General features: G+C 69.5%; 57 protein-coding genes (1 of these 57 running past the window's edge). 25 read left to right on the top strand and 32 right to left on the bottom strand.

Annotation, left to right across the window (positions count from 1 at the left end; translation table 11 throughout):
- From L3V18_RS05335 to L3V18_RS05350, 4 genes are all read left to right on the top strand, one after another.
- Window positions 1-18 carry the final stretch of a DMT family transporter gene (locus L3V18_RS05335; protein WP_237053597.1) on the top strand. 924 nt of this gene lie to the left of the window's left edge, so 18 of the gene's 942 nt are visible here — the last part of the coding sequence; its start codon lies beyond the left edge, outside the window; the stop codon is at window positions 16-18.
- A gap of 81 nt (window positions 19-99) precedes the next feature.
- The gene (locus tag L3V18_RS05340) at window positions 100-495 is read left to right on the top strand and encodes a DoxX family protein (protein WP_237053598.1); all 396 of its coding nucleotides are present in this window, start codon (window positions 100-102) and stop codon (window positions 493-495) included.
- 103 nt (window positions 496-598) lie between these two features.
- Window positions 599-1,165, top strand: coding sequence for a hypothetical protein (locus L3V18_RS05345; protein WP_237053599.1), 567 nt, complete (start codon window positions 599-601; stop codon window positions 1,163-1,165).
- Window positions 1,166-1,176: 11 nt separating this feature from the next.
- Complete coding sequence (locus L3V18_RS05350; protein WP_237053600.1) at window positions 1,177-1,401, top strand: RNA-binding S4 domain-containing protein; 225 nt, start codon at window positions 1,177-1,179, stop codon at window positions 1,399-1,401.
- Window positions 1,402-1,462: 61 nt separating this feature from the next.
- On the opposite strand, the gene L3V18_RS05355 is transcribed toward L3V18_RS05350, so the two are convergent.
- From L3V18_RS05355 to L3V18_RS05370, 4 genes are all read right to left on the bottom strand, one after another.
- Window positions 1,463-2,443 carry a hypothetical protein gene (locus tag L3V18_RS05355; RefSeq protein WP_237053601.1) on the bottom strand — a complete coding sequence of 327 codons (981 nt, stop codon included), beginning with the start codon at window positions 2,441-2,443 and terminating at the stop codon, window positions 1,463-1,465.
- A 110-nt stretch (window positions 2,444-2,553) separates the two neighbouring features.
- On the bottom strand, window positions 2,554-3,609 hold the full coding sequence (locus L3V18_RS05360; protein ID WP_237053602.1) for a COG3904 family protein: 1,056 nt from the start codon (window positions 3,607-3,609) through the stop codon (window positions 2,554-2,556).
- Window positions 3,610-3,749: 140 nt separating this feature from the next.
- Entirely contained in the window at window positions 3,750-4,859 is a 1,110-nt protein-coding gene (locus L3V18_RS05365) for a WD40/YVTN/BNR-like repeat-containing protein (protein WP_237053603.1), read from the bottom strand.
- Window position 4,860: 1 nt separating this feature from the next.
- Entirely contained in the window at window positions 4,861-5,154 is a 294-nt protein-coding gene (locus L3V18_RS05370; protein WP_237053604.1) for a MoaD/ThiS family protein, read from the bottom strand.
- Between the two features lie 579 nt (window positions 5,155-5,733).
- On the opposite strand from L3V18_RS05370, the gene L3V18_RS05375 reads away from it, so the two are divergent.
- From L3V18_RS05375 to L3V18_RS05400, 6 genes are all read left to right on the top strand, one after another.
- Window positions 5,734-6,156, top strand: coding sequence for a YciI family protein (locus tag L3V18_RS05375; protein ID WP_237053605.1), 423 nt, complete (start codon window positions 5,734-5,736; stop codon window positions 6,154-6,156).
- Between the two features lie 38 nt (window positions 6,157-6,194).
- Window positions 6,195-6,638 (top strand): VOC family protein, encoded by a 444-nt coding sequence (locus L3V18_RS05380; RefSeq protein WP_237053606.1) that lies wholly within the window; start codon window positions 6,195-6,197, stop codon window positions 6,636-6,638.
- 39 nt (window positions 6,639-6,677) lie between these two features.
- Window positions 6,678-7,118, top strand: a complete 441-nt coding sequence (locus tag L3V18_RS05385; RefSeq protein ID WP_237053607.1) for a VOC family protein — start codon at window positions 6,678-6,680, stop codon at window positions 7,116-7,118.
- 187 nt (window positions 7,119-7,305) lie between these two features.
- The gene (locus tag L3V18_RS05390; RefSeq protein ID WP_237053715.1) at window positions 7,306-8,586 is read left to right on the top strand and encodes an RNA polymerase sigma factor; all 1,281 of its coding nucleotides are present in this window, start codon (window positions 7,306-7,308) and stop codon (window positions 8,584-8,586) included.
- A 65-nt stretch (window positions 8,587-8,651) separates the two neighbouring features.
- Window positions 8,652-9,008, top strand: coding sequence for a DUF1428 domain-containing protein (locus L3V18_RS05395; RefSeq protein WP_237053608.1), 357 nt, complete (start codon window positions 8,652-8,654; stop codon window positions 9,006-9,008).
- 297 nt (window positions 9,009-9,305) lie between these two features.
- Window positions 9,306-10,232: a CPBP family intramembrane glutamic endopeptidase gene (locus tag L3V18_RS05400; RefSeq protein ID WP_237053609.1), complete on the top strand. Its 927-nt coding sequence runs from the start codon at window positions 9,306-9,308 to the stop codon at window positions 10,230-10,232.
- Here the strand turns inward: L3V18_RS05400 and L3V18_RS05405 are convergent.
- Both L3V18_RS05405 and L3V18_RS05410 read right to left on the bottom strand, forming a co-directional pair.
- Window positions 10,207-11,223, bottom strand: a complete 1,017-nt coding sequence (locus L3V18_RS05405) for a zinc-dependent alcohol dehydrogenase family protein (protein WP_237053610.1) — start codon at window positions 11,221-11,223, stop codon at window positions 10,207-10,209. The genes L3V18_RS05400 and L3V18_RS05405 overlap by 26 nt on opposite strands.
- A 184-nt stretch (window positions 11,224-11,407) precedes the next feature.
- Window positions 11,408-13,291 carry a DUF3857 domain-containing protein gene (locus L3V18_RS05410; RefSeq protein WP_237053611.1) on the bottom strand — a complete coding sequence of 628 codons (1,884 nt, stop codon included), beginning with the start codon at window positions 13,289-13,291 and terminating at the stop codon, window positions 11,408-11,410.
- Window positions 13,292-13,618: 327 nt separating this feature from the next.
- Here L3V18_RS05410 and L3V18_RS05415 point away from each other — a divergent pair, with 327 nt between their 5' ends.
- Window positions 13,619-14,332, top strand: coding sequence for a pseudouridine synthase (locus L3V18_RS05415; protein WP_237053612.1), 714 nt, complete (start codon window positions 13,619-13,621; stop codon window positions 14,330-14,332).
- An 18-nt stretch (window positions 14,333-14,350) separates the two neighbouring features.
- Here the strand turns inward: L3V18_RS05415 and L3V18_RS05420 are convergent, their stop codons facing one another.
- On the bottom strand, window positions 14,351-14,731 hold the full coding sequence (locus L3V18_RS05420; protein ID WP_237053613.1) for a SpoIIAA family protein: 381 nt from the start codon (window positions 14,729-14,731) through the stop codon (window positions 14,351-14,353).
- An 81-nt stretch (window positions 14,732-14,812) separates the two neighbouring features.
- A complete protein-coding gene (locus tag L3V18_RS05425; protein WP_237053614.1) occupies window positions 14,813-15,262 on the bottom strand; it encodes a DUF1697 domain-containing protein in 450 nt (149 codons plus the stop codon).
- A gap of 75 nt (window positions 15,263-15,337) precedes the next feature.
- Here L3V18_RS05425 and L3V18_RS05430 point away from each other — a divergent pair, with 75 nt between their 5' ends.
- A complete protein-coding gene (locus L3V18_RS05430; protein WP_237053615.1) occupies window positions 15,338-15,631 on the top strand; it encodes a GIY-YIG nuclease family protein in 294 nt (97 codons plus the stop codon).
- Window positions 15,632-15,721: 90 nt separating this feature from the next.
- On the opposite strand, the gene L3V18_RS05435 is transcribed toward L3V18_RS05430, so the two are convergent.
- The 5 genes from L3V18_RS05435 to hutU form a co-directional block, all read right to left on the bottom strand.
- A complete protein-coding gene (locus tag L3V18_RS05435) occupies window positions 15,722-17,125 on the bottom strand; it encodes an MATE family efflux transporter (RefSeq protein WP_237053616.1) in 1,404 nt (467 codons plus the stop codon).
- 265 nt (window positions 17,126-17,390) lie between these two features.
- Window positions 17,391-17,732, bottom strand: a complete 342-nt coding sequence (locus tag L3V18_RS05440) for a zinc ribbon domain-containing protein YjdM (RefSeq protein WP_237053617.1) — start codon at window positions 17,730-17,732, stop codon at window positions 17,391-17,393.
- Between the two features lie 122 nt (window positions 17,733-17,854).
- On the bottom strand, window positions 17,855-19,285 hold the full coding sequence (locus L3V18_RS05445; RefSeq protein ID WP_237053618.1) for a DUF2867 domain-containing protein: 1,431 nt from the start codon (window positions 19,283-19,285) through the stop codon (window positions 17,855-17,857).
- 15 nt (window positions 19,286-19,300) lie between these two features.
- A complete protein-coding gene (locus L3V18_RS05450) occupies window positions 19,301-19,654 on the bottom strand; it encodes a metalloregulator ArsR/SmtB family transcription factor (RefSeq protein WP_237053619.1) in 354 nt (117 codons plus the stop codon).
- A 140-nt stretch (window positions 19,655-19,794) separates the two neighbouring features.
- The gene (gene hutU / locus L3V18_RS05455; protein WP_237053620.1) at window positions 19,795-21,471 is read right to left on the bottom strand and encodes a urocanate hydratase; all 1,677 of its coding nucleotides are present in this window, start codon (window positions 21,469-21,471) and stop codon (window positions 19,795-19,797) included.
- Between the two features lie 161 nt (window positions 21,472-21,632).
- On the opposite strand from hutU, the gene L3V18_RS05460 reads away from it, so the two are divergent.
- Complete coding sequence (locus L3V18_RS05460; protein WP_237053621.1) at window positions 21,633-22,250, top strand: TetR/AcrR family transcriptional regulator; 618 nt, start codon at window positions 21,633-21,635, stop codon at window positions 22,248-22,250.
- Here L3V18_RS05460 and L3V18_RS05465 read toward each other — a convergent pair.
- Together L3V18_RS05465 and L3V18_RS05470 are read right to left on the bottom strand one after the other, a co-directional pair.
- A complete protein-coding gene (locus L3V18_RS05465) occupies window positions 22,244-22,681 on the bottom strand; it encodes a hypothetical protein (protein ID WP_237053622.1) in 438 nt (145 codons plus the stop codon). The two genes, L3V18_RS05460 and L3V18_RS05465, sit on opposite strands and share 7 nt — an antisense overlap.
- 389 nt (window positions 22,682-23,070) lie before the next feature.
- Window positions 23,071-23,451 carry a hypothetical protein gene (locus tag L3V18_RS05470; protein WP_237053623.1) on the bottom strand — a complete coding sequence of 127 codons (381 nt, stop codon included), beginning with the start codon at window positions 23,449-23,451 and terminating at the stop codon, window positions 23,071-23,073.
- A gap of 105 nt (window positions 23,452-23,556) precedes the next feature.
- On the opposite strand from L3V18_RS05470, the gene L3V18_RS05475 reads away from it, so the two are divergent.
- The 5 genes from L3V18_RS05475 (at window position 23,557) to L3V18_RS05495 (ending at window position 28,823) form a co-directional block, all read left to right on the top strand.
- Window positions 23,557-24,324, top strand: coding sequence for a ThuA domain-containing protein (locus L3V18_RS05475; protein WP_237053624.1), 768 nt, complete (start codon window positions 23,557-23,559; stop codon window positions 24,322-24,324).
- 80 nt (window positions 24,325-24,404) lie between these two features.
- Entirely contained in the window at window positions 24,405-25,715 is a 1,311-nt protein-coding gene (locus L3V18_RS05480) for an alkaline phosphatase family protein (RefSeq protein WP_237053625.1), read from the top strand.
- Window positions 25,716-25,812: 97 nt separating this feature from the next.
- On the top strand, window positions 25,813-27,378 hold the full coding sequence (locus L3V18_RS05485) for a DNA-3-methyladenine glycosylase 2 family protein (RefSeq protein ID WP_237053626.1): 1,566 nt from the start codon (window positions 25,813-25,815) through the stop codon (window positions 27,376-27,378).
- On the top strand, window positions 27,375-27,902 hold the full coding sequence (locus L3V18_RS05490; RefSeq protein WP_237053627.1) for a methylated-DNA--[protein]-cysteine S-methyltransferase: 528 nt from the start codon (window positions 27,375-27,377) through the stop codon (window positions 27,900-27,902). Before L3V18_RS05485 ends, L3V18_RS05490 begins: the two co-directional genes overlap by 4 nt.
- 105 nt (window positions 27,903-28,007) lie before the next feature.
- Window positions 28,008-28,823 carry an isocitrate lyase/PEP mutase family protein gene (locus L3V18_RS05495; protein WP_237053628.1) on the top strand — a complete coding sequence of 272 codons (816 nt, stop codon included), beginning with the start codon at window positions 28,008-28,010 and terminating at the stop codon, window positions 28,821-28,823.
- 46 nt (window positions 28,824-28,869) lie between these two features.
- Here L3V18_RS05495 and L3V18_RS05500 read toward each other — a convergent pair whose 3' ends face one another.
- From L3V18_RS05500 to L3V18_RS05515, 4 genes are all read right to left on the bottom strand, one after another.
- Window positions 28,870-29,646 carry a LytR/AlgR family response regulator transcription factor gene (locus tag L3V18_RS05500; protein ID WP_237053716.1) on the bottom strand — a complete coding sequence of 259 codons (777 nt, stop codon included), beginning with the start codon at window positions 29,644-29,646 and terminating at the stop codon, window positions 28,870-28,872.
- A gap of 2 nt (window positions 29,647-29,648) precedes the next feature.
- Window positions 29,649-30,908 carry a sensor histidine kinase gene (locus L3V18_RS05505; RefSeq protein WP_237053629.1) on the bottom strand — a complete coding sequence of 420 codons (1,260 nt, stop codon included), beginning with the start codon at window positions 30,906-30,908 and terminating at the stop codon, window positions 29,649-29,651.
- 4 nt (window positions 30,909-30,912) lie between these two features.
- The gene (locus L3V18_RS05510) at window positions 30,913-32,613 is read right to left on the bottom strand and encodes a serine hydrolase (RefSeq protein ID WP_237053630.1); all 1,701 of its coding nucleotides are present in this window, start codon (window positions 32,611-32,613) and stop codon (window positions 30,913-30,915) included.
- Window positions 32,614-32,756: 143 nt separating this feature from the next.
- The gene (locus L3V18_RS05515; protein WP_237053631.1) at window positions 32,757-34,205 is read right to left on the bottom strand and encodes a formimidoylglutamate deiminase; all 1,449 of its coding nucleotides are present in this window, start codon (window positions 34,203-34,205) and stop codon (window positions 32,757-32,759) included.
- Between the two features lie 111 nt (window positions 34,206-34,316).
- Between L3V18_RS05515 and L3V18_RS05520 the strand changes: the two genes are divergently transcribed.
- Window positions 34,317-35,681 (top strand): chloride channel protein, encoded by a 1,365-nt coding sequence (locus L3V18_RS05520; protein WP_237053632.1) that lies wholly within the window; start codon window positions 34,317-34,319, stop codon window positions 35,679-35,681.
- On the top strand, window positions 35,674-36,921 hold the full coding sequence (gene hutI / locus L3V18_RS05525) for an imidazolonepropionase (RefSeq protein WP_237053633.1): 1,248 nt from the start codon (window positions 35,674-35,676) through the stop codon (window positions 36,919-36,921). The genes L3V18_RS05520 and hutI overlap by 8 nt, the downstream gene beginning before the upstream one ends.
- Window positions 36,922-36,929: 8 nt before the next feature.
- On the opposite strand, the gene L3V18_RS05530 is transcribed toward hutI, so the two are convergent.
- Complete coding sequence (locus tag L3V18_RS05530; RefSeq protein WP_237053634.1) at window positions 36,930-37,871, bottom strand: LysR substrate-binding domain-containing protein; 942 nt, start codon at window positions 37,869-37,871, stop codon at window positions 36,930-36,932.
- 127 nt (window positions 37,872-37,998) lie between these two features.
- Here L3V18_RS05530 and L3V18_RS05535 point away from each other — a divergent pair, with 127 nt between their 5' ends.
- The gene (locus L3V18_RS05535; RefSeq protein ID WP_237053635.1) at window positions 37,999-39,120 is read left to right on the top strand and encodes a hypothetical protein; all 1,122 of its coding nucleotides are present in this window, start codon (window positions 37,999-38,001) and stop codon (window positions 39,118-39,120) included.
- Between the two features lie 149 nt (window positions 39,121-39,269).
- Here L3V18_RS05535 and L3V18_RS05540 read toward each other — a convergent pair whose 3' ends face one another.
- Entirely contained in the window at window positions 39,270-39,458 is a 189-nt protein-coding gene (locus L3V18_RS05540; RefSeq protein ID WP_237053636.1) for a 30S ribosomal protein THX, read from the bottom strand.
- A 291-nt stretch (window positions 39,459-39,749) separates the two neighbouring features.
- Window positions 39,750-40,172, bottom strand: coding sequence for a MerC domain-containing protein (locus tag L3V18_RS05545; RefSeq protein WP_237053637.1), 423 nt, complete (start codon window positions 40,170-40,172; stop codon window positions 39,750-39,752).
- Between the two features lie 80 nt (window positions 40,173-40,252).
- On the opposite strand from L3V18_RS05545, the gene L3V18_RS05550 reads away from it, so the two are divergent.
- On the top strand, window positions 40,253-42,460 hold the full coding sequence (locus L3V18_RS05550) for a TonB-dependent receptor (protein ID WP_237053638.1): 2,208 nt from the start codon (window positions 40,253-40,255) through the stop codon (window positions 42,458-42,460).
- A gap of 55 nt (window positions 42,461-42,515) precedes the next feature.
- Here L3V18_RS05550 and L3V18_RS05555 read toward each other — a convergent pair whose 3' ends face one another.
- From L3V18_RS05555 to gltX, 3 genes are all read right to left on the bottom strand, one after another.
- Window positions 42,516-43,091, bottom strand: a complete 576-nt coding sequence (locus L3V18_RS05555) for a hypothetical protein (RefSeq protein WP_237053639.1) — start codon at window positions 43,089-43,091, stop codon at window positions 42,516-42,518.
- A 149-nt stretch (window positions 43,092-43,240) separates the two neighbouring features.
- Window positions 43,241-43,726 (bottom strand): transcriptional repressor, encoded by a 486-nt coding sequence (locus L3V18_RS05560; RefSeq protein WP_237053640.1) that lies wholly within the window; start codon window positions 43,724-43,726, stop codon window positions 43,241-43,243.
- Window positions 43,727-43,735: 9 nt separating this feature from the next.
- The gene (gene gltX, locus L3V18_RS05565) at window positions 43,736-45,142 is read right to left on the bottom strand and encodes a glutamate--tRNA ligase (protein WP_237053641.1); all 1,407 of its coding nucleotides are present in this window, start codon (window positions 45,140-45,142) and stop codon (window positions 43,736-43,738) included.
- Between the two features lie 129 nt (window positions 45,143-45,271).
- Here gltX and lpxH point away from each other — a divergent pair, with 129 nt between their 5' ends.
- Both lpxH and L3V18_RS05575 read left to right on the top strand, forming a co-directional pair.
- Window positions 45,272-46,018 (top strand): UDP-2,3-diacylglucosamine diphosphatase, encoded by a 747-nt coding sequence (lpxH, locus tag L3V18_RS05570; RefSeq protein WP_237053642.1) that lies wholly within the window; start codon window positions 45,272-45,274, stop codon window positions 46,016-46,018.
- Between the two features lie 37 nt (window positions 46,019-46,055).
- Entirely contained in the window at window positions 46,056-46,250 is a 195-nt protein-coding gene (locus L3V18_RS05575; protein WP_237053643.1) for a hypothetical protein, read from the top strand.
- 9 nt (window positions 46,251-46,259) lie between these two features.
- Here L3V18_RS05575 and L3V18_RS05580 read toward each other — a convergent pair whose 3' ends face one another.
- The 5 genes from L3V18_RS05580 to folC form a co-directional block, all read right to left on the bottom strand.
- Window positions 46,260-47,072, bottom strand: coding sequence for a ferritin-like domain-containing protein (locus L3V18_RS05580; protein WP_237053644.1), 813 nt, complete (start codon window positions 47,070-47,072; stop codon window positions 46,260-46,262).
- Between the two features lie 28 nt (window positions 47,073-47,100).
- A complete protein-coding gene (gene purF / locus L3V18_RS05585) occupies window positions 47,101-48,570 on the bottom strand; it encodes an amidophosphoribosyltransferase (protein ID WP_237053645.1) in 1,470 nt (489 codons plus the stop codon).
- Between the two features lie 300 nt (window positions 48,571-48,870).
- Window positions 48,871-49,758: a CvpA family protein gene (locus L3V18_RS05590; RefSeq protein WP_237053646.1), complete on the bottom strand. Its 888-nt coding sequence runs from the start codon at window positions 49,756-49,758 to the stop codon at window positions 48,871-48,873.
- Window positions 49,759-49,792: 34 nt separating this feature from the next.
- Window positions 49,793-50,773: an SPOR domain-containing protein gene (locus L3V18_RS05595; RefSeq protein ID WP_237053647.1), complete on the bottom strand. Its 981-nt coding sequence runs from the start codon at window positions 50,771-50,773 to the stop codon at window positions 49,793-49,795.
- 140 nt (window positions 50,774-50,913) lie between these two features.
- Complete coding sequence (folC, locus tag L3V18_RS05600) at window positions 50,914-52,185, bottom strand: bifunctional tetrahydrofolate synthase/dihydrofolate synthase (protein WP_343226306.1); 1,272 nt, start codon at window positions 52,183-52,185, stop codon at window positions 50,914-50,916.
- A gap of 223 nt (window positions 52,186-52,408) precedes the next feature.
- On the opposite strand from folC, the gene L3V18_RS05605 reads away from it, so the two are divergent.
- Window positions 52,409-52,633, top strand: coding sequence for a DUF6289 family protein (locus L3V18_RS05605; RefSeq protein WP_237053648.1), 225 nt, complete (start codon window positions 52,409-52,411; stop codon window positions 52,631-52,633).
- A 75-nt stretch (window positions 52,634-52,708) separates the two neighbouring features.
- Here L3V18_RS05605 and L3V18_RS05610 read toward each other — a convergent pair whose 3' ends face one another.
- Both L3V18_RS05610 and serA read right to left on the bottom strand, forming a co-directional pair.
- A complete protein-coding gene (locus L3V18_RS05610; protein ID WP_237053649.1) occupies window positions 52,709-53,356 on the bottom strand; it encodes a histidine phosphatase family protein in 648 nt (215 codons plus the stop codon).
- A 16-nt stretch (window positions 53,357-53,372) separates the two neighbouring features.
- The gene (serA, locus tag L3V18_RS05615) at window positions 53,373-54,938 is read right to left on the bottom strand and encodes a phosphoglycerate dehydrogenase (protein ID WP_237053650.1); all 1,566 of its coding nucleotides are present in this window, start codon (window positions 54,936-54,938) and stop codon (window positions 53,373-53,375) included.
- Window positions 54,939-54,975 lie beyond the last annotated feature (37 nt).

Raw genomic sequence — 54,975 nt, forward strand, 5'->3', positions numbered from 1 at the left:
AAGGACATTTCCGACTGAGCGGCACCGCCGTCGCGGAGGGTTTCCGCTATCCTCCGCCAGGAACGCGGCACGCACCCGCCACCCGGACCAGGACCCCGAATGAATCCCGCCACCCAGCACGACATCGCGAAACTGATCCTGCGCGTGACCCTCGGCCTGCTGGTCATGTTGCACGGCGCCGCCAAGCTCAAGGGCGGGATGGCCGGCATCATCGGCCTGGTCGAGTCGCACGGCCTGCCGGGCTTCATCGGCTACGGCGTGCTGGTCGGCGAGCTGCTCGGACCGCTGATGCTGATCGTCGGCTTCCATGCCCGGATCGGTGCGGTGCTGGTCGCGGTGAACATGCTGTTCGCGATCGCGTTGGTGCACATGGGAGAACTCGGCCGCTTCAACAATCAGGGTGGCTGGGCGCTGGAGCTGCAGGGCATGTTCCTGGCCGCGTCGGTGGCTCTGGCATTGCTGGGGCCGGGACGGTTCAGCGCCAATGGACGCTGACGCCGCCGCCACCGCCTTCGCCGCCGTGGGATGATCGGCCGGCGACGACGGAAGCACGCGGATACCGGCCGACAGGGCCGGGCACAACGCACGGGAGGACGGCATGGAGCAGTACCCGCACATCCGCATCCTGATGGGCATCGTGCTCGGCCTGTCGATCACGACCCTGCTCAAGGGGCTCGCACAGTTCGTCCAGCACCCGGACCGGCAGAAGGTGTACTGGATCCACATCGGCTGGGCCGTCACGATGTTCGTGCTGCTGGTGCACTTCTGGTGGTGGGAATACCGGCTGGTGCACGTCTCCGAATGGACCTTCCTCAAGTACGGCTTCCTGATCAGCTACATCGTGCTGTTCTTCCTGATGTGCACGCTGCTGTTCCCGGACGACCTGCGCGACTACGCCGGCTACCGCGACTACTTCATCTCCCGGCGCCGCTGGTTCTTCGGACTGATGGCCCTGTCCTATGTGGTCGACATGGGCGACACCCTGATCAAGGGCCGCAGCTACTTCGCGGGCCTCGGCCACGAATACCTGTTCCGCAACACCGGCTACGTGCTGCTGTGCCTGGTCGCGATGCGGACCCGCTCGCAGCGCTTCCACGCCGCATTCGTGGTCGCCGCCCTGCTCTACGAACTGAGCTGGATCTACCGGCTCTACGAACGCCTCTGAACCGATCCGCCATGCCAGAAACCCTCGTCTTCGAACTCGACCGCGAACACGTCGAACTCAATCAGTTGCTGAAGCTGGCCGGGTTGTGCGACAGCGGAGGCGCCGGCAAGGCGATCGTCGCCAGCGGCGCGGTGCGCGTCGACGGCGTGGTGGAGCTGCGCAGGACCTGCAAGATCCGCGCGGGCCAGATGGTCGAGCTCGACGACGTCCGCATCGAAGTCGTCGTCGCCGGCTGAGCTCCCGCCGGCTTTGCCCCCTGCGCGAACGCTGAAGCGCTTCCCCGTCCGTATCGGCGGCTCAGGCGATCGGCAGCGCCTGCCGCGCGCGGCAAAGATCGTCGTGCAGGACCATGACCCGCTCGGCGGTTGCGTCGACGCTCCGGATGCTGCCCAGGGCTTCGACGAAGCGGCATGCAGCATGGCCGCGCGCGGCCTGCTCGTAATCCTCGACCCAGCGGCGGCGCTCGGGCATGCGCTCCGGCGACACCGGCCAGACGCCAGGTCGCGGGCGCAGATGCCGTCCGATGCCGATGCGCCAGGGCTTGGGACTGACACGGGCGCGGAAGCAGTGCTGCCGCCGGCACATCCGCGCATACAGCGGATCGGTCCCCAGTGCCTCGAACAGATTCGCGGCCTCATCGCTGGCCGGATCGAAACGCCGGTGCATCGCCAGCACCCGCAGGCCGGCCGGGGTGCGGTACACGCGCAGATGCCAGTCGGGGTTCGCGGCGACGAAGGCTGCCACGCGCCGTCGCGCGATCCGCTCCGGTCCGCCGCGCATCTTCACCGACCACCGATGCAGAAGATGGGCGAGCACACTGCCGAACAGCAGCGCCACCACCACCGCCGCCACGCCCCATCCGTGCGACTGCGTGAGCATTCCGAAAGCGATCGCCGCCGCCACCAGCACACCGAAGACGGTCAGCCGCAACCATCCGCCGGCCTCATCGGAAAAGTCGACGTCGGCGAACAGCACATCCGGCGTGTTCAGGCACAGCGCGCCATAGCCGTTGCGCGAAACGACGGTGTCGCCGTGGCGCTGGACGATCTCCTCGCGGATCGGCACGCCCTCGGCACCGTTGTAGGCGACCTTCGGTTCGCGGCGACGCAGCGGTTCGCCGGCAAGGACGCGTTCGAGCGCCTCGCATGCACGCGCATCGGCGTGGGCCTGCGCGGCGGCGGGGCTGTCGTCCGACCACCCGAACCGGCGTACGGTGATGCTCCTGCGATGACTGCGGTGCTGCAGCCTGGCCTCGGCCCAGTACTCCGGTACGATCATGCGCGCTGTTCTTCCCTGTCCGCGATGCGGCGGCCGATGCAGGACGGGACGTTAACCGGTCCGCCCTCCTCCTGGCCAGCGCGTCGGCGCGAGGGCTGACGCGGCGCCGCTCAGTCGTACTCGGACAGCGGGCCGTCGGCGGGGCAGTCCCGATCCGGAAAGCCGTAACGCCGCTTGAGGTCGCGGCCGCATTCGCCCATCCCCGCGACTTCCTCGCCGGGGTTCGCGCACAGCAGGTTGTAGTCGCGGAAGAACGCATCCTGCCGGCGCACGAAGGCCTCGCCGCACTTGCGGGCGAGACGGATCCGGTCGAGGTCGTCCTCGGCCGCATTGCGGCCCGACAGCCCGAACAGATCCAGTTCCTGCGTCGTCAGCAGGCGCAGGCTGCGGTTGGGCACGGTCATCATCAGGTCGGCGATGGTCGTCGCGGCGCCGTTGCGCTGCAGGTATTGGCTGAGCTGCTCATGGATCTCGCGCAGCTCCTGGTTGAGTTCGGCACGCGAGGTCGCCCTGGAACCGATCCGCAGCATCCGGTGGATGCCGACCGACCCGGCGATCATGCGCATGTCGCCAGCGGCCAGGATCAGTACGCAGGAACTGTGGCAGACCGCATCCTCGCGCACCCAGATCATCCAGCCCGACTCGGCCATCGCGTCGCCGGCGCGAATTGCGTCCTCGACCTGGCCGCCGCTGGAATCGATGTCGAGGATGCGGCTCCCGATCCCAAGCGTGTCGCCCATGTCGGCCACCCGCTGTACCAGCGCGGTGAAGTCCGACGAGATCTTGCCGCGATAGCGGATCCGCACCACTCCGGCGTCGCGGCAGGCCTGCATCTGCTTCCAAAGGCTCGAGAATCCCAGCGACCTGAGCGGCTCGCCATCGCCCTTGGATTCGTAATCGCGATCGCAGCTGACACGGGCCAGACCCGAGCCGAGCTCCATCGGCGTCCAGTCGACCGCGGCGATGTCCTCGTAGGGATCCCACTTGGGTTCCGGTTTCGGAATCTCGGTCACGGTGGCGCCGAAGTCCTCGCGCCCGCCGCTGTTCATCGACGTCGCCTGCTCCGGTGCGGCCGGCTCTTCCGTGTCGAGCGCCCCCCCGGGACTGCAGGCCGCGATCACGGCACTGAACAGCAGCAGTCCACAGGTTCGGAAGAGATATCGCATCGGCATCACGAGTATGGGCGGCGGCCGGCTCCCGCGGAACCGGGATGGGCTTCGGGCCGGCAGGACCGGTCCCCCAAGTCTAGGCGGCAACGCCCGGAAGGAGTTCAACGCGGGGTGAACCGGCCGGCCGTATCACTCGCTCAGGCGGCGAACTCGACCGCATGGACCGGCGGCAGGCGCGCCTCCAGCGGCGTCCAGCGGTCGCCCCGGTCGTCGCTGGACCAGACTCCGCCGGTGGTGCTGCCGAACGCGAGCCGCTCGCCACTGCCATCGATGGCGAGACCGTGGCGATAGACCAGGTCGTAGGCGGGCGTCTCCGGCAGGCCATCGGACAGCACGTCGAACGTGCGCCCGCCATCGCGGGTGCGCGCGACCACCAGCCGTCCGTCGACCGGATAACGCTTCTCATCCTTCACCGCCGGAACGAACCAGGCGGTGTCCGGTTCGTCCGGATGCACCGCGACGGCGAAACCGAACGCCGACGGCGGCACCCCGGTGACTTCCTGCCAGTCGTTGTCGCCGCCGCCGGTGCTGCGAAACACGCCGTTGTGATGCTGCACCCACAGGCTGTCCGGCGCCGAGCGGCACTGCACCATCCGGTGCACGTCCTGAACGCCCGCCTCCCGGCTCTGCTCGGGCGGCATGTACTCGGCGCGCATCCCGCCGGCGCACTGGCGCCAGCTTTCGCCACCATCGTCGCTCTGCCACACGCCGCCGGTCGACACCGCGACCCGCAGGCAGCGCGGATCGCGCGGATCGACGCAGATCGAATGGATGCCGGGCCAGTCGTAGCCGCCGCCGAACCAGTCGCCACGCCCCGGGTACTGCCACAACGATTCCGTCAGTTGCCAGCTCCGGCCGGCATCGTCGGAACGGAACAGCCCGCCCGGGATCGTTCCGGCCCACAAACGGCCGGGTTCGTCGGCGCCGCCGGGCACCAGCGACCACAGCAGCTTCAGGGTCGCCGCGGTCGGCGGCTTGCCGTCGCCGGTGTGCGCCATCTGCCCCTCGGCGTACGCCGGAACCGCGCATTCCTCCCAACTGCGGCCACGATCGCCCGAACGGTGCAGCTTGGTGCCGAAATGGCCCAGATTCAGTGCCGCATACCAGCTGCCGTCGCGCGGGTCGGTCGCGGTCAGGGTCACGTTGTCGCCGAGGAAGGCGGTGCGAGCGATCCGCCAGGACGCGCCGCCGCCGCGCTCCAGGATGAAAAGGCCCTTGCGGGTGGACACCAGCAACGTATCGGACATTTCAGCCTCCTGACAGCGCCTGCATCACGTAGAGCTCGGCGCGTGCGGACATCGGATGATCGAGCGCCTTGCCGCGCACGGCCTGGCCGTCGACGAACAGCGCGACGTGGTGGCGGACGGCGCCCTGCTCGTCCAGTACGTAGCCACGCAAGCCCGGGTGATGCGCGAACACGTCGTCCAGCACCTCGCGCAGGGTCGAGCCATCGGCGTCGAGCGCGACCTCGCCCCCTGTCGCCGAACCGGTGTCCGACGACAGCCAGCGTGCCAATGCCGATGCGAGTACGACCCGGGCCACGACTGCATCCACTTCGTAGATGCGGCCGAGCCTACGCCTGTCACCTGGAGCTTGCCACCATGACACGTTTGGGTTCCTCCCCCGTTCCAGGCATAGCGGTTCCGGGCAGTTTTCTGGTTCTTCTCCCGATTGCGGTGGTATCCACGGAGGGGAGCCGGTGGGCGTGGGGTTTGCAGGACACGCCGTAAACCCATCCCTGGGGGCTCGGGCGCGGCATCCATGCCGCTTGCGATCCTGCAAACCCCACACCCACCGTCTTCTGGACACGCTGCTGGCGCTTTGAACAAAGAACAGCCGAAGCCTGAACCTTCACGTCCGCGAAAGGCGGCGTCTGTCGGGGTTGGGGGGGGCGGAGAGCGGACCATGCAGGATCCGCGGCCCGATTCTGAGGCAGGACGTCGACATGAGGACGGAGCAACCCCCGCCCCGATGGGCCGCCACTCCATCCGAAGTCACTATTCCCCGCAACCGGGAGAAGAACCAGAAAATTTTCGCGATGGATGTCGATCCGTCCCGGGCTGGTTCGTCGTGATCTCGAAAGCAGGCGAAAACCGCCCGCTGCAGACAGGAGAAACCGCCATGCGCGTCATCGTCATCGTCAAGGCCACCGCCGATTCCGAGGCGGGAATCATGCCCAGCGAACAGCTGCTCGCCGAGATGGGCCGCTACAACGAGGAACTGGTCAAGGCCGGGATCATGCTCGCCGGCGAAGGCCTGCACCCGTCCTCGCGCGGAGCCCGGGTCACCTTCGACGGCAAGAACCGCACCGTCACCGACGGTCCGTTCGCCGAGACCAAGGAGCTGGTCGCAGGCTTCTGGTTGTGGCAGGTCCGTTCGATGGACGAAGCGATCGAGTGGGTCAAGCGCTGCCCGAACCCGATGCCCGGCGAATCGGTCATCGAGATCCGCCCCGTTTTCGAGGCCGACGACTTCGGCGAGGCGTTCACTCCCGAGCTCCGCGAGCAGGAAGAACGCCTGCGCGAGCGGCTCGCCGGCAACTGAACTACCACCATCCATCCCCATCCCACAGGAGATCCGACATGCAGTTCATTCCCTATATGTGCGATTTCGGCGGCAAGTGCCGCGAGGCCTTCGACTTCTATGCCAAGGCCCTGGGCGGCGAGGTCGTGGGACGCATGACCTACGGCGAATCGCCGATGTGCGACCAGATGCCGCCCGATTCCAGGGACCTGGTGATGCACAGCTGCCTCATGGTCGGCGACGCGGTGATCATGGGCGCGGACGGCCCGCCGCCGGAAAACGCCGGCACCGACAGCACCACGATCAACGTCACCGTCGATACGCCCGAGGACGCCGAACGCGTCTGGGCCGCGATGACCGACGGCGGCGAGATCAAGATGCCGCTGCAGGAGACGTTCTGGGCGCTGCGCTGGGGCATGCTCGTCGACCGCTACGGCAAGCCGTGGATGATCAACTGCCTGCGCGCCAGCGAGGACTGCCCGACCCCGGGCAAGGCCGCCTGAGCCCGCCCCCCACTCACGAGTTCACAAGGAAAGCCCGCCATGACCGCCAAGAACGCCGCCGCGCACGGCAGCACCTCCCACGCACAGATCTTCATCAACCTGCCGGTCAAGGACCTCGACCGCTCGATCAGGTTCTTCACCGAACTCGGCTACAGCTTCAACCCGGCCTTCACCGATGAGAATGCAACCTGCATGATCCTCGGCGAGAACCTGTTCGTGATGCTGCTGGTCGAGAAGTACTTCGCCACCTTCGTCACCCGGCCGGTCGCCGATCCCGGCAAGAGCGTCGGCGCGCTGATCGCGTTGCCGCTGGACAGCCGCGAGGCGGTCGACGCATTGGTCGCCCGCGCGGTGGCCGCAGGCGGACGCACGCCGCGCGAGGCGATCGACCACGGTTTCATGTACCAGCACGGTTTCGAAGACCCGGATGGCCACGTGTGGGAGGTGTTCCACATGGCCGGCGAGCCGCCGCAGGCGTAGCGGCCAGCGCTTCCGGTTTCGCGGACTGCTCCACACGGGCCACCATGCGCCCCCGCACGCGTCCCCCGGTTTTCCAGTCGCTGCGGCCCCCGGTGGCCCTTGTGGAGCAACGCAGGCCATGCGCAGGCATTGAACGGCTGCAATCGGCACTTGCATGCCGGAACCCGGAGTGCTGACATCACGCGACATGAGCGACCATGAGATCAACCGCCGCATCGACGCCATCTGGCGAATGGAATCGGCCCGCGTGATCGCCACGCTCGCCCGCATGTTGCGCGACGTCGGGCTGGCCGAGGACCTTGCCCAGGATGCGCTGGTCGCCGCATTGGAAAAGTGGCCCTCGGACGGCATTCCCGACAATCCCGGCGCCTGGCTGACAACCACCGCCAGGCGCCGGGCGATCGACCGCATCCGCCACGGCCAGATGGCCGATCTCAAGCACCTGCAGATCGCCCACGAGCTGGAGCACGAGCAGGAGACGCGGCACGACGCCGAACTCGCCACGCTCGATGACCCGATCGGCGACGATCTGCTGAGGCTGATATTCGTTGCCTGCCATCCGGTGCTGTCGCGGGAGGCGCGGCTCGCATTGACCCTGCGCCTGCTCGGCGGCCTGACCACCGCCGAGATCGCACGCGCGTTCCTCGCCACCGAGCCCACCATCGCCCAGCGCATCGTCCGCGCCAAACGCAGCCTGAGCGAGGCCGATGTCGAGTTCGAGGTGCCGCGCGGCGACGAACTGGGCGAACGCCTGGCCTCGGTGCTGGAGGTCATCTACCTGATTTTCAACGAGGGCTACTCGGCGACCGCCGGCGACGATCTGATCCGCCCCGCCTTGTGCGAGGAAGCGCTGCGGCTGGGAAGGATCCTGGCCGGACTGATGCCGGCCGAGGACGAGGTGCACGGTCTGGTCGCGCTGATGGAGATCCAGGCTTCGCGCAGCCATGCCCGCACCAATTCCGACGGCGAACCGGTCCTGCTGCTGGAACAGGAGCGCTCGCGCTGGGACCGGCTGCTGATCCAGCGCGGACTGGCGGCACTGGAGCAGGCCGAGCGGATCGCCGCGGCGCGCAACATCGAGCGTGGCCCGTACACGCTGCAGGCGGCGATCGCGGCCTGCCATGCGCGTGCGCTGACCGCCGAGGCCACCGACTGGGCGACCATCTCCAGCCTGTACGCGCAGCTCGCCCGCCTCGCGCCGTCGCCGGTGGTCGAGCTCAACCGCGCCGTCGCGATCGCGATGCATGCCGGCCCGGCCGCCGGCCTGGACCATGCCGATACCCTGGTCGGCGAACCCTCGCTCAGGCACTACCACCTGCTGCCGAGCGTTCGCGGCGATCTGCTGTTCCGCCTTGGCCGCCACGACGAGGCCCGCGGCGAATTCGAACGCGCCGCGGAACTGACCCGCAACTCGCGCGAACGTGCGCTGCTGCTGGCCCGCGCCGCCCGGTGCGGGCGCGACGGCTGAACCGCTCCCGTCGTTTTCCGCCACCGCGACGCCCGACGCGTCGCCCGATGATCCGAGGAGGATGTATGAGTTACGTGGATGGATTCGTACTGCCGGTCCCGAAGGACCGCATCGACGACTACAGGAAGCTTGCCCGCAAGGCCGGGAAGATATGGATGGAGTACGGTGCGCTCGCCTATCACGAGTGCATCGCCGACGACGTCGAACCGGGCAAGACCACGTCGTTCCCGCGCAGCGTGAAGCTCAAGGACGACGAGACGGTGGTGTTCGCCTGGATCGTCTACAAGTCGCGCGCGCAACGCGACAGGGTCAACAAGAAGGTGATGGCCGATCCACGGCTCGCCGGCATGGATCCGAAGACCCTGCCGTTCGACGGCAAACGGATGATCTGGGGCGGATTCAAGTCGTTGGTGAAATTCTAGGGAAGGTCTGAACAAATCCATCCTGGACTTGTTCAGACGTCGCAAGGTCAAGCCAAGCTCGACCTTGCTCCACCGGATCAGGCTCCTGCGTGCTTGATCCGCGTGTGTGCCATCCCTGGCGCACGGAACCTCTGAATTGATCAGAGATTCCCTGGGCCTGTCCACAAGCAGTCCCCGCGTCCCGCCATGCCCGGGACGCGGCTACCGCGACGAACCTGCCATCGGTTGGGCGACGAATGGCGGATACCGTCGGCGTGCGCCTGGCTCATGCTTCCGCAGCCGCCACGGTGAGTCGCCATGCATCGTCGATCGTTCGTCCCCGGCCGCCACGCGAGCGTCGCGCTCGCCGTAGCCGCCATCGCCTACGCCATGGCGCTGCTGTCGCTGTCGCGCCAGCCGGATTTCTCCATCGCCGAGCCGCTGTTCCTGCTCGGCGTGCTGGGCGTCGCGTTTCCGCTGCTGGCCGCTTCGCTGACCCGGAGCCAGACCGCGGCGGTGCCGGCGGCGGCCCCGGCAACGCGTGCGCATGGTCTGTCGGCGGTGCTTGTCTACCTGGCCGCATTCGCGGCCCTGATCCTGGGCTGGGGATTCGGCGCGATCAACGACGCTTTCCCGGAGGAGCCGGCGCAGTCGAGTGTGCAGCTCCTGGTGAAGCTCGCCACGATGGTGGCGCTGCCGCTGTGGCTTTTCGCCACGCCGCGTCCGCTGCCCGGGCCGTTCGGCGCGCGACGCCTGTGGCTCGTGTTCGCGGTGATGGGTGCCGCCTACCTCGGACTGCAGGCGGTGTTCGGCCGCGGCCTGGCCGCGCTTGGCGAACTGGCGCCGGCGGCGACGACGCTGGCCTGGGCCGTCCCGCTGTGCTGGCTCTGGCAGACGATCGAGGCCGGGCTCGCGGAGGAAGTGCTGTTCCGTCGAATCCTGCAGGAACGGCTGGCGCATTCGACCCGCTCGCCGACGGCTTCGGTGGTCTGGGCTTCGCTGCTGTTCGGACTCGCCCATGCTCCGGGCCTCTGGCTGCGCGGCGGTCACCTGATGGAAGGCGTGGCAAGCGCCACCGCGGAGTGGGCGGTCGCCTACTCGATCGTGATGATCGCGCCAGCGGGGATCGTGTTCGGCGTGTTGTGGGCGCGCACGCACTCGCTGTGGCTGCTGGTACCGCTGCACGGTCTGGTCGACCTGATCCCGCAGCTGGCACCGTTCATCCGTGCCTGGACCGGTGGCTGACGGGATCGCCCGACGGCACCAGCAGGACCTTGCCCGAGCGCTCCCCCGCCGCGGCGGCTCCGATCGCCGCTCCAATGTCGTCGATGCCGTAGACCGCCTGCACCCTCGCCTTGAGCCTGCCGGATGCGATCAACGACACCAGTTCGGCGAACAACGCGTTGCGCGCGCCCGCGTCGGTGACCTTGTACCAGTGCGCCAGCCAGAAACCGCGCAGGGTGATGCCGCGGAAGATCAACGCGGCCGGCGAAACGGTGCAGGGCTCGCCGCCCATCGCGCCATAGTTGACCACGACGCCGCCGGGCGCCAGCGCATCGGCGATCCGTGCGGTCGCGGTACCGCCCACCGCGTCGATGCCGAGCCGGATCCGCGCCTCGCCGGTGGCGTCGCGTATCCGCTCGACCAGGCCGTCCCCATCGACCAGCACGACGTCGCCGCCCATCGCCTCGACATCGGCGACCGCCGACTCCCTGCGCACCACGTTCACCGTACGCACGCCGCGCGCCCGCGCCAGTTGCACCAGGTAGCCGCCGACAGCGGAGTTGGCCGCGTTCTGGATCACCCAGTCACCAGCCTGCAGCGGCACGGTGCCGGTCAGCAGCAGCTGCGCGGTCGGCGGATTTACGGTGAGCATCGCCAGCTGCAGCGGATCCGCGCCATCCGGCAGCGGAACCAATGCGCGGGCGTCGGCGACCAGATGGGTCGTCCAGGTGCCGCTGCCGACCGGCAACAGCACCGTCTGCCCCAGGGCCGGTGCGTCAAGGCCCGGCGCCAGTTCGACCACCCGGCCGACCCCCTCGTTGCCGGCGACCGCGGGCAGCGGCGGCAGCGACCCGTATTCGCCCGTCAGGGTCAGCAGGTCGGACGGGTTGATCGGCGCGGCCAGCACCTCGACCCGCACCTGGCCAGGAGCGAGCGCCGGCGGATCGAAGGTTTCGACCTCGACGACCTGCTGCGGAACCGGTCCGCGCGAACGGTACAGGACACGCTTCATCTGCCGATCTCCATACGGGCACTTTCGGATATCCAGCTTAGCGTCGTCGTGGCGGACGCGCCCCGATCACCGGGTGAACGCCCGCCGGCGCCCCCGCAAGGCGGATGCGCAAACCCCGGGCCGTGTCCGGACCCGCACCCGCCTGCCGGCATGCCGCCGGCAAGGACAGGCGCCATCGGCGCAACTATTCGGTGGTCGGCAGGTAGATGATCTGGGAACGCAGCTCCGGCATGATCCGGCGCATCATCGCCGCGTAGCCGGCGTTGTACTCCGGCGAGCACACCGGCCCCGGGGTGCGGTCGTTGAGCAGGCGATGCACCTGCACCGTGTTGCCGTCCCGGCGATAGCTCGCCGTGTAGCTCACGCCCTCGTACTCCAGTGACAGATCCTGCGGCAGCGCGACGATCCGCAACCCGTCGGCGAACTCCAGCTCGTACCGCTCCTCGGAGACGATGCCCGCGCAGCCGCTCTCGCCCGGCGGATGCTCGTCGCTGCCCAGGTTGCTCGTGACCACGCCGCTGATCGGCGCGAAGCTGACGAACCACGGCTGGACCTGGATGCCGGCCGGAACCGGCAGCATCTTCTCGACCTCGAATTCGGCATCGATGCTGAACTCCTCCAGCAATGGCTTCGGGTCCGGAAAGCTGACCTCGCCGCTGGCCTTCAGCGAGGCCTGCTGGAAATAACGCTTCACCAGCTCGTCGACATCGCTGGCCGGCATGTCGCGGAACTGGTCGCGCGCGGCGACCGCCAGGCGACCGCTCAGCTCCAGGCGCTGCGTGCCCGAAATCGAGCCGTCCGGATCGACCCGCAACCGGGTGACCAGCTTCTGCCCGTCCCGGCCGACGTCGTTGGCCGGCGTGCGCGCCTCCGGATGGTGGCCGTCGACCAGCAGCACCGGCTTGCCGGCCACGCTGCCCGGCAGGCTGCCGAACGGCACCGTTGCCGCGGTCGAATCCAGGTACAGATCCATGTCCGGGATGTAGCTGATCACGTGGTTCACCACCGACGCCACAGGAATGTCGGGAAGCGAATACGTTCCCCCGGCATTGATCAGCGCCTGTGTGCTGTCGATGCCCCGGGCCTTCAGCAGTGCCTGCAGCAGCGTCGCATGGTCCTTGCAATCACCCATCCGGTTGTCGAGCACGGCGTCGAGATCGCGCGGAACCACCGCGCCCAGCCCGATGCAGTTGCCCGCATAGGTGATGTTGCGCGAGACCCATTCGTACAGCCGCCTGGCGACTTCGCGCGGTTCCTGCGCGTCGCCGGCGATTTCGTCGGCCAGCTCGCGGATGCGTGGCGTGGGCACCGCCTTGGCATTGGCCGGTCCGCCATAGGCCTCCGCGATCTGCCTGTAGCTGTCGAAGGTCGAGAACGCGTAACCCGGATAGCGTTCGACGTTGAAGACGGTGTCGCGAAGGCTTTCCGGCTCCACCGGATCGCGGTTCTGCCAATGCCACTCGACGATCCTGCGATCGCCGCGGCGCTTCACCGTGGATTCGCGCATCTGCCACGTCCGGTGGCGCGCGTCGAGGTCCGCCGGCGCATCGACGGATACGGTGACGTCCCCGTAGTACGTCGCCGGACTGAAGCTCTCGATGACCGAGAAGTGGCCCGCGAACAACGGCGTATTCGTCGTCAGCCGGTACGAGAATACCGTCGTGTCGCCGACCGCGAGCTCGGGAAACACCACCGTCAGCGTCGAGCGGTCCGAGTAGACAGGAGAGTCCCCGTCCTGCCCCGAGCTGGCGCTGACCTGGTAGTTGCCCGGCGGGACCGGAATCCTGCGGCCGTCGGCCTTCAGCGTGTACGCCTCCAGGATGTCGGCCTTCTGGATGCTCGTGCTGTAGCTCACCGAGGCGTTCTTCGCGTACTCGAGCGCCGGCTCCCTGAGCACCCGGGTCGCCGTTTCCCGCGACTCCGAGTAGCTGCCGTCCTGATTGACGACGTACTGGATCCTCTCGTACTCGACCTGCCACGGGCGGTCATCGGCTTCGGTCGCGGCCGCGCCGCAGGCGACCAGCATGGCGATGGCGAATACGCCGGCCTTCCAACGTTCCAGATTCACGAGTCCCCTTCCTCCATCTCATGGGTTCATTCCCTGTCCGCAGCCCGCCAGCAGCGCGTGCGGCCCGTCCACGCCCCCGTATCCGGCGGGTGCCGGCATCCTACACCCGCGCGACGGCCGCAGAGTGACCCGCCCGGTTGCCCGGAGGCCATGCGCACGCCACCCGCCACACGTGCCGGCAGTGGCGTTCCTCCACAGTGCTGTCGTGCCCCGATGAACGCCGGCTCACGGATCCCCGGTTGGCAGATGCGCAAACGCCCCGGCTGTGACAGGATTCGCGCCCGCCTGCCGGTCCCGTGGCAGCGTCGCGGACCGCCCGCCCTGCCCATGCGCCTGAACAAGTTCATCAGTGATACCGGCTTCTGCTCCCGGCGCGAGGCCGACCGCCTGATCGCCGCCGGCCGCGTCAGCGTCAATGGCCTGCGCGCGCGGATCGGCACCGGGCTGGCCGAGGGCGACACGGTGCTGGTCGACGGCGAGGCCCTGCATGCCCGCAGCGCCGCCCGCGGCCGGCGCCGGCACGTCTACATCGCATTGAACAAGCCGGTCGGGATCACCTGCACGACCGAGTCGGGGGTCAAGGGCAACATCGTCGACTTCGTCGGCCACGAGCAGCGGATCTTCCCGATCGGCCGTCTGGACAAGGATTCCGAAGGCCTGATCCTGCTCACCAGCAACGGCGACATCGTCAACGAGATCCTGCGCGCGGAGAACAAGCTGGAGAAGGAATACCTGGTCGCGGTGAATCATGCAGTGAGCGACGAGTTCCTCCGCGGGATGAGCCGGGGCGTGCCGGTACATGGCCAGACGACCCTGCCCTGCAGGGCCGGCAGGCTCGGCCGCTTCGGTTTCCGAATCGTTCTCGTGCAGGGCCTGAACCGGCAGATCCGACTGATGGCCGCCCACTTCGGCTACCGGGTCAAGCAGCTGGTCCGCGTGCGTATCGGCAACGTCAAGCTCGGACATCTCAAGCCGGGCCAGTGGCGCAATCTCACCGACGCCGAACTGCAGGGCCTGCTGCCGCGGCGGACCGAATGGTGATGGCGGCCGACCTGTCCGCTATCTGCGCGGAACCGGTTGCGACGCCCAGGTCATCGCCGCACCGCGCTCATCAGGCTCGAACGTCTTCAGCTCGGTAGTCGGCACCAGCTTGCCGACGAACGTCGACACGTTGGCCAGCCAGTGACGCTCGGTGACCACCGCCGCGCGCGCGAACCGGCTGTACTCGCCGAACTTGTCGATCGCGTAGCGGACATCCTTGCCCATCGCTTCCGCACTCATGCCGGTCATCCCGGTGAGGTCGGTATAGACGGCGATGCGGGGATGCATCGACAGGCGGGTCTCGATCTCGGCGACGCAGGCGTCGTAATCCTCGCCGGTCAGGGTGCCGGTGAAGTGGAATGCCGCCACGTGCGGCGCGGATGGCAGGATGTCGATCATGGTGCGGTCTCCATGCGGATCAAGCCCCTGCCCGAGCCGATCATGTCACCGGCGGCGTTCAACCGCCGTCAATTCCGGAACTCAACCGCGCGCCCTTTCCACCAGCCTGGCGATCGTGTTCATGTTGCGCGCGGTGCCGGTCTTCGATGCAGGGACGTTGAGTTTCGACTGCGCCATGCCGTCGCCGTAGTGGACGTATATCTCACGGCGCCCCAGCGCCAGCTGTTCGTCCTTGCGCCCGCTGACGCCGTCCAGCGCATCCGCCGACGGAGCGTCATCGGGGAATATCGCGACCACCCGGTTGGGCGCGGCGTCCGGGAACGGGTGGTCCGCCAGCACCGCCGACATTTCCTCCGGTGAACGCACCATCACGCCCACCGGCCTGCCCGCGTATGCTTCGAGCACCGACTCCAGCATCGCTTTCACCCGTGCGCTGGCGGCGTCGCTGCGCAATACGACGTTGCCGCTGGCGATATAGGTGCGCACCTCGCTGAAACCTGCCCGTTCGCACAATCCGCGAAGCTCGGCCATGGAACGGGCCCCTTCCAGTACACCTGCGCAGGTGATGGCAATGCCAATGTGGCGCCGCGCCGCTACACTGCGGCGATGTCCAGCTGGTTCGTCTACCTGATCGAATGCCGTGGCGCCCGGATCTACACCGGGATCGCGACCGACGTCGAGCGCCGCTATCGGGAGCATGCCGCCGGCAAAGGTGCACGCTTCACCCGGGCATGGCCGCCGGAGCGCCTGCTGGCCCGCTTCGAGTATCCGGACCGCTCGGCCGCCAGCCGCGCCGAGCACGCCATCAAGCGGCTGTCGCCGGTACGCAAACGGGCGTTGTGCCTGAAGTACGCGGCGCCCGAGGTGCCGAGGCGAGCCGTTGGGGCGGCTCCGACATAGGCGGGCGCCGCCTCCGACGGGACCGGCCGCCCGTGCGCCCGTTCCGCGGACGGCGCGCACGGACGGAGCGTCCCATCCGTGGGCAGCCCGCTACACCTTCGCCGCCTTCCAGCGACCGCGCGAGAACAGCCACAGCGTGAACAGGCCGACCGCGGTCTCGGACACGAAAACCGCCCAGAACACGCCCGAGTGCTGCCAGTCGAGCGCGATCGCCAGCAGGTACGACAGCGGGATCTGGATCAGCCAGAAGAACACCACGTTGATCCAGGTCGGCGTTGCGGTGTCGCCGGCACCGTTGAATGCCTGCACCGACACCATCCACCAGCCGTAGACGAAGTACGAGTACGACAGGATTCGCAACCATTCGCCGCCGATCGCGATCACCGCGGGCTCGTCGGTGAACAGGGCGACGATGCGGTCATGGAAGAAGAAGAACATCACCGACACCGCGAGCGTGAAAGCCATGTTGTACCAGCCGATACGCCATACCGAGGCCTCGGCGCGGCCCGGCTCGTCGGCGCCGAGGTTCTGCCCCACCAGGGTCGCGGCGGCGTTCGACATGCCCCAGGCCGGCATCAGCGTGAACATCATGATCCGGATCGCGATCGTCGCGCCGGCCACCGCCTCGCTGCCGAGGCTGGCGAGAATGCGCAGCAGGAAGATCCACGAGGTGGTCGCGACGATCATCTGGCCGATGCCGCCCAGCGAGGTACGCACGATGTTCAGCATCGTCGCGCCGCGCAGAACCAGCTGCGACGCGGCGACACGGATGTGGCGGCCGCCGCGGAACAGCACCCACAGCTGCATCAGGACGCCGGCGCCGCGGCCGATGTTGGTCGCGATCGCCGCACCCTCCACCCCCATCGCCGGAATCGGGCCCAGACCGAAGATCAGGATCGGATCGAGCACGATGTTCAGGCCGTTGGCCACCCATAGCACCCGCATCGCGATCGCCGCATCTCCTGCCCCGCGGTAGATCGCGTTGATCACGAACAGCAGCAGGATCACCGCGTTGCCACCGAGCATCCACTGCATGTAGCCGACGCCGTGCTCGAGCGTCCACGCATCGGCGCCCATCAGCTGCAGCAGTTCGCGGGCGTAGACGATGCCAGCGATCGCGAACGGCACCGACGCCAGCAACGCGACCAGGATCGCCTGCACCGCGGTGACCGCCGCCTCGTCGGGCTTGTGCTCGCCGATCCGGCGCGCGACCACGGCGGTCACCGCCATCGACAGCCCCATCGCGACCGAGTACAGCAGAAACAGGTAGCTCTCGGTCAGTCCGACGGTCGCCACCGCCGATGGCCCGAGCTTGCCGACGAAGAAGATGTCCGCGACCGCGAACGTCGACTCCAGCACCAGTTCCAGCACCATCGGCACCGCCAGCAGGAACACCGCGCGGCGGAGCGGGATCTTCGTGTAGTCGGCGCCGGTACCGCGGACGGCGTCGCGCAACTCGCTCCACAGCGACGGCCGCGCCGAGGGGGCCGCCATGGCGGCTTCCGCCGCACCGGACTGCGGGACGGACGTGTCTTGTTCGTTCATCGTTGACATGGTTCTGGTATCCAATGGTGGGCAGCCGACGGACAGCTGCACCCGGCCGGCCTGCATATCGGTACGACGATCGGCAATGCCCGCGATCGACAGCCAGGCGACGCCCGTTCGGGGCAGGCAGGATCATCGGAACCTGCCGCGACGGACGGCAGGCGGCGGACCGCAGAAGGTGCCGGGCCCGCGGCGGCTCCACCGGTCGTCGCGGCTACGCCTTCCTGACGAATTCCGACTTCAGCTTCATGGCACCGATACCTTCGATCTTGCAGTCGATGTTGTGGTCGCCTTCGACCAGGCGGATGTTCCTGACCTTGGTGCCGACCTTCACCACCGAGGAGGAACCCTTGACCTTCAGGTCCTTGATCACGATCACTGCATCACCGTCGCCCAGCACATTGCCGTTCGCATCGACGACGACGGTCTCCTCCCCGGCGATCTCCGCCACTTCACCGGCCACCTGCTCATGCCCGCACTCGGGGCAGACGACCAGGTTGCCGTCCTCGTAGGTGTATTCGCAGCCGCACTGGCGGCAAGGGGCAGAGGCGTTCATCGCGAGCCGTTCCAACATGCGCCTGCGGGGCGCGAGGGCCGTACATTCTGACGCATTCGCGGGCGGAGCGGGGCGAGAACCGCAATCCCGCGAGTTCCGCCACAACTGCCGACGCGCCGCCGTCACGCGACCGGCAGCGGCAGCAGTACGCGTGGAGCGCCAATCCCCGGTACGTCCGCGACCGCCCGTGCCACGTGTGCGACAGCGGAACGCAGCATCGTCGGTGCGACATGGCGGCGATGCGTGCGCGTGATCATCGCGATGTAGAGCCGGCCAAACAGGTTCGTCGGCCGGACCCGGGTTCCCAGTCCGAACCGGGTCGTTCCATCCGTCATCCGCTCAACGCGCACGCAGGAACGGAACGACAGATGTCTGTCGTCCGCTCCCAGCAGCACTTCCACCCAGCGCCCGCTCTCTTCGCGGCGCACATCCAGCACCGGAAAGCGTCCGTCGAAGCGCTGCCGGCAAGGCCCCTCCGACAGCAGCGACGATGCCGGACAGCCCAGGCGCGACGTCCGCAGCCCCAGAGGTCGGACCAGCACATTGCGGAACGCCATCAGCCCGGTGACGCTCGCAGCCTGATTGCACACGAAGCCTTCCAGCATGCAGGCCATGATCCGCTCGACGTCGGCCTCCGGCATGGTCCCGGAAGGCAGCTCGAGCGCGAACCAGTCCTGATGCACGTTGGCACCATCGAGCACGTCCGCCAGCAACGAACCGGGCGGCGGCGACGGATGTTCGTCGACCCTGCAGTGCCCGGCGTTGCGGGCGGCAAACCCCCGGGGTTTCCTCGTGCGACGCATGCGCGCACCGAGAATGCCCGCCATCGAACGTGAGCGGCGACAGGCCCGCCCCGCAAGGCTGTCCGCGGGCGCCGACAACGCCAGGACGGTCGCCGGCACCTGGCCGGCGGCGAAGGCCTCCGCGACTGCTTCTGCCACGGTATCCGGCAGCAGCTCCGTCAGCGACGGAATGTCCCCCTGCCCGGCGCGGACCAGGCGCTCGAGTTCCGACGACAGTCCGCCGCCCAGCTCGTTGCTGTGACAGGACAGGGCCATCAGGGCCGGATGCCCCGCGGCGAGCGGAACGAAGCGATGCCAGGTGCCGCCGCCGAAGCGGACGGTGAACATCGCATCGGGGGGCACGTCGACGCATTCGAGCGTGCGGGCAAAACCACGCGGATCGGCGTCGATCCGTTCCCGCGACTCCGTCGAAAAGCACAGCCGCGCACCGCCGCTGCCGGCGACCGCGGTGAACACGCGGTGGCCGGCATGACAATGGAATGGATGCCCCTGCGGACCGACGACGAAGGAATACAGCGCGGTCGGATCGCCGCGCGACAGATCCATGCTGCCGATACGTGCCGACGGCTCGTCCAGGGCGTCGGCGTGATGCGGATGGCGCGCCTGCAGCGCGGCCGTCGAGGCGATCAGCCGGTCCCCTTCACCGATTCCAAGCTGCCCGACCAGCGTCACCTCGACCGGCAGGCCGCCGGAACGGGACCGGAGCGAGACCGATGGAAAAGTGTCGACGCGTCCCTGTGCGATACCCATCAGTGGCCTCCGGCGTCAGGACTTCGAGGATCCGGTGTCGTCGTTGCCGCGCCCGCCGCGTTTCTCCTGCGCACGGGCCCGGCTCTCGCGCTTCAGCGGCCGCGCCACCGGACACGCTTCGGTCATCCAGCCGAACAGCGTGTTGGTCAGTCGTTCGGTCTGCTGGCGGAAGTAGACGAACTGACCGCGGCGCTCGCGCACGATCAGGCCCGCGTCCTCCAGCACGCGCAGGTGACCGGACAGCGCCGGCTTGCTGAAGTCGAAGCGCTCGCCGATTTCGCCCGCGGTCATCTCGCCCTCGCTGAGATAGGCCAGGATCTTGCGGCGGGGAACCGAGGCGAGCGCCTCGAAGACACGATCGATCGACATTGTGGCGACAATAGTTAATTAATTTATTAACTATTTACTCCGACTCCGCCGCGGATGCAACCCCCTTCGCCGGCCGGGATCCGGAAACGACGACGGCCCGGAGCCGGCCGGGCCGTCGCGATGCTGCCGGGACCGCGACCTTACGCCATCGGCAGCTTCAGGCCCTGCTCCTTCGCGCACTGTTTCGCGGCCTCGTAGCCAGCGTCGGCGTGGCGCATCACTCCGGTACCGGGGTCGTTCCACAGCACCCGGGCGATGCGCCTGTCGGCGGCTTCGCTGCCGTCGCAGACGATCACCACGCCGCTGTGCTGGCTGTAGCCCATGCCGACGCCGCCACCGTGGTGCAGCGACACCCAGGTCGCGCCGCCGGCGACGTTGAGCATCGCGTTGAGCAGCGGCCAGTCGGACACCGCGTCGGAGCCGTCCTTCATCGCCTCGGTCTCGCGGTTCGGGCTGGCGACGCTGCCGCTGTCCAGGTGATCGCGGCCGATCACCACCGGCGCCTTCAGCTCGCCGTTGCGGACCATCTCGTTGAAGGCGAGGCCGAGCTTGTGGCGCAGGCCGAGGCCGACCCAGCAGATCCGCGCCGGCAGGCCCTGGAAGCTGATCCGCTCCCTGGCCATGTCCAGCCAGTTGTGCAGGTGGGCGTCGTCGGGGATCAGTTCCTTGACCTTGGCATCGGTCCTGTAGATGTCCTCCGGATCGCCCGACAGCGCGACCCAGCGGAACGGTCCGACGCCGCGGCAGAACAGCGGACGCACGTAGGCCGGTACGAAGCCCGGGAAGTCGAACGCGTTCTCGCAGCCCTCGTCCTTGGCCATCTGGCGGATATTGTTGCCGTAGTCGAAGACCGGAATGCCCATGTCCTCGAAGTGCAGCATCGCCTCGACATGGACGCGCATCGACTTCTTGGCCGCGTCGCGCACACGGACCGGATCCTCCTTCTGCATCCGCTCCCACTGCTCGACGCTCCAGCCGATCGGCAGGTAGCCGTGCACCGGGTCGTGCGCGGAGGTCTGGTCGGTGACCGCATCCGGACGCACGCCGCGCTCGACCATCCGCGGCAGGATCTCGGCGGCATTGCCGAGCAAGGCGATCGACTTCGCCTCGCCGGCTTCGGTGTACCTCTCGATCCGCGCCAGCGCGTCATCGAGGTCGCTCGCCTGCTCGTCGACGTAGCGCGTGCGCAGGCGCATGTCGATCCGGCTCTGCTGGCATTCGATGTTGAGGCTGCAGGCGCCGGCGAGCGACGCCGCCAGCGGTTGCGCGCCACCCATGCCGCCCAGGCCCGCAGTCAGGATCCACTTGCCCTTGAGGTCGCCGCCGTAGTGCTGGCGGCCCATCTCGACGAAGGTTTCGTAGGTGCCCTGCACGATGCCCTGGCTGCCGATGTAGATCCACGACCCCGCCGTCATCTGCCCGTACATCATCAGGCCTTTGCGGTCGAGCTCGTTGAAGTGCTCCCAGTTGGCCCAGGCCGGCACCAGGTTGGAATTGGCGATCAGCACCCGCGGCGCATCCGGATGGGTCGGGAAGACGCCGACCGGCTTGCCGGACTGCACCAGCAGGGTTTCATCGTCGCCAAGCTCCTTCAGCGATTCGAGGATCGCGTCGAAGCTGTCCCAGTCGCGCGCGGCGCGGCCGATGCCGCCGTAAACCACCAGATCCTCCGGGTGCTCGGCGACCTCCGGATCGAGGTTGTTCTGGATCATCCGGAACGGCGCCTCGGTCAGCCATGACCTGCAGCTCAGTTCGCTGCCGCGCGGCGCGCGGATCGTGCGGGATGGATCGTGGCGGTTGCGGACGCTCTGGCTCATGAGGGGCTCCGATGGTCATGCCCGAAGGGCGGGCGTTCGATGCCGCCATTATCGCGCCGCCGCGCATCGCGGCACCGCCGCCGACGCATCGATGACCCCGCACCGCGGTCGATTCCGGCGCGAAACCGGCCGGAACCCGCGGTTTTGTTTACGCTGTACACATGAAAGCCCGTTCCGATTCCGCAGGTCGCATCCTCCGGGCCGCCCGCCGCCTGTTCGAGCGTGAAGGACCAGCAGGGGTGACGATGCGCCGGGTCGCGGCCGCGGTCGGGCTGTCACCGATGGCGATCTACCGTCACTTCGAGAACCGCGAAGCCCTGCTGGCGCGGATCGGCGAGGACAGCTTCGAGTCGATCGCCGGGCACTGGTCGGCACGCGCGCAGGGGCTCGATCCACTGACCCGGCTGATCGAGGTGCATCGCCTCTATCTGGACTACGCCCTCACCCATCCACACCTGTTCGACCTGGCGTTCTCGATGCCGCGGCGCGACGCGAGACGCTATCCGGAGGACTTCCGCGCACGCCGCTCGCCGACCCTGACCGTGGTCGCCGACGCGGTTGCCGATGCGATCGCGGCCGGCGCGCTGCGCGAGGACGACGCATGGGCCGTCACCATGACGCTGTGGGCGCACACCCACGGTCTGGTCGCGCTGTACCGCAGCGGCCGCTTCAATTACGACGAAGCGATGTTCCGCGACTTCTACGAGCGGTCGCTGCAGCGCCTGTTCGCCGGGCTGCAGGCGGACCGGCATGAACCGGCCCGCCTCCCCGATCAGTGATTGCGCTGCACCGGTCGCTGCGGGATCCGGTCGCGGACGTGGGTACCGACCTCCACGCCCGAACGCCTGGCCGCCTCGATCGACTTGCGCCTGGCCTCGTCTTCCCGCACCTGGGTATCGATGCAGTTGTCCGGTCGCGCGTCACTGCCGGGACGGCCGGCGCAATAGGCCGGACCCGGTCCGCCGGCCGGCCCGGGTTTGCGTGCGGACGCCTTGTCCTGTCCCCGCGCGTCCACGTCGTGGCCCTGCCCGCTGCGCGGGTCGACCAGGTGCACGCCGGGCTCGTCGATGGTCTGCGCATCCGCGCCTGCCGGAACGCCGCACCACAGCGCCGCCCAGAGCGCGATCAGCGCAAGGCCGGAGCGGTTGCCCGTGCGCAGGTGCAGCGCGGGCCGGAAGAGCGACCGAGAAAACGACTGTAAATAGTCCATGGCGAAAGGCTTCTTGTTCTTGTCGGCGGATCGGCCGCGATCGCGGCCTGCCGTGCGGGCCGGCGCCGAAAGCCGTGGCGACGGCTCGGGCACCGGAAGCTCCCATCCCTGGAAATGCGACGTGCCGCACCCTTGGCGGCGAACGGCCGACAAGGATAACCGAGGAGGCAGACTTGGCATAAACGCCGCCTGTACGGAGAAAACCGGGTGCGGACGGCGATGACCGGAAACACGGGCAACCGGCGAAAAAGCAGCGGAGCGGGCACCCGGGACCCGGGGGAAGGTCGTGGAGGACGTCCGGATGCACCGCTCCAACAGCATGGTCAACGGATCGGGAACCGCTGAGCGGACCATGCAGGAATCGGGTCGCCGAAACCGCGCGGTCCCGCTCAGTCGTTGGCGCGGTTGAGTATCTGCGTGCTCGTCTCGGCGGCATGCACGCGCGTCCCGACGTCGGCGCGGCCGCTGGCCTCCTGGTCGTCGCGGTCATGGGCGCGGCCGCGGGCAGCGGTGCAGTCGCGAGAGCGGATATTCGAACCGGTCTGGCGCATGCAGCGTGGAGCGTGTGTCCCGTCGCGGTCGGCGGCGACTCCACCGGACCGCGCTTCGACTTCCGCATCCCCCTTCTCCGGCTGTACCGAGGCGGCCCGGGGCATCTGCGCCGATGGCACCTCGGCGGTCTGCGCCGTGGCGTCCAGCGCCGATGCGCCCAACAGGAGTGCGATACTGGCCAATATGGACTGTGGTCCGATGGAATTGCCGCGGCTCATGGGATGGTTTCTCCAGCAGGTGACGTCGTTGCCACGATTACCCTGTACGTCGCTTGCGGCCGGACCGTCGCACCCCTGCAGCCTCCATGTATGGAGAACCCGATCGTGAACCGAACCCGGCGGCTCCTGCTGTCGATCTGCCTGCTGGCGGGCCTGTGCGCCTGTTCCGGGGACACTTTGTCGAACGGGCCCGGCGCAACCGAGGCGACGCCTCCATTGCGCATGCTGGTTTTCACCCGCACCACAGGATGGCGACACGACTCCATTCCGGATGCGCTGAAGACGCTGCGTCAGCTTGCGGAAGCCGAGTCGATCGCCGTCGATGCCAGCGAGAATCCCGCCGACTTCAATCCCGGCAACCTCGCCCCCTACCGGCTGGTGGTGTTCGCCAACACCACCGGCGACGTGCTCGACGAGCACGGGCAGCGGGCGATGAAGGCTTTCGTCCAGAGCGGCGGCGGCTTCATCGGCATCCATTCGGCAGCCGATACCGAGCACGACTGGCCGTGGTACGGGGACCTGGTCGGCGCATGGTTCGCCAACCACCCGCCGGGCCTGCAGAGCACGCGCGTGGAATTCGCCCGCGAAGGCATCGCGCCCGGGGAGCGTCACTGGCCGGTCACCGACGAGATCTACAACTATCGCGACAACCCACGCGGCCGCGTCACGGTGATCGCCACCGTCGACGAGACCCTGTACGAAGGCGGTGGGATGGACGGCGACCATCCGATCGCCTGGTGTCATGAACGCCTCGGCGGCCGGGCCTGGTATACGGGCCTCGGCCACGATCCGGCCGTGTACGCGGACGCGACCTTCCGCCGTCATCTGGCCGGCGGCCTGCGATACGCAGCAGGGCTCTCCGCGCAATGCTGAGCAGCCGGCCGCAAGCAGGTCCCCGCTCCGCGGAACGACATCCCCCATCGCCTGCAACATCTCCCCGTCAAGATCGCTCCATGCCATCCATCCCGATCCGTGCGCGCGCGGCGCGCGCCGCCCTGGCTGCCGTTCTGGCCGCCGCCGCTCTCCTTTTCCTTGCAGCCTGCGTTTCGTCGCCGCATGAAGCGCGGGGCGGCCCGGCCGCGGCCCGGGTCCCGAACTCCTCACCACCCGTGCTGTTGGTGTCGATCGACGGCTTCCGCCCCGACTACCTCGAGCTCGGCATCACTCCGAACCTGCAACGCCTCGTCGACGGCGGCGTCCGCGCCGAATGGATGAATCCGTCCTATCCGTCGCTGACCTTTCCGAACCACTACAGCATCGTCACCGGACTGCGCCCGGACCGTCACGGCATCGTCCACAACAGCATGGAGGACGCCGGGCTGGGCGTGTTCCGGTTGAGCAACCGCGAGGCGGTGGGCGACGGCCGCTGGTGGGGCGGCGAACCGATCTGGGTCGGCGCGCACAAGGCGGGGCTGCCGAATGCGACGCTGTTCTGGCCTGGCAGCGAGGCGCCCGTCCAGGGCGTGCGCCCGGACCGCTGGAAGCCGTTCGATGCCGACATGCCCTACGAGACACGCGTCGACACCGTGCTCGGCTGGCTGGCCGAACCGGCGGCGACCCGGCCGCGCATCGCCACCCTGTATTTCGAGCGCGTCGACAAGGCCGGCCACGACCACGGCCCGGATTCGCCGGAAACGCGAGCGGCGGTCGCCGAGGCCGACGCGGCGATCGGCAGGCTGCTCGACGGGCTGCAGGCGCGCGACCTGCTCGACGCCGTCAATCTCATCGTCGTTTCCGACCACGGCATGGCGGCGACCCGGGGCGATCAGGCGATCGCGGTGGAGGACATCGTATCGATGCAGGACGGCAAGGTCGTGTCGTACGGCCAGTCGGTCGGCATCGAACCGATGCCGGGCCGCGCCGGCGAAGTCGAACGCAGGCTGGTCGAACGGTCCGCGGGGCGCCACGAGCACTACCAGTGCTGGCGCAAGCAGGAACTGCCGGCGCGCTGGCACTACGGCCGCAATCCGCGGGTGCCGTCGATCATCTGCCAGATGGACGAGGGCTGGGACGCGATACCGGCCGAGTACATCGAACGCCGCCGCACCGCCGGTACCCGCGGCTCGCATGGCTACGATCCGGCATTGCCGTCGATGCGCGCTCTGTTCGTCGCGCATGGGCCCGCGTTCCGCGACGGCGTGACCGTGCCCCCGTTCGAGAATGTCGATGTCTATCCGCTGCTGGCACGGCTGGTCGGCATCGTCCCGGCGGAGAACGACGGCGACATCGCCCCGCTGCTGCCGGCACTGGAAAGCGAGGAGTGAGAGGAAACAGGCCCAGCACTCGGGCCTGGCTTCCCATACCTTCATCGATGTCCGAAACCGGCGAGTCGATGGACGCAGGCGGTGCTAGCCTGCACTCATGTCCTCTCCCGCTTCCACCGCCGTCACCGCGACCGGCCACGACCGCCCCGGACTGCCGCCGCAGATCTGCGCGCAGGCGCGGCTGAGCCGCGACGTCCGTTTCGACGGCCTGTTCTTCACCGCGGTCGCGACCACCGGCATCTACTGCCGGCCGGTCTGCCCGGCGCCGCCCGCGCACGAGAAGAACGTCAGCTACTTCGCCAACGCGGCCGCGGCCGAGGCCGCCGGCTACCGCCCCTGCCTGCGCTGCCGACCCGAGCTGTCGCCCGCCGACGGCCACTGGCGGCGCGGCGATGCCGCGGTCGCGCGGGCGATCCGTCTGATCGACGAGGGCCTGCTCGCCGACGCGCCGGTCGCGGCGCTGGCCGAGCGCGTCCATCTGGGCGAGCGCCAGTTGCGGCGACTGTTCGTCGAGCGCCTCGGCGCCGCGCCGCTGGGCGTGCACGCGACCCGCCGGCTGCTGTTCGCCAAGCAACTGCTCACGGAGACCGACCTGTCGATCACTGATGTGGCGATGGCCGCCGGCTTCGGCAGCCTGCGCCGCTTCAACACCGCCTTCAAGGAGGCCTACCGGATGGCGCCACGCGAACTGCGCAAGCGTCCGTCGGCCTCGCGCGACGAGACCCTGGCCCTGCGCCTGGGCTACCGCCCGCCGTACGAGCTGGACGCGATGCTCGACTTCCTGCGCGGCCGTGCACTGCCGGGCGTCGAAGTGGTGGACGAACACGGCTACCAGCGCGTGATCGCGCCGGTCGACGGCAACGGTCCCCCGGGCTGGTTGCGAGTCGGTGCCTGGCCCGACGACGAGCCGGCGCTGAAGCTGGAGCTGCATGGCGTGCCGCCGCTGCAGTTGCAGGCGGTGGTGACGCGCGTACGGCGGATGTTCGACCTCGACGCCGATCCGCAGGCGGTCGCCACCACGCTCGCCACCGATGCCCGGCTGCGACCGCTGCTGCAACGACGCCCGGGCCTGCGCCTGCCCAGCGGCTGGGACGGTTTCGAGATCGCGGTGCGCGCGATCATCGGCCAACAGGTCAGCGTCGCCGCCGCACGCACCGTCACCGCCCGCCTCGCCACGCGCTTCGGCAGCGTCTTCGAGCCGCCATTGGTCGAGGGCCTGACCCATCTGTTCCCGACTCCTGCGGCGCTGGCGGATGCCGACTTCGCCGGGATCGGACTGACCACGGCCCGCGCGGAAACCATCCGCACGATCGCCTGCGCCCTGCTCGATGGTCGCATCGACTTCCGTCCGGAGCAGACCCTGGAGGAATTCGTCGATCGCTGGACCGCGCTGCCGGGAATCGGCCCCTGGACCGCGCAGTACATTGCCCTGCGTGCGCTGGCGCACCCGGACGCATTCCCGTCCGAGGACCTGGTGCTGCAGAAGACCCTGCCGACCGACGGCTCGCGGCTGGGCGCGAAGGCCCTCGCCGCACATGCCGAGGCCTGGCGCCCGTGGCGTGCCTACGCCGTGATCCACCTGTGGCGCGAAGCGGCGGAAACGGCACGCGCCGCGCCGAACGCCCCCTCCCGTCCCGCCGCCAAGCGGAGGAAAACCGCATGAACGCACCCGCCCCGATCTTCCATCGCCTCTACCACAGCCCGGTCGGCCCGCTGCGGATCGCCACCTCCGATGCCGGCGTGCACGCGATCGAGTTCCACGCCCAGCGCCACCCGGTGCCGCGCGACACCCGCTGGCAGGCCGGCGAGCACCCGCTGCTGGATGCGGTGGCCGCGCAGCTGGACGGGTATTTCGCCGGCCAGCGCACCGTCTTCGACCTGCCGCTGGCGCCGGAAGGGACCGCGTTCCAGCGCAGCGTCTGGCTGGAGCTGGCGAGGATTCCGTACGGCAGCACGGTCAGCTACGCGCAGATGGCCTCGCGGGTCGGCCGGCCGGCGGCGGTGCGCGCGGTCGGCGCTGCGAACGGCCGCAATCCGCTGCCAATCGTGCTGCCCTGCCATCGGGTGATCGGCGCCGACGGTTCGCTGACCGGCTTCGGTGGCGGCCTGCCGACCAAGCAGTTCCTGCTGGAGCTCGAAGGTGCGCTGCCGAAGGCCGAGGCCGTCGACGACCTGTTCGCCGCCTGAGCGCACGCATTCGCATCGATGGCCGACGAGGATGTCCGGAAACGGCGAGCCGCCTGGCCTGCCCTCTGCGATGCTGCCGTCTCTCCAGCCACGACGGAACAGCCGATGTCCCAAGACACGCACGCCGACCTGCACGCCCGCTTCGCCGCCCTGCACCGCAGCGATGCGCCGCTGCTGATCGCCAACGCCTGGGACGCTGCCAGCGCGGCGCTGTGGCAGCACGCCGGCGCACCGGCGATCGGCACCAGCAGCGCCGCGATGGCCTGGGCCTGCGGCCATGCCGATGGCGGTGCACTGCCGCGCACCGCGCTGATGGACAAGGTCCGCGAGATCGTCCGGGTCACGACGGTACCGGTCAGCATCGACGTCGAGGACGGCTACAGCGACGATCCGGAGGCGGTCGCCGCGCTGGTGCGCGAGGTCGCCGAGGCCGGTGCGGTCGGCATCAACCTGGAGGACGGCGCCGGCACCCCGGAATCGCTGGCCCGCAAGATCCGCGCGATCCGCGCCGCGCTCGACGGCATGCCGCTGTTCGTCAACGCACGCACCGACGTCTACCTGCGCGGGATGGCCGATGGCGAACAGGCGGTGGCGATGACGCTGGAACGGCTGGCGCTGTACGCCGAAGCCGGCGCCGACGGTGCGTTCGTACCGTGCATCGCCGACGGTCGCGAGATCGCCGCGGTCGCAGCCGGCACCGCACTGCCGCTGAACGTGATGGCGATGCCCGGCCTGCCGCCGCTGGCCGAACTGCAGCGTGCCGGCGTGCGCCGGGTCAGCGCCGGCGAAGGCGTGTTCCAGCATGCGTTCGCCGCCGGCCTGCAGGCGGTGCGCGGGTTCCTGGGCGGCGATACCGCACGCCGATTCGACAACGCGGTGCCCTACGGCGAACTCAACGCGCTGTTCGCGCGCGCCGGCTGAGGACCTCCGGAGGAGTTGGGAAGGAAAGGGGGCGCCGCCCACCACCTCACATGCCGCGGAAGCGATGCAGGAACGCGGCGCTCACCGGCAACGCCTCGTCGCGACCGCGCAGGTGCAACCGCCACTTGCCCAGTTCGTCCTTGTGCACGCAGTCGATCGCGGCGACCCGCACGATCACCCCACGGTGCACCTGCCAGAACGCATCGGGATCGAGCCCGGCCAGCAGCTCCTTCAGCGGTGTCCGGATCACCGCCTCGTTGTCGTCGCTGACCACGCGCACGTACTTGTCCTGCGCCTGGAAGAACAGCACCTCGTCGATGCCGATCATCCTCACGCTGTCACCAATGCTGGCGCTGATCCAGCGGACCAGGCGCCCGTCGGTCGGCCGCAGCCGCGCCTCCAGCGCATCGACCCGCTCGCGCAGCGCCGCGCGGTCCGGCTGGGCCAGGCGCTCGCGCACGCGCGCGACCGCGCGGGCGAGTGAGGCGGGCTGCACCGGCTTGAGCAGGTAGTCGAGGGCCCCGGCCTCGAACGCGCCGATCGCGTATTCGTCGAAGGCGGTGGTGAACACCACCTGGCCGCCGTAGGCGACCACCGCACGGGCGACGTCCAGGCCGCTGACGCCGGGCATGCGGATGTCGAGAAAGGCGACCTGCGGTCGTTGCGCGGCGACCGCCTGCAGCGCCTCGACGCCGTCCTCGCACGCCTGGACCCGGCCCAGTTCCGGCCACGTCTCGAGCAGCATGGCCAGCAGCGCGGCGCGTTGCGGCGCTTCGTCCTCGGCGACCAGCACGGTCGGCGCCTCGGTCGATGGGTCGCGCATGCTCATGCCGCCTCCGCGGCCGGGATCCGGATCCCGGCGACGGTACCACCGCCGGGAGCGGCCTGCAGCCGCAACGCGGCGCGGCCGCCATACCGTGCACGCAGCTGCTCGCGCACGTTTTCCAGGCCGACCCCGCTGCCGATGCCCGGCCGCAGGCCGACACCATCGTCGCGGACCTCGACGTCGAGCATGCCGTCGGCCACACGGGCGGACACCACCACCTCGCCGCCTCCGCGCTTCGGCTCGATGCCATGCTTGATCGCGTTCTCGACCAGGGTGATCAACAGCAGCGGCGGATAGGCGCGCCCGCGCAAAGCCGGCTCGGCATCGATCCGATAGACCAGCCGGCCGCCCATGCGCAACCGCATCACCTCCAGATAGGCGGCGCACAGATCGAGCTGCTGGCCGAGCGTGGACTCGAGGCCGGCGCTGCCGGCATCGCCGTTGCGCAGCCGCGGAATCGTCGCGCGCAGGTAGTCGACCAGCGCGTCGAGGGTCTGCTCGGCCTGCAGCGGATCCTGCCGCACCAGCGCGCGCACCGATGCCAGCGTATTGAACAGGAAGTGCGGCTCGACCTGCGCCTGCAGCGCGCCCAGGCGCAGGTCGCTGTCGTGCTTGAGCCGGCGCAGGCGCGCGACCTCTACCTGGTGCCGTTCCTGTTCCCAGCGCCGCTGTTCGCTGAAGTAGGCGCGCAGCGCCAACCCGCCGCCGAACAGGCCGTAGATCACGAGCAACACGGCCAGGTTGACCGCCAATGCGAGCCCGCGCTCGAAGCCCGACAGGTCCGGCTTGCCGGAGACCCGCTGTCCTGCTTCCTGCATCGCCGTCACGACTTCGCGCTCGACGTAGCCCGAGGCCCATTGATCGACGGCGAAGCTGATCGCGATGCCGACCAGCACCGCCAGTACCACCGCACGGCGCTCGCGCGTCGCCGGCCAGCGCCGGTAGCGCACCCAGGTCGCCAATGCGGGACCCGCGGTCGCCATCAGCATGAAGGCGACGAACAGATGGCCGCCGGAGAGCACTCCAACCTCGTAATCGCGGGTCGACAGCCCCATGCCGAAGCCGGCGACCAGCGCGAACAGGGCCAGCACGATCGCGAACAGCAAACTGCGGCCGCGCAGCCACGGCAGACTGAACACCGGGTACTGGCGATACCGGCTCCAGACCGTGTTGCCGCCGACCAGCACCTTCGGCGGCAGCGCTGCGTCGAGCGGATAGGTCGTCCCGGCGCGCATGTCGGTGGGGGCGGACGTCGGCATGATGTCAGCGTCGCACGCCACGCAGGGTCTGCCCGCCCTGCAGCAGGGTCAGGCCGTCGACCGCGCCGTCGTCGCCGCGCCGGAAGCGGATCTCGATCCCGTACGCGGCCGCCTCGAACACGTCGTCCTTCACAGGCGTCAACGGAAACGCCCCCTGCCCGGTAGCCTGCGCGAACAGGGCGTCGCCCTGCACCCGCACGCTGAGCACCAGGTCGGTCGGATCGAGTGGATACTCGCCGGCGTATGCCTCCAGCGCTTCCGCGGTGAGCGTCGGCGCGGCGTCGGCGTTGGCGTCGATCCGACGCGCCGCCAGCACGCCGCCGCCCTGGTGCCAGACGAAGCGGTAGCTGCCATCGGCGCCTTTCTGCGGCGAGAGCAACGCATCGAAGGCGAGCGGATAGAAGTCGCCGGCACTGTCGTAACCCATCGCGAACGCAGGCTGGCCGGTCGCCTGGATTTCCAGCGCATCGCCGTTGCGCCGCAGCGTCATCGCCGGTCCGCCCTGCAGTTGCCAGTCGCCGACCAGCGCTTCGATCAGCGTCGGCGGAGCGGCCGTCGCCTTGCGCGGCGCGCCGAGCGGCAGGCGCGCATCGAGCAGATGCTGGCCGAGGCTGCCGAGTCCGCCCAGCGTCGTCATCGCGGTGTCCGACAACACGATCACGCCGCGGCGGCGTTCACGGTCGAAGGCGACGAACGAGGAAAAGCCTCCGGTGCCGCCCTCGTGTGCGTGCACCGTCCGACCGTCCAGCGGCGCCAGCATCCAGTTCATCGCGATCGGCTGCGCCGATGGCGTCGACAGCGGCTGCTGGGTCAGTCCGATCGCGGCCGCGAGCGGCTCCGGTGCGGCGCCGAGCTGGCCGCGCACATAGGCGACCATGTCGTCGAGGGTGGCGCGCACGCCGCCCACTCCGGCCAGGTCGGTCCGGAAGCGCCAGGCCGGCGTGACCTTGCCGCTCGGCAGGTGCCCGGCCGCCTCTTCGATGCCTTGCGGACGATCGTTGATGTAGGCGCCGCCCATCCCGAGCGGGGTGAAGACGCGCGTGTCGAGCAGCGTTTCCAGATCCTCACCGGCGCGGCGGGCGATCGCATACGACAGCAGCATCGAAGCGAAGTTGGAGTACTCGAAACGCTCGCCAGGCGCCTGCGCAAGCGTGCTGCGGCCAAGCGCGGCCAGCAGATCATCCGCCGTGATCGCCGCGTACGGATCGGTGGGATCCGACATTTCGACGCCGGGCGGCAGCGCCGGCAGCCCGCTGGTATGGGTGACCAGGTGACGCAGCCGGACCGGCTGGCCCTCGAATGTCGGGACCCGCACGTCGCCGGGCAGATAGCCTGCGAGCGGATCGTCCAGATCGGCCTGACCGGCCTCGATCAATCCGGCAAGCAGGGCGGCGGTCATCGTCTTGGTGACCGAACCGATCTCGAACGCGCTGGCCGGCCCGATCCTCGGAGCCGTGCTGCCATCGGCGCAGGCAAAGGTCCGGCGCACGTCGAAATCGCCGTCGCCGGTTCCGTCGATCACCGCGACCGCGAAGCAGGCGCCGGTGCGGTCGCCGAGCAGGCGCTTTTCGACGGTCGTCCTCAATGCGTCGCCGCCGGTCGCAGCCGATGGACTGGCGGCGCAGGCGCCCGCAGGCACCGCCAGCGCCGCCGCCAGCAGCGGGGCGACGAGGGAAGAAACGGTCCTGGGGCGGTTCGGGCTCATCGTCGGCACTCCTTGCTGATTGGGGACGCTGCCAGCCTGCCCGGCCTCCGTGCGGCCTGCCGTGGCGTGCGACGAAACCCCACCAGTCCCCGACGAAGGCCGCTCCCGGGTCGCGAAACGCCGCTCGGGGCCGGGTCGCGCCGTCAGTCCCGCATCAGCACGGCTAGCGCGTCGCGGTAACGGGTGGCGATTGCATCGCGGTCGCGGTGGCGGCCGCCGTCGACCACGCGCCGGCCGGCCACGTACACCTCGTCGACGAGATTGCGGTTGCCGCTGAAGATCCAGCGGTCGAGCAGATCGTCGACGGTCGCGCCGGTCAACTGCGCGGCGGCGCCGTCCAGCACCACCGCGTCGGCGGCCTGACCGGCGGCCAGCAAACCGATCGCGTGGCCGGACGCCGACGCGGCGCTGGCCGCGACGCCCCGCATCAGGGCATCGCCGACGCTGGGCGTCTCGGCGCCCACCGTGATGTTGCGGCGGCGGGTGACCAGCCGCTGTCCGTACTCGAGCCACCTCAGTTCCTCGACCGGCGACACCGAGATGTGCGAATCCGAACCGATTCCCCAGCGGCCGCCGGCGTCCAGGAAATCCCGCAGCGGGAACAGGCCGTCGCCGAGATTGGCTTCGGTGGTCGGGCAGATCGCGACGGTCGCGCCGCTGCGCGCGACCCCGGCCGTTTCGGCGGCATCCAGGTGGGTCGCGTGGACCAGGGTCCAGCGGGCATCCACCGCGGCATTGTCGAGCAGCCATTGCACCGGCCGCGCTCCGCGCATCGCGACGCAATCCTCGACCTCGGCCACCTGCTCGGCGATATGGATGTGGACCGGCATCGCCGGCGGCAACGCGGCAAGCACGGCACGCATCGCATCCGGCGGCACCGCGCGCAGGCTGTGCATGGCACAACCGACGTGCAGCATGCCGTGATGGGTTCCGCCGCGGTGGACACCGTCCACGGCACCGTAGCTCGCGACGTCCTCGCACAGGCTGTCGACCAGGTGCAGGTAGGCATCGACGTCGTGCCCGAAGCGACGCTGGCGTTCGCCGAGCGGGGCGCCGTCGAAGCCGGCGGTCATGTACAGCACCGGCAACAGGGTCATGCGGATGCCGGTGTCACGCGCAGCCGCGACCAGCGCCTGCGACATCGCCGCCGGATCCGAGTACGGGCGCCCGTCGGGCGCATGGTGCAGGTAGTGGAATTCGCAGACCGTGGTGTAGCCGGCCTCGAGCATCTCCGCGTAAAGCTGCGCGGCGACCGCGTACAGGGTGTCGGGCGTGAAGCGCGCGGCGAAGCGGTACATCGTCTCGCGCCAGGTCCAGAACGAGTCGGCGACGGCCTCCCGGCGATCGCGGGTCTGCCGTTCCGCCATTCCGGCCATCGCCCGCTGGAACGCATGCGAGTGCAGGTTGGCGACGCCGGGCACGAGGATCCGGTCCGACGCGTGTCGGCTGAAATGCGTGCCGGCCTGTACCGGCTGGAGCCGGGCGATGCGTCCGTGCCCGTCGACCTCCGCGCGCATCCCCGCGCGCCAGCCGCTCCCGCGGTGGTCGTCGGGACTCCAGTACATGCCGGCGGGAATCGAGTTGCGGGTCATCGGCGGCGGTCGTATCGGTTCGTAAGGGGGCGACCACGATTGTCGCGCATTTGCCGCGCATCGGCTGAAATGCGGGGCCGGGGCACCCGAAGCATGACCTACAATGCGCCGATGGCTTCCCGCGCTTTCCCTTCGCCCGATCCCGATGGAGACGGCCCGGCCCTGCTGTGGTCGCGCGAGGCCTGGAAGCGGCGACTGGCGCTGTGGGGCGGCGCGGTTGCGGTGGCGCTGGCGGCGATCGCATTCGCCAAGGTCGGCGACGCGGCGTTCGGCGTGTTCGTCGCGATCAGCGCACACTCGCCGTGGTGGGCGCTGGCACTGACGCCGGCGACCTTCGCCGCGCTGGCCTGGGCGACCTGCGGAGGTCTGGCCGCGACACGCGGCAGCGGCATCCCGCAGGTGATCGCATCGCTGCGGATCGGCCGCGACGACTTCCGCGCCGCGCAGCTGTCGCTGAAGGTGTCCGCGCTGAAGCTGCTGCTGACCGTGGTGTCGCTGCTGGGCGGCGCCTCGGTCGGACGGGAAGGCCCGACCGTGCACGTCGGCGCCGGCATCATGCACGCGATCGGCAGGCGCGTCGGCTACAGCGATCCCTACCAGGCCTCGCGTTTCCTGCTCGCCGGTGGAGCGGCCGGCATCGCCGCCGCGTTCAATACACCGCTGGCCGGCGTGGTGTTCGCGATCGAGGAGCTCAGCGGCGCGTTCGAACAGCGCTTCTCCGGCACCCTGCTGACCGCGGTGATCGTCGGCGGCGTGGTATCGCTGGGCGTGCTCGGCGACTACGCCTATTTCGGCCATATCCGCGCACGTCTGCCGTTCGGCGAGGGGTGGCTGGCGATCCTCGCCTGCGGCGTGCTGTGCGGGGTGCTCGGCGGGCTGTTCTCGCGGATCGTGATCGCCGCCGCGGACGGCCGTCCGCGCTGGCTCGGACGCCTGCGCGGCAACCGCCCGGTGCTGTTCGCGACCGCGTGCGGCCTGCTGCTGGCGGCGCTCGGAATCGCGCTCGGCGGCAGCGTGTTCGGCACCGGCTACGAGCAGGCGCAGGCACTGCTGGTGCGCGGCGACGCCCCCGGCGCGGAGTTCGGCATCGCCAAGTTCGCCGCCAACCTGGTCTCCTACCTGGCCGGCATTCCCGGCGGCCTGTTCTCGCCCGCGCTGGCGGTCGGCGCCGGTCTCGGCGACAACCTCACCGGACTGTTTCCGCGCGTCGATCCATCCGCGATCGTGTTGCTGGGCATGTGCGCCTACCTGGCCGGGGTGACCCAGGCGCCGCTGACCTCGGCGGTGATCTCGATGGAATTGACCGACAATCACGAACTGCTGCTGCCGATCCTCGCCACCGTGCTGATCGCGCGCGCCTGTTCCAGCCTGTGCTGTCCGACGCCGATCTACAAGGCGCTCGCGCAACGCCTGGTGCCGCACCTGCAGGCTCCGCCACCGACACCGCCGCCAACCCCGAAGCCCTCCGATGACTGATTCCGCCGACCCTTCCGATTCCGGGGCCGCCCGCTGGGACGGCCTGATCACCGGCGTCTCGCTCGCCACCCTCGACGGCGCCGACGGTTATGGCGAGATCCGCGACGCCGCGCTCGGCTGGCGCGACGGCCGGCTCGCCTACGTCGGCCCGCGCGACGCCCTGCCCGGCCGCGAGGACACGCTCGCCGACGAGGTGATCGAAGCGCACGGCTGGATCACCCCCGGCCTGGTCGACTGCCACACCCATGTGGTGTTCGCCGGCGACCGCGCGCGCGAGTTCGAGATGCGCCTGCGCGGCGAGAGCTACGAGGCGATCGCGCGCGCCGGCGGCGGCATCCTGTCGACCGTGCATGCGGTGCGCGAAGCCAGCGAGGACGCGCTGCTGGCGCAATCGCTGCCGCGCGCGAAGTCGCTGGTCGCCGACGGCGTGACCACGCTGGAGATCAAGTCCGGCTACGGTCTGGATCTCGCCAACGAGCGCAAGATGCTGCGGGTCGCGCGTCGCATCGGCGAGGTGCTCGGCATCGAGGTGCGTGCGACCTGCCTCGCCGCACATGCGCTGCCGCCCGAGTTCGCCGACGACGCCGACGGATACATCGACGCGGTGATCGAATGGCTGCCGGTGCTGCACGGCGAGGGTCTTGTCGACGCGGTCGATGCGTTCTGCGAGGGCATCGGCTTCAGTCCGGAACAGACCCGGCGGGTATTCGAGGCCGCACGTGCGCTCGGCCTGCCGGTCAAGCTGCATGCCGACCAGCTCAGCGATCTCGGCGGCGCCGGACTGGCCGCCGCGTTCGACGGCCTGTCCGCCGACCATGTCGAGTACACCAGCCAGGACAACGTGCGCGCGATGGCGGAGCATGGCACCGTCGCGGTGCTGCTGCCGGGTGCCTTCCACGTGCTGCGGGAAACGAAGCTGCCGCCGCTGGATGCGTTCCGCGAGCACGGCGTGCCGATGGCGGTGGCGACCGACTGCAACCCCGGCACCGCACCTCTGCTGTCGCTGCGTCAGGCGATGCAACTGGCCTGTACCCACTTCCGCCTGACTCCCGGGGAAGCGCTGCGCGGCGCGACCGTGCACGCCGCGCGCGCGCTGGGCCTGGACGACCGCGGCGTGCTGCGCATCGGCGCCCGCGCCGACTTCGTGCTGTGGGATATCGCCCACCCGGCCGAGCTCGGCTACTGGCTCGGCGGCCGCCTCTGTCGCGGCGTGTTCGCCGGCGGGCGGATGGTGGCCTGACCGTCGGCTCAGTCGACTGCCGCGACCACCGCGCGGCGGACATGCAGGCGTGCGGCGCGCACCGCATCCGCCGCCTGGTCGAGCAGCCAGTCCCGGAATGCCGCGATCTTGCAGCTGTCGTGACGCGCGACCGGATAGGTGAACCAGAACGTGCGGCCGTCGGCGGCGACGAAATCGTGCGCCGGAACCAGTCGGCCGGCTTCCAGCTCGGCCCGGAACAGGATTGGCGAACCGATCGCCACGCCGTGACCGGCCACCGCCGCGGCGATGTCCAGATACTCGGCCGACAAGCTGGTCCCGAAGCGTCCCGGCAACGCCACGTCCTGCAGCCCGCGCGCGCGGTACCAGCACCGCCACCAGTCCGGTCGCCCCAGTAGCGGCAATGGCAGCGGCATGCGCGGGTCGTCGATCGCGGCGGCCGCGTCACGAAGGCCGGGAGCGCACAACGGCATGAAGATGCTGGGAAACAGCTCGAGCGCACGCAGGCCGCTCCAGTTGCCGTGCCCGTTCCGGATCGCCGCGTCGAACGGACCATCGACAAGGTCCTGCGCCTCCGCCGAAAGGTCCAGCTCCACCGCGATCTCCGGATGCGTCCGGCGGAAGCCGCCAAGCCTGGGCGTCAGCCAGCTCGTGCCCAGGCTCGGCAGCGCGGTGAGCGACAGACAGGCCTCGTCGGTCTCTGCGGCCTTGATGAAGCAGGCGCTCAACGCCGCGAACGCATTGCTGGTTTCCCGCGCCACCAGCCGGCCGGCGCGGGTGAGCTCGACCCGTTGCGGCCGGCGGCGGAACAAACGCACCCCGATCTGCTGCTCGAGCCGGCGCACGTGGTAGCTGACCGAAGCGGCCGAGGTATCCAGCTCGCGCGCCGCCTGGGCGAACCCACCCAGACGCGCGGCCGCTTCGAACGCGCGGATCGAGTGCAGCGACGGCAGGCGACGGTAACCGACCATAAGTGTGACTTAGCCTAACGGACCGAATTCGGATCGTCGACACCGAGGCGGTCTTCCATGATCGGGACGTCGCGTCGACCGCGGCCGCTGCAGCAAGCGGCCGCTGACGCCCATCCAGGGAGCCGCCATGAACCCACCATTCGACCCACCGCACAACGGCCGCTTTTCGCCACCCCGTCGCCGTTTTCTTGCCGCCGCCGCGCTCGCCGGCGGCGCCGCCGCATTCGGCCTGTTTCCCGCGATGCGTGGCGCACGGGCCGCGACCGACCGTCCGGACGTCCCGCATGCGCATGACTGGGACTGGCTGCACGGCAGCTGGGACGTCCATCATCGCCGGCTCAAGGAGCGCCTGGTCGGCGACACCCGCTGGGAGGAGTTCACCGGGCGCAGCGCGATGTGGCTGACGATGGGCGGGCTGGGGACGATCGACGACAACAGCCTGGAACTGCCCGACGGCAGCTATCGCGGCCTGGGGCTGCGGGTGTTCGATCCGGAGACCGCGCAGTGGGCGATCTGGTGGCTGGACGGACGCAACCCGACCCGCATCGATCCGGCCGTGCGCGGCGGCTTCGAAGGCGATACCGGCACCTTCACCGGCCGCGACACTCTTCGCGGACAGCCGATCCTGATGCGCTTCCGCTGGAACGACATCCACGGTCCGCGGCCATGGTGGGAACAGGCGTTCTCGCCCGACGATGGCGCCACCTGGGAAGTGAACTGGCGCAACTGGTTCACTCGTACGTCCGAAACGCCGGACCCGTTGCCGATGCTGCCCGGCGCACCCACCGACTTCAGTTTTCTCGCCGGCCGCTGGAAGGTACGGAACCGCCGCCTGCGCGAGCGCCTGGTCGGCAGCGACGACTGGGACGAATTCGACGGCACCCTGAACAACTGGCCGGTACTGGGCGGGTACGGCAACGTCGGCGACAACGTAATGCACTTTCCCGGCGGCGACGTGCGCGGGGTCAGCGTCCGCAGCTACGACACGGGTACAGGCCAGTGGCTGAGCTGGTGGATCGACAGCCGCAACCCGTCGCGGCTCGATCCGCCGGTGGGCGGAAGCTTCGCCGCCGATGACGACCGCCGCGTCCTGGTCGGCGACGACACCCTGCGTGGCCGGCCAGTCAAGACCCGCGTGGTCTGGTCGCATATCGCCGCCGACTCCGCGCGCTGGGAACAGTCGTGCTCGGCCGACGGCGGCAGGAGCTGGGAACCGAACTGGGTCAGCGATTTCGTCCGCGTCGGCTGACTCCCGTCGCAAGCGGGCGGAACATACCGGTGGGAGGCATGTCGGCGAAAGGAAGGCGGCCGACAGGGGCCGGAAAGCAGAACGGCGGGCCATGCCCGCCGTTCTTTGTCGAACCGCCCGCCGGATCGCCTCGTGCGGCGATGCGTCGCTTACTCCTTCGCGGCCGCCTTCTTGGCGACGACCTTCTTGGCCGGGGCCTTGGCGACCTTGGTCGCCTTCTTCGCCACCGGCGCCGAAGCCGAACCGGTCGCCTTGGTCACCGCCGCGTGCGAGCGGGCGTTGCCATAGCTGGAGTTGTAACGCTTGCCCTTGGCGGTCTTGCGGTCGCCCTTGCCCATGTTCCTTGCTCCGAATCTGTCGAGATGGTGTTGAAGATGACGCGCAGTCGGCGAGGACGCGCTATCGGGATACGCCACGAGGCGTGACCGCGCATTTTAGCATGCGAATCGATGCTGCCGGGGCCTGGGCCAGGCTTCCCCGGCAAGGACGACGCGCCGACGGCGCGGTAGTGCCGCGCGGGTCGGCGAACGCCTGGCGTGCCATGCCGCAAAGGAAGTGCAGGGCCGCGGCCCGGAATTCGCGCAACCAGGTAGCCGGTTCCGGAATCGATCCAGGTGCCCAGCACCGGCTCAATGCGCGCAGGTCGCGTCGTGGACGTGGCCGTGGTTCAGACGCAGGTTGGCCAGATGCGCCAGGCCGACCAGGGTGCCGCCGAAGGTCATCGCCACCGCGTGCGGCAGCAGGGCCTCGTGCAGGGGCCGGTACAGCACGCCGATCCACAGCACCAGCAACCCCGGGACCAGCAGCGACAGCGCCCGCACCGCACGGTGGCGCCGGTAACCCCAGACGACGCTGAACAGACCCAGCCCGGTCGCGAACACCACGAACGCCAGCTCGAAGCCGTCGTCGAACCAGCCGGACACGCCCAGCGAAGGCAGGGTCGCGATCAGGATCGGCAGCAACGCGCAGTGCACCGCGCACAGCAGCGAGCCGATCGCACCGATACGGTCGAGGAAACGACGGAACGCGAGACGGATTCGGGAGGGAGGCATGACGTACGACAGGGGCTGGATCTCGAATAGTTATAGTATAACATTTCGACTATCCCGGTACGCCACTTTACCCGATGCCCATGTCTTCCCGCACCTTTCCACGCCCCCTCCCCCTGTCGATCGCCCTCGCCGCCGCGCTGATGGCCGGCTCTCCATTACTGCATGCGGCGCCCGACGCCGCGGCCGATCAGGAACACGAACATGAACCGGTGGATCTGAACGCGGTCCAGGTGCGCGCCACGCCGCTAGCCGGTACTGCCGAGGACCTGACCCGTCCGGTCGAGGTACTGGCCGGCGAGAAGCTCGACGAGGCCAAGGCCAACTCGCTCGGCGAGACCGTCTCCAAGCTGCCCGGCGTGCAGTCGACGTACTTCGGCCCGGGTGTCGGCCGACCGATCGTGCGCGGCTTCGATGGCGCGCGCGTGCAGGTGCTCAGCGACGGCCTCGGCGCCGGCGACGTGTCGACGGTCAGCGTCGACCACGCGGTCACGATCGAGCCGTTCCTGGCCAACCAGATCGAGGTGCTGAAGGGACCGGCGACCCTGCTCTACGGCAGCGGCGCGATCGGCGGCGCGGTCAACGTCATCGACGGGCGAATTCCCGAGGCAGCGACCGAAAGGCCGCTGGAGGGTCGTGCCGAACTGCGCGCCGGCACCGTCAACGACGAGAAGACCGGCATGGTCCGCCTTGACGGCACCTCCGCCGGCGGCAACCTCGTGTTCCATTTCGACGCCCTGCATCGCGAGACCGGCGACTACGACATTCCCGGCTTCGCCGAGAGCGAGCACGCGCACGAGGACGAGGAACACGACGGCGAGGAAGGGCACGAGGAAGAAGGTGCCCACGGCACTCTGCCCAACAGCGCGGTACGTACCGATGCCGGCGCACTGGGCGTGTCCTGGGTCGGCGAGCGCGGTTTCCTCGGCGTCGGCGTCAGCCTCTTCAACACCCGCTATGGGGTGCCCGGCCACTCGCACGAACACGAAGAAGACCATGACGACGACCACGATCACGACGAAGAGGAACACGAGGAAGAGGGACCGGTCCGGATCGTGATGGACCAGCGCCGCACCGAGCTGCGCGGTGGCCTCGATGACATCGGCCCGTTCGTCTCCCTGCGCGGCAAGATCGCCCACACCGACTACACCCACACCGAGTACGAAGGCGACGAAGTCGGTACCGTGTTCGACAATGACAGCACCGAGGCGCGGCTGGAGCTGGTCCATCGTCCGCTGATGGGTTGGGACGGCGCAATCGGCCTGCAGTGGGCGGAGCGTGACTTCCAGGCGATTGGCGAGGAAGCCTTCGTGCCGGCCTCGCAGTCGCGCGACGCCGGCCTGTTCTGGATCGGTCAGCGCGAGTTCGGCGCCCTGAAGTTCGAGCTCGGCGCGCGCCACGACCGCAACCGCATCGACATCGACGAGGCCGAGGCGATCGGCCCCGATCGCGATTTCAACACCACCAGCCTGTCGGCCTCGATGCGCTGGAACGTCAGCCCGGACTTCCACCTGTCCTTCGGCCTCGACCGCGCACAGCGTGCACCCACCGCCGAAGAGCTGTATTCCAACGGCCTGCACGTGGCCACCGCGAGCGTCGAACTGGGCAACCCGGACCTCGACGTGGAGACCGCCAACCGCGCCGAACTGGGCCTGCACTGGCATCGCGGACCGTTCAGGCTCGGCGCATCGATCTACCACGCACGCTTCGACGACTTCATCTACCTGGCCGATACCGGTATCGACGACGGCGGTCCGGTGCGGGTGTGGGCACAGGACGATGCGCGCTTCAACGGTGCCGAGGCCGAAGGCAGCTGGAATTTCGCCGACAACGCCAGCGGCAGCTGGGACCTGCGCGTGTTCGGCGACGTCGTGCGCGGCGAGCTGAGCGGAAGCGGTACCCGCGATTTCGACATCTCCGTGCCCCACGGCGACCACACCCACGACTACACCGCGGCGCTGGCGCGTGGCGGCAACCTGCCGCGGATCGCTCCCGCCCGCGTCGGCGGAGAGCTGCGCTGGGCGATGGGCGCGTGGCGCGCTTCGCTGGGTGCGACCCGCTATGCCGAACAGGACGATGTCGCCGAGAACGAGGAGTCGACGCCGGGCTACACCCTGGTCGACGCCCATCTGGCCTGGCACATGGACACCGCGTCCGGCGGCGCCTGGGAGGTGTTCGTCGACGGCACCAATCTGCTCGACGAGGAGGCGCGCGCGCATACCTCGTTCCTGAAGGACCTTGCACCGCTGCCGGGTCGCGGGATCGCGTTCGGCGTACGCGCGTTCTTCTGATCCGCCCTCTGCAGAAATCCACGGGCGCCGCTGCGAGGTGGCGCCCGTTCTGCGTTCAACGTCCCTGCAACGCCTCGTGCAGCCCAGGCTGGTGATCGGCGCCTACGCAGTCCCTGCGGCGCTCGCGGATCGCCTTCGCGGTGCAGCTGTCGCGGCCGCCGAACAGACCGAGCAGGGTCCGCGCGACCACCGAGTCCTCCTTCAGTTTCTCGACCGCGTCGCCGTCGGTCGCCCAGTCGTCGGCGAAACGCGTGCTGCGCGGATCGAGCGTGGCGCGCGAGGCCAGAGGATCGGGCCTTGCGAATCCGGTTGGTTCGTCGGACCCGGGCACCGACAGATCCAGCGGCCGTTGCGGTGCCGGCGTGTCGCCTGACGGCAGGAACACCGCCGAGGTCTCCCCCGGCACTGGCCGCGATGGCGACTCGGGGGTGTGGGCGATCCTCGCCCGTGCCGGCGATACGGCAGCCGGCGCAGCCGTCGTCCCGACTTCCGGTTCGGTAGGCGCCCTGGATATGAAACGGACAAGCAGCACCGGCTCGTCATCCACATTGGCGGACATCGGCACCTGGAGCTGGAACCGGAACAGCAGCCACCACGACGCGTACAGGTGCAGGCCGGCGACGAAGGCCATCAACGCGATCCGTGCCAGCTGGTCCCGCCTGTCCTGTCCGCAGTGCATCCTTGCTCCGGTCGCGACGATGACCGGCGCACTCTAGCCGGCGTCTCCGGCGGCGTGGTTAGGAAATCGTTGCCGCGCGCGAGGGACGGCCCGGCCGGGGCTCAGCTCCCTGGCGCGCACCCGGCGCAGATGCCGTGCACTTCCAGCGTCTGCGCCTGCGGAGTGAAGCCCAGCGCGCGGGCACGCCGGTCGAGCGAGGCGACGATCTCCTCGTCTTCCAGCTCCGTCGCGGACTGGCACTTGTCGCAGATCAGGAACGGCACCGCGTGCGCCTCGGCGCCCGGATGATGGCATCCGACAAAGGCGTTGATCGACGCGAGTTTGTGGATGAAGCCGTGCTCGAGCAGGAAGTCCAGCGCGCGATAGATCGTCGGCGGCGCCGCCGAATCGTGGGTCGCCTTCATCTGGTCGAGCAGGTCGTACGCCTTGACCGGACGCCCGGCATCGGCGATCAGCTGCAGCGCATGCGCGCGGATCGGGGTCAGGCGCAGGCCGCGCTGTTTGCACAGCCGCTCGACCTCGCGCACGAAACCGGCGGCGTCGTGGACGTGGTGCTTGGGGTCGGTGCAGGCGTGCGGCGCATCCATGATCCTGATTTAGGGCGCTTTGGGCATTTTTGCAAGCGCGGCGTCGATACGCGCCAGCGCCTCGTCGCGGCCGCACAGGTACACCGTGTGGCCGATGTCGGGGCTGACCTGGGTTCCGGTGATCGCCACCCGCATCGGCTGGGCGACCTTGCCCATGCCGATCTCCAGCGCCTGCGCAGTCGCCTGCAGCGCCGCGGTGATCGCCTCGGCGCTCCACTCCGGCAGCGCGGCGATACGCTGGCGCGCGTCGGCCAGCGGCGCCCGCGCCTTGTCGGTCAGGTGCTTGGCGACGGCCGCGTCGTCGTATTCGGTCAACGGCTGGAACCAGACCCTCGCCCGCTCGGCCATCTCCTTCAGCGTCTGCACCCGGTCGCGCAACGCGATCACGATGTCGGCGGCGGCCGGCCCCTTCGAAGGATCCAGACCCTGCGCGCGCAGGTGCCAGTCCAGGTGCATGGCGACGTCGGCCGGATCGTCGGACTTCAGGTACTGCTGGTTCAGCCAGCCCAGCTTGGCCGGATCCAGGCGTGAGGCCTTGGCGTTGACGTCCTTGAGGTCGAACAGCCGGGTCATCTCAGCGACCGAGAAGATCTCCTGGTCGCCATGCGACCAGCCCAGCCGCACCAGGTAGTTCAGCAGCGCATGCGGCAGATAGCCCATCTCGCGGTACTGCATCACGTCGGCCGCGCCTGTGCGCTTGGACAGCTTGGCGCCATGCTCGTCGAGGATCATCGGCAGATGCGCGAAATGCGGCACCGGCGCACCCAGCGCCCGGTAGATGTTGATCTGCCGCGGCGTGTTGTTGACGTGATCGTCGCCGCGCACCACGTCGGTGATGCCCATGTCGATGTCGTCGACCACCACGGCGAAGTTGTATGTCGGATAGCCATCGGAACGGAAGATCACCAGGTCGTCGAGCTCGTCGTTGCTGATCTCGATGCGGCCCTTGACCTTGTCCTCCCACACCACCGAGCCGCCTTGCGGGTTGCGGAAGCGGATCACCCGGTTCGGATCATCGCGGTATGGCAGCCCCGCATCCCGCGCGGCGCCGCTGTAGCGGGGCTTCAGGCCGGCGGCCATCGCCGCCTCTCGCATCGCCTCCAGCTCCTCCCGGGTCTCGTAGGCGTAGTAGGCGGCGCCGTCGGCCAGCATCCGCTCGGCGACCTCGCGATAGCGATCGAGGCGCGAGGTCTGGTAGACGGGACCCTCGTCGTAGTCCAGCCCGAGCCACTCCATCGCCTGCAGGATCGCGTCGATCGCCCCCTGAGTACTGCGCTCGCGATCGGTGTCCTCGACCCGCAGCACGAACTGGCCGCCGTCGCGGCGCGCCTCCAGCCAGCAGTACAGCGCGGTGCGCGCGCCGCCGATGTGCAGATAGCCGGTGGGACTGGGAGCGAAACGGGTGCGGGTGGTCATTCGGTGATCTGGGACGGCGGCGGACAAGTCGATCATTTTACCGGGTTGCCGGTTCGCCGTGCCGGACCCGGGAAGGTCCGGGTGGCGCCCGACGACAGGCCGGCAACCCGCAGCCACTACAATCGCCGCATGACCACTCTCTTCATTTCCGACCTGCATCTCGATCCCGAGCGCCCGGACATCACCGCCGTGTTCGTCGCATTCCTGCGCGGCGAGGCCCGCGATGCCGATGCGCTGTACATCCTCGGCGACCTGTTCGAGGCCTGGGTGGGCGACGACGATCCGTCCGATGTCGGCGCAACCGTCGCATCCGAGGTCAGGACGCTGGTCGATTCGGGCGTGCCGGTGTTCTTCATCCGCGGCAACCGCGACTTCCTGCTCGGCGACGCCTACGCCCGCCGCGCCGGAATGGTCGTGCTGCCGGACCCGGCCGTGATCATGCTGTACGGACGCCCCGTCCTGCTGATGCACGGCGACCTGCTGTGCACCGACGACACCGCCTACCAGCAGTTCCGCGCCCAGGTGCGCGACCCGCACTGGCAGGCCCGGTTCCTGGCGCAGCCGTTGCAGGCCAGGCTGGCGTTCGCGCAGCAGGCGCGCGAGGCCAGCATGCGGCGGCAATCGGAGATGAAGGACGGCGACCGCGGCCGGTTCGAGACCATCACCGACGTGTCTCCGGTGGCCGTACGCGAGACCCTGCACCGTTTCGGCATCGATACCCTGATCCACGGCCATACCCACCGCCCTGCGGTGCACGAGCTCGACGTCGACGGCCACGCCTGCCGGCGCATCGTGCTGGGGGACTGGTACGAACAGGGCTCGGTGCTGCGCGTCGACCGTGATGGCGCCCGGCTGGAAGGCCTGCCACTGCCGTGACCGTCAGTCCATGACGTGACGACAAGGAGGTATTGCGATGTATCTGCTTGCGGGCGCCATCCTGATCCTGTTCGGCCTGACGGGTCTCGTTCGCGGCGAAATCACGTTCTTCTCGCGATTCGGGAAGGCCGGATTCAACGTCGAGGACGACGGATGGGTCTTCAAGGTCGTCGTCTGGCACACGATCCTCGGCGGGCTGTACTGCATGTACCTCCACTTCCACCCGGAGTGACGGCCCCGCTCAACCGGTGGCCCGCGCCAACGCCTCCAGCTCCTCGTCGCTGAAGCCCGCGGCACTGCGCGCGGACAGATTGAACGGGCCGTACAGCACCGCGCGCGCGTATTCGGCCAGCAGTTCGCGGAAGCGTGTCGCCGGATCGACGCCGGCCCGCTCGCAGTACCACTTGAACCAGCGCGAACCGGCGGCGACATGGGCGATCTCCTCGCGCAGGATCACCTCCAGTATCCCGGCGGTGGCCTCGTCGCCGAGCGCGCGCAGCTTCACGATCATGCCCGGCGTCACGTCCAGCCCGCGCGCCTCCAGCACGCGCGGCACCAGCGCCATCCGGGACAGGCCATCGTGCGCGGTCTTCTCGGCCATCTCCCACAGGCCGTTGTGCGCGTCGAAGTCGCCGTAGTCGCGGCCGAGCTCGCGCAGCCGCGTACGCAGCATTCGGAAGTGGCGGGCCTCGTCGGCGGCGACCGATACCCAGTCGGCATAGTACGCATCGGGCAGTCCGCGGAAGCGGTAGACAGCATCCCAGGCCAGATCGATCGCGTTGAATTCGATATGGGCGATCGCATGGATGAAGGCCGCCCGCCCCTCGTCGGTACCGGGTCCGCGCCGCGGCAGTTCGCGCGGATGAACCAGCCGCGGGCGCGCGGGGCGGCCCGGCATGCGGATCGGTTCCGGTGGCGGCGCATCCACGACGACCGGCCGCTCGCCGCGTGCGAACGCTTCGGCATGGGCGAGGGTCGACGCGACCTTTTCGTCGGGCGCGTCGGCGTCCAGGCAAGCAAGCGCGGCGTCGAACAGGGAGATCACGCGGCGCATCCCCGCATCGTCGTCGGCCGCAGCCGGATCACGACGCGCGTCGACGGGTCTTGGCTTCGTCCGAACGCAGATGCCTGACCCGCTCGAAGTAGTCGTCGGCGGTGCCGGTGATGTACTCGCCGTTGAAACAGGAGGAGTCGAAACGGGCGATCCGGTGCTTCGGGCCCGATACCGCCTGCTCCAGATCGTCGAGGTCCTGGTATATCAGCCAGTCGCAACCCAGCAGCGCCTCGATCTCGCGTTCGTCGCGGCCGTAGGCGATCAGCTCCTCGCGGGTGGGCATGTCGATGCCGTAGATGTTCGGGTGCCGCACGGGCGGCGCGGCGGAGGCGAGGTAGACCTTGCGCGCACCGGCCTCGCGCGCCATCTGCACGATCTGCTGGCTGGTGGTGCCGCGAACGATCGAGTCGTCGACCAGCAGCACCACGCGGTTGCGGAACTCCAGCGGGATCGGATTGAGCTTGCGGCGCACCGACTTCGCGCGCTCGCTCTGGCCGGGCATGATGAAGGTGCGGCCGACGTAGCGGTTCTTGATGAAGCCCTCGCGGTACTTCACCCCGAGCACGTTGGCCACCTCCAGCGCGGCGTCGCGCGAGGAGTCCGGGATCGGGATCACGGTGTCGATGTCGTGATCCGGACGCAGGCGCAGGATCTTCTCGCCCAGGGTCTGGCCCATGCGCATGCGCGCCTTGTGCACCGAGACGTCGTCCATCATCGAATCCGGCCGCGCGAAGTAGACGTACTCGAACAGGCACGGCGTATGCGGCAGTTCCTCGGAACAGGCCTGGGCGAACAGCTGGCCGTCCTCGGTCACGACCACGCCCTCGCCCGGACGCACGTCGCGCACGCGCTCGAAACCGGTCAGGTCGAGCGCGACCGACTCGCTGGCGACCGCGTACTCGTCGCGGCCGTCCTTGCTGCGCCGGCCGAGCACCAGCGGGCGGATGCCGTGCGGATCGCGGAACGCGACCAGGCCGAGCCCGAGCACCGCCGCGACCACCGCGTAGCCGCCGACGCAGCGCCGGTGCACGCCCTCGATCGCCTTGAACACCGCCGCCGGGCTGAGCGCCTTCTGCATGTCCAGCTCGTGCGCGAACACGTTCAGCAGCACTTCCGAGTCCGACTCGGTATTGACGTTGCGGCGGTCCTGGGCGAACACCTCGTCGCGCAGCGCCTCGGTGTTGATCAGGTTGCCGTTGTGCGCGAGCACGATGCCGAACGGCGAGTTCACGTAGAACGGCTGCGCCTCGTCGGAACCCTCGCTGCCGGCGGTGGGATAGCGGCAGTGCCCGATGCCGATGCGCCCACGCAGCAACTGCATCGAGGCCTGGTCGAACACGTCTCGGACCAGGCCATTGCCCTTGTGCACGCGCAGCCGCGTGCCTTCGGCGGTGGCGATGCCGGCCGCATCCTGGCCGCGGTGCTGCAGCACCGTGAGTCCGTCGTACAACTGGGCCGCGACGTCGTTCTGGCCGACGATACCGATAATGCCGCACATGGCGCGTATGTCCTGCTGGGTGATGAAGGAGGGCCTGGGCGGATCCATCCCGGATTCGCCCGGACGTCGCAAGACGGGCCGGAACCCGAGCTTGCCCGGCAGGATCGGCACTCGCGTGTCCGATCCGCACGCGCCGATCCGCTCCGCGGATCGGTCCGGCCTGCCGCCGTGCGACCGGCATCCGCACCGGCGATGCGGAACGCCGTGCGGGCGACCGGTGCCCATCCATGATGCGCGCAATCCCCAGGGCGCCCCGGGGTCGCGCCACCCGCGATGATCGCGCCGGCCGCGGCCGCTAGTTTACCTGGAGCGTTGCGGTGATGGCCCCGACGATGGACCATCCACCGCCGCCGGATCGTAGGCCTGTCCGCCCAGGCCGTTGCCGGCGTCGACGTTGGCCGGATCCACCGCGGGTGCCGGCGCGTTGCCGGCCCGCGGTGGCGACCCGTCAGGACGCGGCATCAGATCCTCCAGGCTCTGCAGGCCATCCAGGCCCTGCAGGTCCGGCAGGTTCTGCAGGTCCGGCAACGGCAGCGGCAGCGCCTGTCCGGCAGGAGCAGCGCCATGGTCCGCCGACCGACCGCCCAGCGAGCGCAACAGTTCGTTCGGATCCTGGCCGAGCATGCCGCCGCCATCGACCAGCGGCCCCAGCGCGCGGCTCTGCTGACGCAGCCTGTCGCCGGACAACGGACCTGCGCTGTCGAAGCTGACCTGCTGTGCGATCGCCGCCGGCAGCAGGTCACGCAGCCAGCGCGCGCCCGGCTCGAACAACGGGATGGTCTGCGACCGGTGCCACTGGGCATCGCCCGGCAACGAAGTGAAGCCCATCAGCAGCACCAGCGCGCATGCGAACAGCGCGCCGCGCAGCACGCCGAACGCCAGTCCGAGGCCACGGTCCAGGCTCGACAGGCCGACCGATTCGAGCAGCCGCCGGATGAACCAGCTCAGCAGTTTCACCGACACCAGCACGGTGCCGAAGCACAGCACGTAGCCGCCGACGACGTAGCCCATGCTCGGGTTCGCGGTCTCGGCCAGCATCACCGCGGCATCGTCGCCGAAGCCATAGGCGACCGCGCCGGCCAGCACCCACGACACCAGCGACAGCATCACGCCGACGAAACCGCGCATCAGCCCGAGCAGGGCCGATATCGCCACGATCGCCAGCAGTACCCAATCGATCGCCGTCATTGTCCAGCTCCTTCTGACGTCGGGAGAATCCTTCTCACGGATGCGGCCGCACGATCCCGGCAATGCCCAGCCGGGCGGCGACCTGTGCCTTCAACTGTTCCGCCTCACCACGACTGGCAACCGGTCCGACCCGCACGCGGCTGAGCGTGCCCTTGTCGGTGTTGACCTGTTCGATGAACGCGGTGAAGCCGGCCGCGCGCGCGCGATCGCGCAGCTTGCCGGCCTCTTCCGCATGGCTGAACGCACCCAGTTGCACCGCGAAGCCCACCGCGGCGGCAACCGGCGCAGCGGGCCGAGTTGCGGGCGCCGCCGCCGGAGCCTGCTGCCCGGGTCGTTCTTCCCGGGCTGTCGCGGTCCCGCGCGGGGCAGCCGGTTCGGCTGCGGGAGCGGGAGCCGGTTCGGGAGGCGGCTCGGGCGCCGCCGGTCCGGCGGCCAGCGGCGACCCGGCCGGAGTGGCGGCATCGGCATTCAGTGCGATCACCCGCGGCACGACTCCGCCGTGGACACCGCCAGCGCGCACCCGTGCGGCCTCGGCATCGGCCTGGGTCGCGAACGGCCCGATCCGCACGCGGTACAGGGCGCGACCATCATCGCCGGCCACCGTTTCCTGGTAGCCGGGCAGACGCGCGCCTTTCAGCGCGACGATGACCATCTCGGCGTCGCGCGAACTGGAATAGGTACCGAAGCTCACCGCGTAGTCGCCGCCGGCGGTGGTGGCGGGCATCATCGCGTCGCCACCGGCCTCGGTCGAATCGCCGGCCTCGACGGTCGGCAGTCGCCCGTCGCCGCTCTCCGGGTCCATGCCGACGACGCCGCCAGCCGGCGCGTCGCCAGGCGCGACCAGCGGCAGCTCGCGGGTTTCGAATTCGCCCTGCGGCGCTTCGGGCGCATCGAGCGGGATGTCGGCCACTCCGCTTTCGGGAGCCGGGCCCTTGATCAGCATCGGCAGGAAGATCACGGCGAGCGCGACCAGGACGATCGCGCCGATCATGCGCTGTTTCAGGGCAGGTTCCACTAGGCAGGTCCAGGAGGCTGTTCGGAGTCCCGCAGGCCAGGACGATTCGCGACGCGATTATACCCCTGCCCGCCTGGACGCCTGTTCCCGGGGTGGGTCACGGTTCAGTCGCGGCTGTCGCGGACATCCTGCTGAGGACTTCAGCGCAACACCTGCAACGCCGCCGCCACGGTGTGGAAAGAGCCGAACACCAGGATCCGGTCGCCGGCCTGCGCCCCGGCCAGGGCCGCGGCCAGCGCAGTGGCAACGTCGGCATTGCGCCGGCCGGCCGCCGCCGCGGTGCCGGCCAGGCGCACCGCCAGCGCATCGACACCGCTGCCGCGCGCCCCGGCATCCTCCAGCCCTGCCAGGAACCAGTCGTGGATCTCCTCGGCCAGGGCGGTGACCACCCCGGCCGCATCCTTGTCGTCCAGCGCCGCGTACACCGCGCGGGTCCGTCCAGCCGCCGGTTGCGCGCGCAGCCATTCCGCCAGCGCCCGCGCCGCCTGCGGGTTGTGGCCGACGTCGACCAGCACGCTCACGCCATCCCGCTCGAAGCGCTGCAGCCGTCCGGCCACCACCGCAGTGGCCATGCCGGTGGCGATCGCCGACGCCGGCAGCGGCTTCGGTGGCGCCGGCAGTGCCCGCAACGCGGCGATCGCGACCGCGGCATTGCGCAACTGCACCGGTGCGGCCAGCGCCGGCATCGGCAGTTCCAGTTCGTAGCCGACCTCGCGCCAGCGCCAGTGCCCGCCCTCGGGCGGCGGCGGCTCGAAAAAGAAGTCGCAGCCGATCCGCAGCGCCGAAGCGCCGATCGCATAGGCATGGCGCAGCACGCTCGACGGCGGGTCGTCGTCGCCGAGCACCAGCGGTCGCCAGCCACGCGCGACGCCCGCCTTCTCGCGCCCGATCGCCTCGCGGTCCTCGCCGAGCCAGTCCTGGTGGTCGACATCGACGGTGGTGATCACCGCCACGTCCGGGTCGACGACGTTGGTCGCGTCCAGGCGCCCGCCGAGGCCGACCTCGAGGATCGCGAGGTCGAGGCCGGCGCGCTCGAACAACCACAGCGCGGCCAGTGTCCCGTGTTCGAAATAGGTCAGCGGGGTCGCACCGCGCGCCGCCTCGACCGCCTCGAAGGCTTCGACGAGCGCGTCATCGACGGCATCGCTGCCGTCGATCCGCACGCGCTCGTTGTAGGCAAGCAGATGCGGGGAGGTGTAGGCGCCGCTTCGCCAGCCGGCACTGCGTGCGATCGCCTCGATGAAGGCCACCGTCGAGCCCTTGCCGTTGGTGCCGGCGACGGTGATCACCTGCTTGGCGGGCCGTCCCAGGCCCATCCTCGCTGCAACCTCGCGCACGCGCTCCAGCCCCATGTCGATGGCCCTGGGGTGCTGCTTCTCGATGCGGGCAAGCCAGTCGGCGAGCGTGGCCACGCGGGACTCCTGCGCAGACGCCGCGGACGCGCGGCGAACGGGTGGATGACGATCACGGCCCGGATGCGCGTGACCGCACGATTCGGGCATGTGGAGCACCAATTATCGCGGAACTCACCTCGTCTTTACGCATGTCCCGGCCTCCGCGCCAAGAATCGGCCGGTCGGTTCGCCGACATCCCAACGAAGACCGCATACAGACACCAAGGAGAAGCAGGATGCGCATGCAACCGCGTAGCAAGTGGATCATCGGCCTGGGCCTGGCCGCCGCCATCGTCGCAGGCGTCGCCATCGCCAAGCCGCGCAATGGCGAGCTGGGCGTCTATCTGGACGACAACGGCAACGTCGTCGGCACCTACCAGGTCAGCTGCGACGGCGTCTTCAGCTACACCGGCACCCGCACCTCCCACCCGGTCGCCAACGGCCAGCTGTTCTGCAATTTGCCCTGAGCCGGACCGCCGTGAACCGGACGGCCGCCATGGGCTTCATGGCGGCCGTTTCGCATCGGGAACGGTGAACCGCTCTTACAGCGCCCGGTGCACCGCTTCGCCGAACAGCGCGGTGTGGTGGCCGCAGTCGTTGAGGCGGACCACGTCGAGGGTCTCGACCCGGTCGCCCTCGAGCAGGTTCAGCGTGGTCGGCGCCTGCCGGAACGTCCACAGCCGGCGGAACGGAATCCCGAGCAGATGACAGAGAATCACCCGGTTGACCGCGTCGTGGGCGACCACCAGCAGGGTCTCGTCGCTGGCGAGTCCCTCGCCGGCGCGCTGCAGCGCCGGCCAGGCACGGTCGAACACCTGCTGCAGCGATTCGCCGCCCTCGCCCGGCATCAGCACGGTCTCCGGCGCCTCGCGCCAGGCGCGCAGGCGCTCGGGATCCCGCTCGCGGATCTCGCTGGCGAGCAGGCCCTCCCATTCGCCGTGGCCGATCTCCATCAATCCCGCATCGGTGGCCAGCAGGCCGGCGCGATCACCGAGCGCGAGTTCGGCGGTGGTGCGGGCGCGCGACAACGGCGACGCCACCGCGCGGGCGATCGGCACCGCGTGCAGGCGTTCGCCCAGCGCACGCGCCTGTGCTTCACCGATCGGCGACAGCGGAATGTCTTCCTGGCCCTGGTAGCGGCCCTCGGCGTTCCACGGCGTCTCGCCGTGGCGGGCTAACAGTACTCGCATCGATCGGCTCCCGTGCTCAGACCTGGTGGAGGGACAGGACGCCGGGAACCGCGCGCAACTCCGCCAGCTCGGCGTCGGTGACCGCGCGGTCGACGGTGATCGCCGCACGCGCCTGGCCGTCGCCGGCCGCACCGAGCGCGAAGTTGACGATGTTGACGCCGGCCGCGCCCAGCTTCGAGCCGACCGTGCCGATCATGCCGGGACGGTCCTCGTTGCGCATCAGCAGAACCGGCGCGAGCGGGTCGAATTCGATCTCGACCCCGTCCAGGCGCACGACCCGGGGCCCCCGGTGCAGGGTCGCCTCGACCTCGCGGGCGCGCTCGCCGTTCTCGATCCGCACCCGCAGCAGGCGGTCGAAGCCGTCGCCGTCGCCGCCGACAGTCTCGGCCACCGTCAGGCCACGCGCCGCGGCTTCGTGCAGTGCGTTGACCGGGGTGACCCTGCCCGACGCGGTGCCCATCAGCGCCGCCACCAGCAAACGGGTCAGCGGTCGCGTATCCAGGCCTTCGGTGCGACCGGCGTAGGTCACGTGCAGCCGGGTCGGTGCCGGCACCAGGCGTGCGGCGAGACGGCCCAGCGCGGACATCAGCGGCATCCACGGCCCGACCTCGCGCGCGGCCTCGGCGGTCAGCGGCGGCAGGTTGACGCAGCCGGCGACCGCGCCGGTGGCGGTGAAGTCGATGATCTGGCGCGCCAGGATCGTGCTGACCGCCTGTTGCGCCTCGCTGGTCGACGCGCCCAGGTGCGGTGTCAGGATCAGCCGCGGGTGGCCGCGCAACGGCGAATCGGCCTGCAGCGGTTCGGTGGCGAAGGTGTCCAGCGCGGCGCCGGCCAGATGGCCCTCGTCGAGCAACCGGATCAGCGCGGCCTCGTCGACCAGGCCGCCGCGGGCGGCATTGATCAGGTAGGCGCCCCTCTTCATCGCACGCATCCGCGCTTCCGACAGCAGGTTGGTGGTCTCCTTGGTGCGCGGGATGTGCAGGGTGACGATGTCGGCCCACGCCAGCAGCTCGTCCAGCCCCTTCAACGGCACGCTGCCCTTGGCGGCGGCACCGGCGGGCAGGAACGGGTCGTGCGCGGCGACCTCCATGCCGATGCCGGCGGCCTTGCGCGCGACGGTTCCGCCGATCCGGCCCAGGCCGATCACGCCCAGCTTCTTGCCCTCCAGCTCAAAGCCGGTGAGGCCGGCCTTCGGCCACTCGCCAGCCTTCATTCCGGCGTCGGCGCGCGGAATGTGGCGGGCCAGCGCGAACAGCAGCGAGATCGCATGCTCGGCGGCCGCCAGGGTGTTGCCGTCGGGCGCGTTCATCACCGCGATGCCACGTGCGGTGGCGGCGTCGACGTCGATGGTGTCGACACCGGCGCCGGCGCGGCCGATCACCTTCAGCTTCTCCGCCTTCGCCAGTGCCGCGACCGGAATCTTGGTCGCCGAGCGGACCAGTACCGCATCGAAACCGGCCAGTTTGTCGGCCAGGGCTTCGGGATCCTTGATCGGTTCGGGGGCGATTTCGACCTCCCATCCCGCATCGCGGAACAGGTTGAGGCCGTCTTCGTGGATGCCATCGCAGGCCAGGACTTTCATTGCATGCTCCAGTGGGTGGAAGGACCCGCGGAACGCA

It is taken from the genome of Marilutibacter chinensis (genome assembly GCF_021725675.1).
Classification (GTDB): Bacteria; Pseudomonadota; Gammaproteobacteria; order Xanthomonadales; family Xanthomonadaceae; genus Marilutibacter; species Marilutibacter chinensis.

Excerpts from the sequence above, each read along its gene's own strand:
- L3V18_RS05365 (WP_237053603.1), bottom strand. The coding sequence starts at position 4,859 with ATGTCCGATACGTTGCTGGTGTCCACCCGCAAGGGCCTTTTCATCCTG.
- L3V18_RS05575 (WP_237053643.1), top strand. The coding sequence starts at position 46,056 with ATGTATCTGCTTGCGGGCGCCATCCTGATCCTGTTCGGCCTGACGGGT.
- purF (WP_237053645.1), bottom strand. The coding sequence starts at position 48,570 with ATGTGCGGCATTATCGGTATCGTCGGCCAGAACGACGTCGCGGCCCAG.
- L3V18_RS05490 (WP_237053627.1), top strand. The coding sequence starts at position 27,375 with ATGAACGCACCCGCCCCGATCTTCCATCGCCTCTACCACAGCCCGGTC.
- L3V18_RS05415 (WP_237053612.1), top strand. The coding sequence starts at position 13,619 with ATGCGCCTGAACAAGTTCATCAGTGATACCGGCTTCTGCTCCCGGCGC.
- L3V18_RS05510 (WP_237053630.1), bottom strand. The coding sequence starts at position 32,613 with ATGAGCCCGAACCGCCCCAGGACCGTTTCTTCCCTCGTCGCCCCGCTG.
- L3V18_RS05440 (WP_237053617.1), bottom strand. The coding sequence starts at position 17,732 with ATGAACGCCTCTGCCCCTTGCCGCCAGTGCGGCTGCGAATACACCTAC.
- L3V18_RS05360 (WP_237053602.1), bottom strand. The coding sequence starts at position 3,609 with ATGCGATATCTCTTCCGAACCTGTGGACTGCTGCTGTTCAGTGCCGTG.
- L3V18_RS05375 (WP_237053605.1), top strand. The coding sequence starts at position 5,734 with ATGCGCGTCATCGTCATCGTCAAGGCCACCGCCGATTCCGAGGCGGGA.
- L3V18_RS05435 (WP_237053616.1), bottom strand. The coding sequence starts at position 17,125 with ATGGCGGCCCCCTCGGCGCGGCCGTCGCTGTGGAGCGAGTTGCGCGAC.
- L3V18_RS05515 (WP_237053631.1), bottom strand. The coding sequence starts at position 34,205 with ATGACCCGCAACTCGATTCCCGCCGGCATGTACTGGAGTCCCGACGAC.
- L3V18_RS05430 (WP_237053615.1), top strand. The coding sequence starts at position 15,338 with ATGTCCAGCTGGTTCGTCTACCTGATCGAATGCCGTGGCGCCCGGATC.
- L3V18_RS05425 (WP_237053614.1), bottom strand. The coding sequence starts at position 15,262 with ATGGCCGAGCTTCGCGGATTGTGCGAACGGGCAGGTTTCAGCGAGGTG.
- L3V18_RS05580 (WP_237053644.1), bottom strand. The coding sequence starts at position 47,072 with ATGCGCCGCGTGATCTCCCTGTTCGACGCCGCGCTTGCTTGCCTGGAC.
- L3V18_RS05350 (WP_237053600.1), top strand. The coding sequence starts at position 1,177 with ATGCCAGAAACCCTCGTCTTCGAACTCGACCGCGAACACGTCGAACTC.
- L3V18_RS05520 (WP_237053632.1), top strand. The coding sequence starts at position 34,317 with ATGGCTTCCCGCGCTTTCCCTTCGCCCGATCCCGATGGAGACGGCCCG.
- L3V18_RS05545 (WP_237053637.1), bottom strand. The coding sequence starts at position 40,172 with ATGCCTCCCTCCCGAATCCGTCTCGCGTTCCGTCGTTTCCTCGACCGT.
- lpxH (WP_237053642.1), top strand. The coding sequence starts at position 45,272 with ATGACCACTCTCTTCATTTCCGACCTGCATCTCGATCCCGAGCGCCCG.
- L3V18_RS05480 (WP_237053625.1), top strand. The coding sequence starts at position 24,405 with ATGCCATCCATCCCGATCCGTGCGCGCGCGGCGCGCGCCGCCCTGGCT.
- L3V18_RS05605 (WP_237053648.1), top strand. The coding sequence starts at position 52,409 with ATGCAACCGCGTAGCAAGTGGATCATCGGCCTGGGCCTGGCCGCCGCC.
- L3V18_RS05495 (WP_237053628.1), top strand. The coding sequence starts at position 28,008 with ATGTCCCAAGACACGCACGCCGACCTGCACGCCCGCTTCGCCGCCCTG.
- L3V18_RS05590 (WP_237053646.1), bottom strand. The coding sequence starts at position 49,758 with ATGACGGCGATCGATTGGGTACTGCTGGCGATCGTGGCGATATCGGCC.
- hutU (WP_237053620.1), bottom strand. The coding sequence starts at position 21,471 with ATGAGCCAGAGCGTCCGCAACCGCCACGATCCATCCCGCACGATCCGC.
- L3V18_RS05445 (WP_237053618.1), bottom strand. The coding sequence starts at position 19,285 with ATGGGTATCGCACAGGGACGCGTCGACACTTTTCCATCGGTCTCGCTC.
- L3V18_RS05460 (WP_237053621.1), top strand. The coding sequence starts at position 21,633 with ATGAAAGCCCGTTCCGATTCCGCAGGTCGCATCCTCCGGGCCGCCCGC.
- L3V18_RS05550 (WP_237053638.1), top strand. The coding sequence starts at position 40,253 with ATGTCTTCCCGCACCTTTCCACGCCCCCTCCCCCTGTCGATCGCCCTC.
- L3V18_RS05400 (WP_237053609.1), top strand. The coding sequence starts at position 9,306 with ATGCATCGTCGATCGTTCGTCCCCGGCCGCCACGCGAGCGTCGCGCTC.
- L3V18_RS05405 (WP_237053610.1), bottom strand. The coding sequence starts at position 11,223 with ATGAAGCGTGTCCTGTACCGTTCGCGCGGACCGGTTCCGCAGCAGGTC.
- L3V18_RS05395 (WP_237053608.1), top strand. The coding sequence starts at position 8,652 with ATGAGTTACGTGGATGGATTCGTACTGCCGGTCCCGAAGGACCGCATC.
- gltX (WP_237053641.1), bottom strand. The coding sequence starts at position 45,142 with ATGACCACCCGCACCCGTTTCGCTCCCAGTCCCACCGGCTATCTGCAC.
- L3V18_RS05420 (WP_237053613.1), bottom strand. The coding sequence starts at position 14,731 with ATGATCGACATCCTGCCATCCGCGCCGCACGTGGCGGCATTCCACTTC.
- serA (WP_237053650.1), bottom strand. The coding sequence starts at position 54,938 with ATGAAAGTCCTGGCCTGCGATGGCATCCACGAAGACGGCCTCAACCTG.
- L3V18_RS05385 (WP_237053607.1), top strand. The coding sequence starts at position 6,678 with ATGACCGCCAAGAACGCCGCCGCGCACGGCAGCACCTCCCACGCACAG.
- L3V18_RS05555 (WP_237053639.1), bottom strand. The coding sequence starts at position 43,091 with ATGGCCTTCGTCGCCGGCCTGCACCTGTACGCGTCGTGGTGGCTGCTG.
- L3V18_RS05340 (WP_237053598.1), top strand. The coding sequence starts at position 100 with ATGAATCCCGCCACCCAGCACGACATCGCGAAACTGATCCTGCGCGTG.
- L3V18_RS05530 (WP_237053634.1), bottom strand. The coding sequence starts at position 37,871 with ATGGTCGGTTACCGTCGCCTGCCGTCGCTGCACTCGATCCGCGCGTTC.
- L3V18_RS05500 (WP_237053716.1), bottom strand. The coding sequence starts at position 29,646 with ATGCGCGACCCATCGACCGAGGCGCCGACCGTGCTGGTCGCCGAGGAC.
- L3V18_RS05560 (WP_237053640.1), bottom strand. The coding sequence starts at position 43,726 with ATGGATGCGCCGCACGCCTGCACCGACCCCAAGCACCACGTCCACGAC.
- L3V18_RS05535 (WP_237053635.1), top strand. The coding sequence starts at position 37,999 with ATGAACCCACCATTCGACCCACCGCACAACGGCCGCTTTTCGCCACCC.
- L3V18_RS05610 (WP_237053649.1), bottom strand. The coding sequence starts at position 53,356 with ATGCGAGTACTGTTAGCCCGCCACGGCGAGACGCCGTGGAACGCCGAG.
- L3V18_RS05485 (WP_237053626.1), top strand. The coding sequence starts at position 25,813 with ATGTCCTCTCCCGCTTCCACCGCCGTCACCGCGACCGGCCACGACCGC.
- L3V18_RS05390 (WP_237053715.1), top strand. The coding sequence starts at position 7,306 with ATGAGCGACCATGAGATCAACCGCCGCATCGACGCCATCTGGCGAATG.
- L3V18_RS05470 (WP_237053623.1), bottom strand. The coding sequence starts at position 23,451 with ATGAGCCGCGGCAATTCCATCGGACCACAGTCCATATTGGCCAGTATC.
- L3V18_RS05355 (WP_237053601.1), bottom strand. The coding sequence starts at position 2,443 with ATGATCGTACCGGAGTACTGGGCCGAGGCCAGGCTGCAGCACCGCAGT.
- L3V18_RS05465 (WP_237053622.1), bottom strand. The coding sequence starts at position 22,681 with ATGGACTATTTACAGTCGTTTTCTCGGTCGCTCTTCCGGCCCGCGCTG.
- L3V18_RS05450 (WP_237053619.1), bottom strand. The coding sequence starts at position 19,654 with ATGTCGATCGATCGTGTCTTCGAGGCGCTCGCCTCGGTTCCCCGCCGC.
- L3V18_RS05345 (WP_237053599.1), top strand. The coding sequence starts at position 599 with ATGGAGCAGTACCCGCACATCCGCATCCTGATGGGCATCGTGCTCGGC.
- hutI (WP_237053633.1), top strand. The coding sequence starts at position 35,674 with ATGACTGATTCCGCCGACCCTTCCGATTCCGGGGCCGCCCGCTGGGAC.
- L3V18_RS05380 (WP_237053606.1), top strand. The coding sequence starts at position 6,195 with ATGCAGTTCATTCCCTATATGTGCGATTTCGGCGGCAAGTGCCGCGAG.
- L3V18_RS05505 (WP_237053629.1), bottom strand. The coding sequence starts at position 30,908 with ATGCCGACGTCCGCCCCCACCGACATGCGCGCCGGGACGACCTATCCG.
- L3V18_RS05540 (WP_237053636.1), bottom strand. The coding sequence starts at position 39,458 with ATGGGCAAGGGCGACCGCAAGACCGCCAAGGGCAAGCGTTACAACTCC.